Origin of the sequence: Candidatus Uabimicrobium helgolandensis (genome assembly GCF_041508025.1) — a bacterium.
GTDB lineage: Bacteria > Planctomycetota > Uabimicrobiia > Uabimicrobiales > Uabimicrobiaceae > Uabimicrobium > Uabimicrobium helgolandensis.
On sequence record NZ_CP165719.1, the window covers coordinates 6,973,077 to 7,030,747 of the forward strand.

Annotated in this window: 36 protein-coding genes (2 of these 36 cut by a window edge); 6 read left to right on the forward strand and 30 right to left on the reverse strand. The window is 35.2% G+C overall.

All coding sequences use genetic code 11. The features are described 5' to 3' along the window. Positions 1 to 1,382, reverse strand: the start of a protein-coding gene (locus UABHE_RS25915) for a hypothetical protein (protein ID WP_372366213.1). It extends 1,894 nt beyond the left edge of the window; the window shows 1,382 of its 3,276 coding nt (coding positions 1–1,382); the start codon lies at positions 1,380 to 1,382; its stop codon lies beyond the left edge, outside the window. 568 nt (positions 1,383 to 1,950) lie between these two features. On the opposite strand from UABHE_RS25915, the gene UABHE_RS25920 reads away from it, so the two are divergent. Next, positions 1,951 to 2,856, forward strand: coding sequence for an MBL fold metallo-hydrolase (locus tag UABHE_RS25920; RefSeq protein WP_372366214.1), 906 nt, complete (start codon positions 1,951 to 1,953; stop codon positions 2,854 to 2,856). A 209-nt stretch (positions 2,857 to 3,065) separates the two neighbouring features. On the opposite strand, the gene acpS is transcribed toward UABHE_RS25920, so the two are convergent. Then, positions 3,066 to 3,467 carry a holo-ACP synthase gene (gene acpS, locus UABHE_RS25925; protein ID WP_372366215.1) on the reverse strand — a complete coding sequence of 134 codons (402 nt, stop codon included), beginning with the start codon at positions 3,465 to 3,467 and terminating at the stop codon, positions 3,066 to 3,068. Further along, positions 3,467 to 12,958, reverse strand: coding sequence for a fatty acid synthase subunit beta domain-containing protein (locus UABHE_RS25930; RefSeq protein ID WP_372366216.1), 9,492 nt, complete (start codon positions 12,956 to 12,958; stop codon positions 3,467 to 3,469). Before UABHE_RS25930 ends, acpS begins: the two co-directional genes overlap by 1 nt. A gap of 643 nt (positions 12,959 to 13,601) precedes the next feature. Between UABHE_RS25930 and UABHE_RS25935 the strand changes: the two genes are divergently transcribed. After that, positions 13,602 to 14,420, forward strand: coding sequence for a hypothetical protein (locus UABHE_RS25935; RefSeq protein WP_372366217.1), 819 nt, complete (start codon positions 13,602 to 13,604; stop codon positions 14,418 to 14,420). A gap of 36 nt (positions 14,421 to 14,456) precedes the next feature. Here UABHE_RS25935 and UABHE_RS25940 read toward each other — a convergent pair whose 3' ends face one another. Beyond that, positions 14,457 to 14,690 (reverse strand): DUF5654 family protein, encoded by a 234-nt coding sequence (locus UABHE_RS25940; protein ID WP_372366218.1) that lies wholly within the window; start codon positions 14,688 to 14,690, stop codon positions 14,457 to 14,459. Positions 14,691 to 14,977: 287 nt separating this feature from the next. Further along, complete coding sequence (locus UABHE_RS25945; RefSeq protein ID WP_372371684.1) at positions 14,978 to 15,130, reverse strand: four helix bundle protein; 153 nt, start codon at positions 15,128 to 15,130, stop codon at positions 14,978 to 14,980. Between the two features lie 275 nt (positions 15,131 to 15,405). Here UABHE_RS25945 and UABHE_RS25950 point away from each other — a divergent pair, with 275 nt between their 5' ends. Then, positions 15,406 to 17,043 carry a hypothetical protein gene (locus UABHE_RS25950; protein ID WP_372366219.1) on the forward strand — a complete coding sequence of 546 codons (1,638 nt, stop codon included), beginning with the start codon at positions 15,406 to 15,408 and terminating at the stop codon, positions 17,041 to 17,043. Between the two features lie 56 nt (positions 17,044 to 17,099). Here the strand turns inward: UABHE_RS25950 and UABHE_RS25955 are convergent, their stop codons facing one another. From UABHE_RS25955 to UABHE_RS26020, 14 genes are all read right to left on the reverse strand, one after another. After that, positions 17,100 to 18,056 carry a hypothetical protein gene (locus UABHE_RS25955; RefSeq protein ID WP_372366220.1) on the reverse strand — a complete coding sequence of 319 codons (957 nt, stop codon included), beginning with the start codon at positions 18,054 to 18,056 and terminating at the stop codon, positions 17,100 to 17,102. Between the two features lie 11 nt (positions 18,057 to 18,067). Further along, positions 18,068 to 19,231, reverse strand: a complete 1,164-nt coding sequence (locus UABHE_RS25960; protein WP_372366221.1) for a LysM peptidoglycan-binding domain-containing protein — start codon at positions 19,229 to 19,231, stop codon at positions 18,068 to 18,070. A gap of 93 nt (positions 19,232 to 19,324) precedes the next feature. Next, positions 19,325 to 20,233 carry a UDP-N-acetylmuramate dehydrogenase gene (murB, locus tag UABHE_RS25965; RefSeq protein WP_372366222.1) on the reverse strand — a complete coding sequence of 303 codons (909 nt, stop codon included), beginning with the start codon at positions 20,231 to 20,233 and terminating at the stop codon, positions 19,325 to 19,327. Then, a complete protein-coding gene (murC, locus tag UABHE_RS25970) occupies positions 20,230 to 21,582 on the reverse strand; it encodes a UDP-N-acetylmuramate--L-alanine ligase (protein WP_372366223.1) in 1,353 nt (450 codons plus the stop codon). Before murC ends, murB begins: the two co-directional genes overlap by 4 nt. Further along, a complete protein-coding gene (locus tag UABHE_RS25975) occupies positions 21,579 to 22,673 on the reverse strand; it encodes a glycosyltransferase (protein ID WP_372366224.1) in 1,095 nt (364 codons plus the stop codon). Before UABHE_RS25975 ends, murC begins: the two co-directional genes overlap by 4 nt. Positions 22,674 to 22,698: 25 nt before the next feature. Beyond that, positions 22,699 to 23,712: a phospho-N-acetylmuramoyl-pentapeptide-transferase gene (mraY, locus tag UABHE_RS25980; protein WP_372366225.1), complete on the reverse strand. Its 1,014-nt coding sequence runs from the start codon at positions 23,710 to 23,712 to the stop codon at positions 22,699 to 22,701. Then, positions 23,712 to 24,596, reverse strand: a complete 885-nt coding sequence (gene rsmH, locus UABHE_RS25985; RefSeq protein ID WP_372371685.1) for a 16S rRNA (cytosine(1402)-N(4))-methyltransferase RsmH — start codon at positions 24,594 to 24,596, stop codon at positions 23,712 to 23,714. The genes mraY and rsmH overlap by 1 nt, the downstream gene beginning before the upstream one ends. A 390-nt stretch (positions 24,597 to 24,986) precedes the next feature. Further along, entirely contained in the window at positions 24,987 to 25,133 is a 147-nt protein-coding gene (locus UABHE_RS25990; RefSeq protein WP_372366226.1) for a hypothetical protein, read from the reverse strand. Positions 25,134 to 25,757: 624 nt separating this feature from the next. After that, on the reverse strand, positions 25,758 to 26,558 hold the full coding sequence (locus tag UABHE_RS25995; protein WP_372366227.1) for a HEAT repeat domain-containing protein: 801 nt from the start codon (positions 26,556 to 26,558) through the stop codon (positions 25,758 to 25,760). Between the two features lie 160 nt (positions 26,559 to 26,718). After that, on the reverse strand, positions 26,719 to 27,441 hold the full coding sequence (locus tag UABHE_RS26000) for a helix-turn-helix domain-containing protein (RefSeq protein ID WP_372366228.1): 723 nt from the start codon (positions 27,439 to 27,441) through the stop codon (positions 26,719 to 26,721). Between the two features lie 48 nt (positions 27,442 to 27,489). Continuing rightward, positions 27,490 to 28,614, reverse strand: coding sequence for an RNA polymerase sigma factor (locus UABHE_RS26005; protein ID WP_372366229.1), 1,125 nt, complete (start codon positions 28,612 to 28,614; stop codon positions 27,490 to 27,492). 7 nt (positions 28,615 to 28,621) lie between these two features. Continuing rightward, positions 28,622 to 31,861 carry a protein kinase gene (locus UABHE_RS26010; RefSeq protein ID WP_372366230.1) on the reverse strand — a complete coding sequence of 1,080 codons (3,240 nt, stop codon included), beginning with the start codon at positions 31,859 to 31,861 and terminating at the stop codon, positions 28,622 to 28,624. Positions 31,862 to 31,984: 123 nt separating this feature from the next. Further along, a complete protein-coding gene (locus UABHE_RS26015) occupies positions 31,985 to 32,887 on the reverse strand; it encodes a M28 family peptidase (RefSeq protein WP_372366231.1) in 903 nt (300 codons plus the stop codon). Positions 32,888 to 32,942: 55 nt separating this feature from the next. Next, positions 32,943 to 33,623, reverse strand: a complete 681-nt coding sequence (locus tag UABHE_RS26020; protein WP_372366232.1) for a hypothetical protein — start codon at positions 33,621 to 33,623, stop codon at positions 32,943 to 32,945. A gap of 255 nt (positions 33,624 to 33,878) precedes the next feature. On the opposite strand from UABHE_RS26020, the gene UABHE_RS26025 reads away from it, so the two are divergent. Together UABHE_RS26025 and UABHE_RS26030 are read left to right on the forward strand one after the other, a co-directional pair. Beyond that, positions 33,879 to 34,682: an STAS domain-containing protein gene (locus UABHE_RS26025; protein WP_372366233.1), complete on the forward strand. Its 804-nt coding sequence runs from the start codon at positions 33,879 to 33,881 to the stop codon at positions 34,680 to 34,682. 327 nt (positions 34,683 to 35,009) lie between these two features. Next, the gene (locus UABHE_RS26030) at positions 35,010 to 35,852 is read left to right on the forward strand and encodes a LysR family transcriptional regulator (protein WP_372366234.1); all 843 of its coding nucleotides are present in this window, start codon (positions 35,010 to 35,012) and stop codon (positions 35,850 to 35,852) included. A 287-nt stretch (positions 35,853 to 36,139) separates the two neighbouring features. Here the strand turns inward: UABHE_RS26030 and UABHE_RS26035 are convergent, their stop codons facing one another. The 11 genes from UABHE_RS26035 to UABHE_RS26085 all read right to left on the reverse strand — a co-directional run bounded on the left by UABHE_RS26035 (position 36,140) and on the right by UABHE_RS26085 (position 51,484). Continuing rightward, positions 36,140 to 37,174 carry an ABC transporter ATP-binding protein gene (locus UABHE_RS26035; RefSeq protein ID WP_372366235.1) on the reverse strand — a complete coding sequence of 345 codons (1,035 nt, stop codon included), beginning with the start codon at positions 37,172 to 37,174 and terminating at the stop codon, positions 36,140 to 36,142. Beyond that, the gene (locus UABHE_RS26040) at positions 37,171 to 38,802 is read right to left on the reverse strand and encodes an ABC transporter permease (protein WP_372366236.1); all 1,632 of its coding nucleotides are present in this window, start codon (positions 38,800 to 38,802) and stop codon (positions 37,171 to 37,173) included. The genes UABHE_RS26035 and UABHE_RS26040 overlap by 4 nt, the downstream gene beginning before the upstream one ends. A gap of 3 nt (positions 38,803 to 38,805) precedes the next feature. Then, positions 38,806 to 39,840: a Fe(3+) ABC transporter substrate-binding protein gene (locus UABHE_RS26045; RefSeq protein ID WP_372366237.1), complete on the reverse strand. Its 1,035-nt coding sequence runs from the start codon at positions 39,838 to 39,840 to the stop codon at positions 38,806 to 38,808. Between the two features lie 8 nt (positions 39,841 to 39,848). After that, a complete protein-coding gene (locus tag UABHE_RS26050; protein WP_372371686.1) occupies positions 39,849 to 41,225 on the reverse strand; it encodes a di-heme oxidoredictase family protein in 1,377 nt (458 codons plus the stop codon). After that, positions 41,225 to 42,355 carry an imelysin family protein gene (locus UABHE_RS26055; protein WP_372366238.1) on the reverse strand — a complete coding sequence of 377 codons (1,131 nt, stop codon included), beginning with the start codon at positions 42,353 to 42,355 and terminating at the stop codon, positions 41,225 to 41,227. The genes UABHE_RS26050 and UABHE_RS26055 overlap by 1 nt, the downstream gene beginning before the upstream one ends. 322 nt (positions 42,356 to 42,677) lie before the next feature. Next, a complete protein-coding gene (locus tag UABHE_RS26060) occupies positions 42,678 to 43,733 on the reverse strand; it encodes a DUF3524 domain-containing protein (protein ID WP_372366239.1) in 1,056 nt (351 codons plus the stop codon). 4 nt (positions 43,734 to 43,737) lie between these two features. After that, positions 43,738 to 44,223 carry a hypothetical protein gene (locus UABHE_RS26065; protein WP_372366240.1) on the reverse strand — a complete coding sequence of 162 codons (486 nt, stop codon included), beginning with the start codon at positions 44,221 to 44,223 and terminating at the stop codon, positions 43,738 to 43,740. Continuing rightward, positions 44,213 to 44,665: a hypothetical protein gene (locus UABHE_RS26070; protein WP_372366241.1), complete on the reverse strand. Its 453-nt coding sequence runs from the start codon at positions 44,663 to 44,665 to the stop codon at positions 44,213 to 44,215. The genes UABHE_RS26065 and UABHE_RS26070 overlap by 11 nt, the downstream gene beginning before the upstream one ends. Beyond that, positions 44,665 to 46,140 carry a flavin-containing monooxygenase gene (locus UABHE_RS26075; RefSeq protein WP_372366242.1) on the reverse strand — a complete coding sequence of 492 codons (1,476 nt, stop codon included), beginning with the start codon at positions 46,138 to 46,140 and terminating at the stop codon, positions 44,665 to 44,667. The genes UABHE_RS26070 and UABHE_RS26075 overlap by 1 nt, the downstream gene beginning before the upstream one ends. A 51-nt stretch (positions 46,141 to 46,191) precedes the next feature. Then, positions 46,192 to 50,127: a DEAD/DEAH box helicase gene (locus UABHE_RS26080; RefSeq protein WP_372366243.1), complete on the reverse strand. Its 3,936-nt coding sequence runs from the start codon at positions 50,125 to 50,127 to the stop codon at positions 46,192 to 46,194. 82 nt (positions 50,128 to 50,209) lie between these two features. After that, positions 50,210 to 51,484, reverse strand: coding sequence for a carbonic anhydrase (locus UABHE_RS26085; RefSeq protein ID WP_372366244.1), 1,275 nt, complete (start codon positions 51,482 to 51,484; stop codon positions 50,210 to 50,212). Positions 51,485 to 51,686: 202 nt separating this feature from the next. Between UABHE_RS26085 and UABHE_RS26090 the strand changes: the two genes are divergently transcribed. Further along, positions 51,687 to 57,671, forward strand: the 5' portion of a protein-coding gene (locus UABHE_RS26090; RefSeq protein ID WP_372366245.1) for a hypothetical protein. It continues 207 nt past the right edge of the window; only the first 5,985 of its 6,192 coding nucleotides appear in the window; it begins with the start codon at positions 51,687 to 51,689; its stop codon lies beyond the right edge, outside the window.

The window sequence follows — 57,671 nt, forward strand, 5'->3', positions numbered from 1 at the left end:
AAAGCACCGTCTGTACTTTGATAGGTGTTTATATCGAGTTCATTAAGCAAATCACCTTTAAAAACTTGTTCTGGAACAATCTCTTGCCCATTTAGAAAACCGCGAATTTCGATAATTTCAGCATCTCCATTATTGCCAAAACCATCTAAATCGAGAAATGAAGCTTTCAGGTTCTCTAAACCAATGGTATTTCCATTTAGATCTTTAAAATCGAATGTTGCTGTAGCGATACCAAATATTCCATCGCCATTATTATCATTTGCTCTTCCTACTCTAAAATGAACAGTTTCTTGAAATCCAGGATCATTAGAAAAATCAGTAGCAAGTTCAAATACCGTCTCATTGCTATTTGTTGCAATATCAACATCAGCAGTAAAGTTACCATTACTAAAATTGATCTGCGAAGATCCATTTCCTACTACGTTATTAGAAATACTTTCAAAATCGAGAATTTGGTCTGCCTCTAACGTCGCATTGAAAGTGTTTACATCATTAATATCACCACTTACTTCAAAATCGTAGGTAATAGAAATATCCGCGGCATCAGTATTTTGTCCAGCATTATTTTCTATATCGATAAAATCAAGAAACAGAACATCATTACCATTTTCTTGGAGAATTTGTGAGTTTTGTAAAGTTCCAGTTGTTCCATTGTCAAAATCGACATTAAGAGTTGCAAGATCAAGGGTTGCTCCATCAGGGATGACTTGTCGAATCTGTAAACTAACAAAATCACCAGCATTAGGACTAACAATAACATTAATTGTAGAAGTACCTGTATCACCAACTTCGAACTCATTTTGACTTAATTTTGTAGTTAAACTAAAATCTTGAACCGTAATAGTTTCACTTTGAAGAGCACTACGTGCTTCAATGTTACCATCGTTAGCAGTATTATCTTCGAAACCAAAAGAAGAAGCTACATCTAACGTATCGCCAGTGATGAGTCCATTATTTGCGGTAGCAAGTACGGATAAACGAGCAGATTCCCCTGGTGCAAAACTACTGTTGATATCTTTCAGATCAAAAGTAACCAACGTATCTCCCGCTGTTCCATTTATAACTTCGCCCGTAATTGGGTGCGTAGCTTGTCCTGCTGCATCAAAAACAGCAGTTTGTCCTCCTACGTTAGTTCCTTCTAAACTTGCAGAGTCAAATGTTATTTCGGAGTCTAAATGCACATCAACAAAAGGATTTCTGCCAGCTTCTGTTCCTTCGTTTTCTAACGTAATTTCAAATTCTACTTGTTCACCACCAGGTGCAGTTTCTGGAGCTTGCATATCTGCTGCAGGTACAGCATTCCACAAAATGCGTGGCTCTAAATTCTCAATTTTGAGATGCCTTTTCTTTTGCTTTTTTTTATTTCCATTGTGATTTTTCATAGCTCTCACCCTTTAAAATGGTATCAACAAACACTTGTGGTATGTTACTTGTAGAAAGACACGCGCACAGACACAAATATTATTTTTATTATTTCTATTTATTATTTTATTTATAAACTAGATATATGATTTCATTTGTTATTCTATTGAACCCAAAACACTTTTACCAGATATTTATCTTTTGATACTCACTTGAGAATCATTTACAATAAAAATAAAAAAAACTTATGTTCATTAAACATTTTTTCCGGTAATAAAGGTCGGCTAAAGATACAAAAACCACAACCAAAGAACACCAACTTATTTTGTCATGAGATTTTTTATTTTTTTGAAACTTGTATTTATTACAAGCTGTTTTGAGATTTAAAACTTGTATAAATAAAATCATTGTAAAATTTGAAGATTACTTTTGTTCTCTAAAACTATACTGCAAAATAAAATTGATATTAAGTAGTGGTTTAAAGGGTTGTCATCAATTTTTTTGAAAAATGTGCAATTTTACTAGAATAAATAATTGTAGCAACAATTGCCCACTGGTCAGGTTATTACATTCGTAAAGGAGGCTAAAATGGAAATTAAAATGTTTTTTGATAAAAACACTTCTACACTAACCTATGTTGTTTTTGATAAAAAAAATAAAGACGCACTTATAATTGATCCTGTATTAGACTACGAACCTCAGTCATCAACAGTAAAAACGGAATCCGTTGATGCGGTGTGTTATTTTATACAAAAAGAAAAATTACAACCTCGCTATGTACTAGAAACTCATGCTCATGCCGACCACTTGTCTGGTTCACAAATACTCAAAAAAAGATACCCGTCCTTGTTGGTAGCTATAGGAAAAAATATCATTGAGGTCCAAAAAGTTTTTAAAAAAGTATTTAATTTACCACAGAATTTTCCTACAGATGCGCGGCAGTTTGATTATCTTATGCAAGAAGAAATAACTCTGGAAGTTGGTAATATGAAAATAAAAACATTTTATACTCCAGGACACACGCCTGCATGCGCAACTTACCAAATTGGTAACGCAATATTTACTGGCGATGCTCTTTTTATGCCTGATATGGGGACAGGTAGGTGTGATTTTCCAGGAGGAAGTGCAATCGATCTATATAACTCAGTTGTAAAAAAAATATACACACTTGCTGATGATACAAAAGTATTTGTAGGACATGATTATATGCCAGGAGGCCGTGAGCTTCGTTATCAAAGCACCGTAGGGGAACAAAAAGCAAACAACATACAACTGCCAGCCAGCCGTTCTTTAGAGGACTTTGTTAAATTTAGGCAAGAACGCGATGCAACATTAAATACACCTAAACTTTTATTTCAAAGTGTACAGGTAAATGTAGACGCAGGTAATCTACCAAAACCGCAAGAAAATAAAATCAGTTATCTTAAAATACCAATAAATGTTTTTAAACCTGCAAACGATAAAATAAAAAATGTTACTCTTGAAAATCTGTAATATCAACATAATCTAACAAAAATAGTCAGACATAGTTTCATTCTATAGTGGCGTGATAATGATGTAAAACTCGGAGCAATTCAAGGACATTCAGTGAAACTATCCCTTACTAAATGTATTTAAGTATCCGACTTAGAAAAGCCGAGTATTTTCTAAGTCGGATACTTATATGTTTATTAGCCATTTAAGATAAATCTTATAACATCAAATTAACCTTCAAGAATAACAAACCCTAGTGCATAACTTTTTTCATGAGAAATGCTCACATGGATTTTTTTTACTCCTCTTTCTTTTGCAAGAGTATCCATCTCTCCATGAAGCGATAGGTAAGGGCGTCCAATATGATCAACACAAACCTCTATTTCTTTAGGGTTTGCGTTGATCTTACTGGAACTACGATGAAGTGTTGTTTGGCTTAGAGCTTTAAAAAAAGCTTCTTTTACCGCAAATCGCCCTGCTAAGCGGTGCGACTTAGGTACTGGACCGCGCTCACTAGTTATAATTTCTTGAGCTGTGAATGTTTCACTAATGACTGTTGTTTTGTTATCTTGTAAACATTCCTCAAAAAAATCTATATCAGCTAAATCAGTTCCAATACCTACAATCATCATTAACTCCTATAATCTGGAGAAAAAAGCATTTTTTTCTCTTGAGTGTTCTCTCCATCTGCATTTGCAACAAAAGGTTTTTTATCGCGAATAGTCAGTAACTTTTCTTTTCCAATCAAAAAGTTTCTTTCCCGTTCGTAACGATGAACCCATCTCTTCTTACGCAAAGCAACATATCTTTCTTTGTCTTCTTCCGACAACATTTTAAAAAACGCATCTGGGTGAACAAGACATAACATTGCTCCTACGTGGCCAAATCCTAAACTGGTAATCAAAGCAGCTTTAATGTTCTCACTGCCAACATGCACTGCACTACTATTGTATTGCAAGAAAGTATGTTTTTTCATGCGAATATCAACGTCGAGTAAGTTAGTGTTCCCAGGAACAATTCCGCTATGCATTGCTTGTAAAACACCGTTCATTTGCCATGCTGCAGCACCACCTTTACTATGACCAGTTAGCGATTTTTGGGAAATAACCATCATTGGTAAACCAGGTGTACGCCCTAATTTTTGCATAAGCGAATGATACAATTCACTTTCGTTTTTATCATTTGCCTCTGTTGATGTATCGTGTTTTGAAACAAGAGCAACATCGTCAGCTGTCAGACCATATTGTTCTAAAGCTCGGCGTAATACAGATGAATTTTTTTCATCTTCACAAACAACGCTGAGTAAGCCTAGGCCTGGTGCAGGAATTGACTGATTAACACCATCAGTAGCAGAGTAACTCATAGCAACAACACCATACACCGGTAAACCAGCCTCTAAAGCAACAGAAGCACGACACAGTAGTGTAGTTCCTCCACCTTGTGCTTCAACAAAACCACTACGCATAACATCATTAGGCCTTGACATCTCTTCAGGTGTAAATCCTCGCTCACGCATATCGTCATTATTTGCAGTCGCATTCATGTCTTTAAACCCAAGTACTCCTGTGTCACTTAAATCATCGTAACTGCCAGCAACAATAAACTCAGCTTTGCCTGATAAAATTTTCTCCATGCCTATTTCTACAGAGATGGCAGCTGTCGCACAAGCATTCGCAGGAGAAACAACTGTTCCGTAACTCCCTACATAGTTTTGCACGTTGTAAGCGCCCATAACATTTACAAGAGTCTCTTGTATACGGTCCCCTTGTCGTGGAATATTTAAAGTCACGTCACGCGCTAAACGGGCAAGAGATAAACCACCTCCCAAACCGCTTCCCATAGTGTTCCCTACTTTGCTAGGGTGAATATACTTATATAGTTCCTCTGGTTCGATACCAGCACTCACAAAAGCATCAGCTGTACCAATTAAACTATACTGGGTATTCGAATCCATTTGTTGGCACATATCGTTAGGGAGCCCCATACGATTAGCACTCCAACCACTTGGTATTTGGCCTGCAACATTACGGTCAAATTTCATGCGTTTAGGAACACGTATTTTCATTGCCTTACGCAATAAAACCCAGTAACAATCAAGTTCACTATCATAAAAGAAATCTACTTTTTCAGGATTAGCTTCTTTGTAACTTACCGCTGTTTCGCGATCATCAATACGAAACTTCACTTCATTTTCAAGAGAAACTTCAGTGTAAACCTCGACATTGTCTGGATCAAAATGCGCTCGTTCAGGGTCCATATCGCGAATGCCTATCGCTGCAACTAATTGATCGCGATATTTGCGACCCACTTCCTGTTCACTCACAGGATTACCAGTTTCAACATCAAGCCACCCAACGTATTTAGGAGAAATAGAGAACTCAATAAGACCTATTACTCTCGCAAGTTCTAACGCTCGCGCTTGTGAAAGTTGTCCTGTCGTCTCTTGGTCCCAACGAATTTGAGCATTACCAAAAGTTCCGACCTCTCCATAACCAACGATAACAACTGTATCTTCCAGTTTCATTTGTGGAGATTTCCAATTATTTAATTGCTCTTTACTTGGAATACGAGGAAACTGATTTGTATCAAGAGGTAAGACCTTATCGATATTTTTTGTAGATGCATTTGCTTTTTTCTCAGCCAACTGTTTTTGCAAATCATTGCGAATATCGCGAAGTACCGCTCCTAAATCATCGACTTTTTCCATTCCTCCCATTAAATTAACTTTTAAAGGAGTTTTTTGCGCTATTTGACACATATTATTGTGTAATAAACCCGTCAATAGAAATGCCATTTCATCGCATGAATATGTTCTGACAGCTCTTTGAGATTCTAATCCAGCAGCAACAACATCGTTTGCACTCATAAGACCTGTTCCGCGAACCCAGCCAATCTGTGCACCAACAATGCTACATGTTTTGCCCCATACATCGTATTCTGATTTCCATTTATTGAGAAGTACTTCTAAGCCAGCTTTTGTCTCAGCATACATACCATCGTTTCCAAATTGACCGTGGTTTGGAGACAAAGGTAAGATAACCTGCATTTTTTTCTCAGGATCAGCAGCTTCTAGAGCTTCCTTGGCTATTTTACCTAGCAAGTACTCAAGACCAAAAAGCATAACGCGCATCGTTGCAACAGAACCCTCGTCAAGTGTTAAAATATTGTTTTCTTCTGGAACAGCGCCAAAAGGAATAAAATAATCAAGTTGCCATGCAGCGCGACCTTCTTGTGGCTTATAGATCCAGTCGACAATAGCGCGAATATCTGATCCACAACCTTGGTTAAAAGGTACGATGTGAAGTTCTGCACCATGACCTGCATGTTGTTGATAAAGTTCTCTATAGTAATTAAGTCGTTTTAAAGTCGAAGTTGTTGTTGTAACAATAACTTTAGCTCCACCTCGTAACAAATACTTAACAACAGAGGTAGCAATAGCTCTTTCTCCTGCACCTGTAACAAGAGCAACTTTACCACAAAAAGTAATCCCTTCTTTTGCTTGTTCAGTAAGTACCTCAGCGAACGCGTCACTGGCTTTACTACTTGTACACTTTCCAGTATTCTTTGGCTGTATGTTGAGCTGCAAACTATTCACAAAATCGCACGCATCTTTTTGTTTGTCACGCATTCCTTCAGAAAAATGCAATCCTTTTTCATCTATTTTTACTTGTGGAGCAGTTGGACGAAGATAAACAGCACGCTTTGCTTGATAATCCCCATTTATAGCAAGGTCATGAAGACATTCAAAAATATCACTCATCTCTTTATTGTTGTCTTGTAGAGATTTCGTCTTAAAACCACTTACCAATAATTGAACTTCTGGTACTGGATTCGCAAGAACGCACTCCTTCACAAATTCATATTGATCGTCACAACTTTTATTGTTTTTTAAATCCCAATATAATGAAGTTATTTGGCTACGTGTCCAGTTCCAAGCAGAAGTAAAACTGCGTATTTTTCGTGCAAAAAACCGCGGACGAATAGAACGTTCGTATTTAGGACCGTGCTCGTTTTTATACAATTCAAGACGATCTTCTTCTAAAAATTCTTTTTCGCGTTCAATAATTCCAGCGTAAGGGTCATGACCTAAAAGCTCTTGCGTACAGCGCGCTACTTCTGCAAAAACACCATGAATACCAAAATAACGTTCGAGAATTTTATCTATCGCAGCAGAATCAACTTGTGCTCCAGAGCTTTCTGCCGATTTTGCTGCAAAACTCCAACCATAGATATCCTTGTAGTGTTGTAAAACACTATCAATAAAAATCTGTGCCTCTTTGCGATTACCAATGTTTTTGTCAATAGGGCTTTTAGCATTACTACGCGATGACGAATCAATTCCCTCAATAACCGAAATAGTAGACAATACTTGAAAAGTAGTTGTATCATCAATGATCCAGTTCTCTTGTAGAAATGTAATAATGTCGCGTAAAGTGACATTGCCAATTTTATCAAAATTGCGTTTAATTGCCTCTGTATGAGCTACTTTTAAATACGCTCCTGGAGAATTGTAGCGACCTGAAGTGGCAGATTCAATCGCCTCTTCCAATTGTGAAAGAGGAATTTCATGTCCACCATCAATAGGAGCAGTATTAAACTCAGTCCAAATATCGACAACTGTTTGATTACGGCGCGAAGAGTTACCTCCAAGAAGTTGATCGATACTTTCATCGTCAGCCATCTCTTCAGGCCAAATTTTAGTTTGTAATGCTAGAATCGTTCGCAAAGCGTGTTTAACTGTCGACGTTTTTGGTGGCGCTAAATTCTCAGTACCAGAAGATGTAGGAACCACAGGTAGTTTTACAATTGGCTGATGCTCTTGTACTTTTTCTTCTACAGTTGAAGCTTCTTCTACTTCTTCTACAACATTACTAGATGGGAGCTCTGTCTCTCCTTCTAAAAAGTATAGTGTACTACGATCGCGCTCAACATTAAAGACTGGTTTAGCTAAATGCGATTTACTACCGATTGTTTGTCCAAACATATTCGCTAAGGTAGGTTGGTAGCTTACCCCTACCTCCCATATCTGAGAAATATTCCCATTTTTTAATAATAGGTCTTGCGTTTCAATCCAACGGACAGGAAAAGCAAACTGATAAGCAAGTAGCTCAATCACCACTTTCCGTGCGCAAACAGCTTTGTCCTCTAGTGATTTTTCAACATCACTTAAAATTTCTGCCATTACTGGAGATTTAGTAAGATGGTATACATCGTCGAAAAACGACTTACTAAGTTCAAAAGGACGCGCAACTAAGTTAGGAATATAACGTTGCTCTAAATTTGTTAAGTCGTCTTCTTCACTAAAAGTATCCATTAATACTTTTCGGAAGTGATCAACACCTCCTTGTAGTACCGAAGAATGAAAAGGTACATCTAAACCTGGAATATCCATGTAGGCTGGCTTTTTGGGAGAAGAATGCTTCATCAAGCGTTGTTGCAGAACTGCAATAGCATCAATATGCCCAGCAACTGCATACTGACGGCCTTTTACGTTGTAATTAACTATTTCAAGGGTCGTATTTGTGTCCTCGCAGATTTGGTTTACAAGATCTACCGCTTGCTCTTCACTCATTTTTGCACGATGCGGACAAACAACTCCCATACGATAAGGAGACTGACCTTGTTCATCTCGCGGAACAAAATTCTGCATTGTTAAACCACGTTGGTATACAACAGAAATAACTTTTTCTAAGGCTAAAACTTTAGAACAAGCCGAAATAGCAGAGTATTCACCTATACTATGTCCACAAAAATAGTGGTCCTGTATGTAAACACCAGCTTCTTTGAGTTCAGCAACACTTGCTATGGCATGTACAACTAGCGCAACTTGCGTAAATTGAGTTAAAAACAAAACCCCTTTTTCATGACGTAGCGTCTCATTTTTTACAATAAGTTGACCTGGGTTTTGTTGAACAATTTGTAGTATAGAAAATCCAAATTCACTACGAGTAAAATCATCGGAGCGATCCCAAACATCACGTACTGCTGCAGAACGTGCGTAACTTTCCATTCCCATGCCTTTTGCTTGAATTCCTTGGCCAGGAAAAACAAGTGCAACTTGCGAAGAATTAGTAAAAACCTTACCTGTAACTGTTGCAATTCGTCCACCATTTTGCTCCGTAGCGCAGTTAATCTCATATACTTTTTGGCCAGCGTTCATTGCAATATGTCGTCCATAAGTCCACACCTTACTACCATGAGTTGCAGGCGCTGAAAATTGGACTTCAATTCGCGAAATATCTTTGTGGCAAATATTTTCTTGTTCACGCAACGTTTGCAAAGCCATACCTTTTGACCACATACCATGAAGAATAGGTGAATCAAATCCAGCAATACGTGCAATCGAAATATCGCGATGAAGAGGATTAAAATCTTTACTTACCATCGAATAAGTATCACCACTAAGTGGCGCTTTAACATTTTTTTCGTAAGCGTAGTAAGGACGTGATAATGCTACTTGTTCTGCTTTTGGGTAGGTAAATGGTACAGAAAACTTTTGCTCTTGTCCTAAACGACTTCCTACTTTTTCGCGTAACAGAAACTGGCTTTCTAAAATAGCAACTACATTTTTTTCGTGTGAAATTTGCGCAATCACCACTACTTTCTTGCCTTCTTTGCCGTAGCTAATGCTCTCCAACGCTGCTTCCACGTCATATGTTTTTCCAGCCACAAAACTATCAACTTTTATTATATTATTAGCTAAGTGAACAAGAGTAAAAAAATCACCAACGCAATCAGGATGTAAAAGAATGCGAAATAGCGGCTGCCAAGCTACCACAAAAGCCATGCTTAAAGGAGCAGTGGAAAAATCATTATCTTTTCCACCAAGGGAACCAATATATTGACGAATACTTTGTTCGCTAAGATCAAAAGTTGCTTTCTGATGTTTTTCCGACACTTGTGAAGGATCATCTAAAAGTAGGCCTGCGTAAAAATCTGCTATTCGTTCTACACGTCCTTCATCAACTTCCTTAATATTATATGGAGCCATTTTATTTCTATCGCAGCAAAAATAAGTAGTGTAACTACTATTCTTTTCGCCTTCAATAGAAAGTAAGCGGTGAAAAATCTTCAGTTCTATCCCTTTTTCATGAGACTCTATTTGTAAAATATGCCCCCAACCTTTTCGACTTTCTCTCTCCATTAAAATGCCACTAATTTCACCATTCTTTTGTTTGACAACAATGCGCTCGTTTTCTGCCAATTTAAGTAGATCGTGAACAAAATTGCGGCGAATTTCTGTTCCGCGAATTATAGATTGAGCTTGAAGAAGCGTAGCAATATCACCATGATAATCATTCCAAAAATTTGCTCCGGCTTCTAATTCGTTATGATGAACATTTATTTCATTATCATCGCTAGCAGAATTTACAGATAACTCATCTGCATTTTGGGTAAGAGCTTTGTGAAATCTGTTGAATAACTCAGCAATAGGTTCGTCTACAACACGAATTCCTGCTACAGCTCTCGGTCCTGGCGTCTGAAATACTTCATCTGCTTTATAGCGCGGATCATTACAAGTATGTAGACTGTCACTCTTATACCACTTGCGAATATTCTCATCAATAATAGGAATAAAATTAACTGGTTTACCTGGGATTTGACACACCTTATAGATAAAAAACGCCTGGTCTTCTGGTGCTAAAGGCACATCTTTAATTCGAGGATAATTGTTCTCAATTGTTTGTAATAGTTTCCTTGGTTGTTGTATCTGTTCTGTATCAACAACAATATCAATAGATAGTCTCTCCAAAACACGCGCTAACATTTTTTCAAAACGCAAGCGATATGTTATATCTAGCCATTGTCCATCTTCATAACGACCATTGCTTCCAACAGCCATTAGTTCTACCATTTTATCAAGTAAAGTAAAATAAGACATTGCGTTCAAATCACCCAAATAAGGGCGCGATGTTTTCTGTAACATTTCGACTATTTGTTCGCGATTTTTTGCCACAGCTTCTTTGTCACCTGCAACATTATCAAGTAAACGTCCTATTTTAGCAGCATTATTCTCCACGTAATAAATGTCTGCATTAAGAGGGCTCTTACCAGAAGTCATCCCTCCCTTTATTTCGCCTGTTCCCGAAGTTGTCGACCAATCATCTATACCAGTTGTTTCTACAAGAGCTTTTTTACAGTCATCAGAAGCTTCAGATTCGCGGCACGCCATAACTAACGTTCCTAAGAAAACCCCATCCATAGGCATCTCTGGTAAATCAAACTCTTTATTCCACGTTCCCATAACAAAATCAATAGCATCTTGTTCTTCGCGAATTCCTCCACCAGCTAAAACAAGTACATTTTCCTGTTCGCGAATGCGTTGATAGTTTTTTAGTAAAACATGTCGCACATCGTACCAACCGTGGTGACCACCTGCTAAACCACCTTCAACATGCATGCAAATAGTATACTGTGGACGCAAAGCTGCAATAGCAAGAATATGTTTAATTTGTTCATCTGTTCCTGCTTTAAAAGCATTTAAAAACATTCCACTGTCATGTAGTTTATCTAACAAAGTAACGGCTTCTTCTACAGGAGGTAAACCTGCTGATATTGTAATTCCAATAAAAGGATAACCTTCTTCTTTTAATTTAAAAAGAAGTCCCTGACCAGAAACCTGCAGATTCCAAAGGTACGGGTCTAAGTAAAGCGTATTTAAAACTACACCTTGGCTCGGATCAAGAGTTTCGACAATCTCATCCATGCGCTTGCGAAACATTTCTTCTGTAACTTGGCCTCCCCCTGCCAACTCCGCAAGATATCCAGCATTTGCTGTAGCAACTATTATTTCGGCAGTAGCTGTTGTCGGTGTCATTCCTGGTAAAATAACCGGTGAACGTCCACAAAACTTACTAAAGTTATTCACTAGCATTTTTTCGCCATTTTGATCAACCATTTTTGGTGCATATTTTTTCCAAGAAGCGCGAAAGGGAATATCTTCATTTTTTGAAGAAATAAGAACATTGCGTTCTTCTATATTCGATACGCAAAAAACCTCAACGCCAAAACCACTTACGTAAGCGCGGCTTAATTTTGCAATACCATCACCTGGTCCAAAGTCGATAATATGCGTAATTTCATTCGGCTCAACAAAAGAAAGAGCAGTTTTCCATTTTAATTGCCTTACAGCTTGTAGAGATATAAACTCGCGCATTAAATCAGGGTGAGAACGCAAATCTTTGCCATCACTAAACGAATAAAGCGGTATTTTAATTTTCTTAGGGTCGATTTCCCAACCAATGCGTTCTAAATCTGTAAGTACTAAATCAATACACTTATCTATATGTGGTGAATGGAATGGAGCTGAAGTATTGAGATACGTAAAACGAAGATTTCTTGCTGGAAATGGATTTTTCTTTGGATACACATCTTCTAAATAAAGACGCATTTTTTCCAAACGATCTGGAGCTCCAGAAATCACTTTTTTTAATGTTTCATTATCAAGCGATAGGTAAACAAAATCATCAGAAGGGCAACCTTTGTTAAACTCGTCAATAATGCTTTGTAACTCTGTAGATGTAAACCCTTGAATTGCCGCCATGTATTTTGGCAGTGTTCCTAGTTCTTTAAGAGCACTTTCATTTGGAGAAGCAATCAAGTCATGCGCTTCTTCCATACGAATACCTTGCCAAACTAAGTAACGCGTAGCTTGCACTGTCTCTTCAATAATACCATCAAAAGATAACCCCATCGCAACAATAGCAGCAGGAATAACTCCTTGACTATGGCCTGTAGCTCCTAGAGCCCACGAGTCGACACTCTCATTGTCGTATCCTTCGATGCATAAGCTCAAATAATTTGCCATCTGCGTTAGTAAAACCAGAGGCTGCGATATAGGAGAAGAAAACAAGTACTCTGCCTCTGGAACCTTGTTTTCGTTACTCAACCACTCCTCAACGAAAAGTCCCTGCGAAAAATAGCCGGAGAGTACTGCTTGTGGTGTTTCTATCTCTTCACGAAGCGAAACATCTACTTTTTGCACTAGAGTTTTTACAACAGAGTAGCGCTGCCACAAATCACGCAACTCGCGGATATAATCATTCGCTTGTCCAGCGAAAGTGAGTGCAATCCGAGCTTTTTTTTCTGTAGCTAACTGACATAGCGCTGTTTTTGATTCCATTTTATTACCTTAATAAATCCAATTATAAGTTCAAGAAAACCATCAATTATATCTATTCTGAATAGGGTCTGTCGATATTTAGATTTTTATATAATATGACGCATTGTGCAAGTTCAAATTTTGTTATTTTTCACACTCTAACCTCGTTCCCAAACCTGATTTCGCAAGAGCACAGCCTAACTTAGGTTACGCTGGTAATACAAAAAACATAATATGTATATCAAATATTAGTAGCATTCAAGATGAATTTTCAATTTTGAGTAATTTTCAATTATTTTGGTGTAAGTTTGTACGTATGGTTACTTATTTAGTTAGTCGAACTTTCGGGATCAGGTTCGGGATCGTATTTTTATTTCAACTAGCACAAGTCGTAATGTGAGTTATTTTAAGAAGTAGTGAGGCACTTTGAAAGCACAAAATAGTTCTCTACAATCCAAAAGTAACGAAGCTCATCTTTAAAATGACTAAGTCATAAGCAAGAGAAATGTCGACACGTCCTAAACTTGTGTTGCATTAATAAGTATTTGTTTATACAATGATCTCAATAGTTTTTTATGTTAACAATATTACTCGTAATTGAAAATTCACTATTTTCATAGTAAATGCGTTACTAACGTTTTACTAACTCTTCCATAACGACAATATGAAGCTTTCAATAAAAATAAAAAAACAAATTACAAATCATGTCCTTGATCACTATTTTTGTAATGCGCGTATTGAGCGTATCGTACTAGAATATTTGATTGAGAATTCTATTGCTGACGATGTTGTTACAACAAAACAAATCGTAGAGCACTTAGAAAAAAAGGATCTTGCCACTTCAGATGGTGCAATTCGCGGAACAATTTTGCGAATACGCCATAAGTTATTGAAGTACAGAGAAGAAACTCCTGATCATCCCAACCATTTAGTTTTCCCTGAGCCACAACGTCGCAGAGGATATCTATTAATCTTTGAGAAAAACCCCAACTACCAAGTATCTCGAAATCAATCTTTTGATCCATGGTTAATGAAAAACTGGGAAGTCTTACGTGAAAGTAGTTACCGCGGTTTGTGGAAAGGTTTGAGTTTACCTGATGGTGGAAGATGGCCTTTAAAATTGTATGTGTGTGTTCATTCAATACGCGATGAACAAACACAACGAGAAAAGTTCATGTTTCTGATCAACTCACCTTCAAAGAAAAAACCACGTATGGGTATTTTAGAAGGAGAGGTGAAGAACAGCATTTTACATATGCAAGGTCACTGGTCAACAAGATACGAAGATAAGGGAATTATAGATTTTAGCATGAAAGCACAAATGTGGCCTTTTAGACGCAGTGAAGACGAAGCAATCTGCTTCTCTGGACGATTCTTTTTATATACGCAAGATCATAGTTTGTACCAAGAAGGACAAGTAGAATTAAAGTATTGTCCTTTTAACACTTTAAACAAAGAAGATATCACTTATCTTTCTCAGTAATACACTTCATAAAAAAAGATCCGAAAGGATCTTTTTTTATGAACTCTTCTCTTTTTCTTTACCAGCAGCACGACCTACCAAAACAGCAGCAAATACAGCAATAACAGTTACTATTACAGCATATACAATTTGTGCAGATATTCCTTCTCCGCGATTGGGATAATACTGTTCAAATATTTTTTTTATTGCATCATTCCAAGCCAAAGCTGCAACTAGACCAAAAGCACTTGTAACTAAAATTGCCATTTTTTCAACTATTTGTTCCTTCATTTTTATTCTCCTGAATTACTATAAAACAATAAAGTTAGTGTTATTAAAGAAAATAGTCAGGCGTCTACACATCCGACCTATTATTCTTAGAGAAATTGAATTGTAACACGAATACTCTCAAGTACAACACCTAAGTAATAACAGATTAACGAGGTGTCATCAATTAGAAAATTCGCGAGCGTAACCTTTACCATATTCATAATCATAGCCAAAGTGATTATAGCATTTTACAAAGCATAGAAGCAACGCGAACTAATAAAGTTTTTCCATTTTGCCGTTGTTCAGAATCAAGGATCTCCATAGTTTGTGCAGAACGAAGAATAGCAACACATTCGGTGGCAAATCCGAGCAATGTGGCAAAATTTAGCTTTGTTTTTTTTGGAAAACTTGCCACTTCCTTCAACAATATTGAGAAAAATGGATAAAGAAGTACCTCTCACAAACCCAACATTTTTACAATATTTATCAGCCAATAATTGTACTTATCTCATCCTCAAACAATTTTGTGACAACGGTCGCAATAAGCGAATAAATATCGTATACTAGGTATATTAAATTATTGCACAATTTGCAAGAGTACGCCCCGCAGGGCCTCTCGTAACTTAATTCTATTTCAAGATGGCTCAGCATTTAAATTAAAATGTTAAGCCCTCTCAAAATAGAGCGGCTATTTTGAAAGGAAAAAAATGAAGTAATATTATATCAAGGAGAGTATATGAACTTTTCGAAAAAAACGCTCCGGTTTTTCAAATCAAATGCAGGTCCTAGTTTTTTCTACATAATGAGCGCTGCGTGTATTTTACTCGGTGCTGCCATGATAACTATACCGCTTTACGAAAATAGCAATTTGCTAGCAAAGCGTTTTTATTTAGTTGGCGTCCTCAATGGATATGAGATAGCACTTTTTCTGGTATCTTTGTTAGTCTGCCGTTGGAAAAAAAGTAATAGTGACGCTATTTCATTAGTATGCTTGCTAGGCATTTTTATTATTGGTTCGACGATATCCCTAGATACTGTTTCTGTAGAGTTTGCAAAAACCACTCTTATAATTGGAATTATTGGTTTTCTGTTTGTTGTTTTAAAGTTACATCTTCTATTTAAAAAAATACTTGGTAATAGCAACATATATTTACTAACAGCACTTATTTTTATACTATTACCTAATTTTATTATGCCAGGTGTTTTGGGTGTTGCATTAGAAAATGGAATTAGTACCAATAAAAGTCTAGGTTCTATCTGGATATTAGGGTGGTGGTTAACAATAATATCAGGAATATTTCTGGTTATTGTTGCACATAAGACATCTATAGATCATAGTGAAAAATCGCAACCATTTTTATCGCGAAAAATCATGCAATGGATTTTTTGCATCATTATTTTTTGCGGATCTGTTTGTCATCAATACACAACAAGTTTCTCATTTGATTTAGGCATTTCTTTGGCAAACATAACACCAATCATAGCCATTGCTGTTTTTTTAGCCATAGAGTATAAATGTATTTACAAGAAAAGTTTTGTTGCAAGCGACATAATATGGATGTCTTTACCTGTAATAGTTGCTTTTATTATTATTTTCAGCGAAAGTTTTTTTGCAACTACAGGTTGGGAGTTTTTTTCATACCCTGCAATTTCTCTTGCAATATCAAGTTGCGGAATGTTTTTATTACACTCTTCTAAACGTAACTATCTTTTCAGAACTAATAATAAGCTTTTATTTTTTATAGCTTGCTTTTATTTAATATCAGCGATATTGATTTGGAATAATAGTTTTGATATTGTTCTTACACTGCGTATAGCATTTTTGGTCGCATTTGTGTGTATGATTTACTATCAAAATTTTATGTGGGGAATTGTGGTTTCAGTGCTTTTTGTAATAAACATACAGGCTCTACCACTTTTAAATCCTCTTCAACAAGCTCGATTGACATATCCAAGTTTTACTTATTTAATATTAGGAACAACAATACTTGTTGTTTGTGGATTATTTCCCAAAAAAACCCCAAAGACAATTTTGTTCATAGCAACTATATTTTTTGCAATAGGAGTTTATGATTGTTTTGTGGCATATCCGGTAGTTGAAAGTTTTTATGCACCAAATATGTCTGGTATATGTGCTTTACTTTTTGGCGCAGTATGTTCTTGGCGGTATCGCGATGTTAAACCATTTTTACCATCAATCTTTCCTGCTCTTAGTAGTGTCAAAACAATACTATACTCAGTAGGCCAGTTTTTAATGGATAATAAAGGGTGGATGGTTATTTTCGTTAGTTTTATATTACTTGCTCTTGGTGCACTAGCGAGTTTTGCCAAACTTGAAGATGAAAACGAAAAAGATGTAATAAAAACAACCTAAATAAAAAGCCATTTGGTTAACACCAAATGGCTTTTTATAATCGAATTATAGATATTCTATTTTTTACGTGCGGTATAATAAGCGTCCTTGAACTGTCGCCTACCTTGATATGAAAGTTGATGTATTTTCTTTTGAAAAGCTTTTGCTTCAGGTGTTCTAAAAGCTGGTACACTAACAATATCAACTACTCTAAAATTTTGTATTCTATGATGTACGGCTTCAATATCACGCTGCTTTAAAAAATCAATAATATTTTTGGCAATTTGCTCACTTTGACTAACAGGTAAAGAGATTATCCGTAAACAATGTTTTCTTAAAGTATAAGAAACATCATTCTCTTGACCTTCACTACTATATACAAAAGCTACCCTTTTTTTCTCTACATTTTGAGAAATTTTGCTCGATTGAAACTCGTCTGTTTGACTCTTTGTTTGTACTTTGGTAGTTTGTTTTTTTGTAATCGCCTGTGTTGTTTTTTTTGTTGGAGCAACTTTAATAGATTTTTCTACTATTTTTGATTCATTTACTGAAGATTTAGAGTTAGACCTTACTAATATTTTTTGTTTTTGCTCGTTCTCATCTTTACTACTCCCCAAGATTACATCCTTATCTTTTTCCAATAGAGAATTCTCTATGCTTTTTTCTTTGTGCTTATCCCTAACATAGAGTTTTTTCTTTGTAATTTTTTGATCTTGTTGTCGTAAATTGAGATTTTCTTTTTCTAATCTCGCAATTCGCTGTTGTTGCTCTCGCAATTGCAATTTTAACTTGATGCTTTCTGTATTATCTTCGATGCTGCTGGTATCATTTTCAACAATATCTAAAAGACTTTCATTCCCAGCCGATAAATCCGTAGATTTGCTTTCTATCACTTCTGCTTTATACACAGGATGAGCACTAGAAATATTAACAATATCTGACTTAGGTAATGTTTCGTAAACAATTTCTTCTTTAGGCTTAGAATTTTGGCAAGATACCAATAAAAACATCAACAACATACATATTCGGTACATTTTAAACTTTCTTATTTCCGCGCTAATTTTTTAGTCTTTGGTACACGTAAGATCATCCCTGTTTTGATTTTTGGATTTACTTTTAACCAACTGTTACAATCAAACAATCTTTCAGGTGAAGTTTTATTCTGTTGCGCAATTTTATTTAAGTTATCACCTTTTTGAACTATATAATAGATATATTCATTTGTTTTTTTATGAAGTTTTGCAATTATCTTTTTTACAACATAATGCTTTTCAATAAAAGCTAAAGATGGAATATATAAATGCTGATTAATTTTTAAGCGTTTTTCATGAGAAATATTGTTATAATCCGCGATGTACTTCCAATAGTAAGACTTTCCTTTTCCATAGTAAAAAAGCGCTATATGGGAAATAGTATCGTTAGGTTGTACGATGTATTCACTTGCCTTAGAGTCAACAAGTTGTTTTGGTCCACTCTTTTTCACTTTAGGTTTGACTTCTTGGTATGCTACGTTTTGTCTTCCACCAGTTGCTTCATCAGCGATACTTTCATTTTTTTTGGCATTATTTTTCAATTTATTACCGCGCTTTGGTTTGTCAGCAACTTTATTGGTTTCATCGTATTCTTTAAAATCGCGAAACTCTTTATTTGGAGCAGTCAACCTATTTTTTTGCTTTATTTCCGTAGATTTTTTTTGCGGTAACGTTGGTTCTTGCGTTTTTTCTTTTACCTTAACAGTTTCTTTAGCACCATTCTTTTTTGATGGTTTTTCCGAGGATTTCTTTTTTGGTTCTTGTAACAATGTTTCTTTTGAAGGACCGATATTCGAATCGCTAACATCTTCGACATCAACGTTTTCAACAGCCACTATTTTTTTATTATCTTCCTCTACACCGACAGACACAACCTGTTTTTTTGTCTCAGCATTTTTCAATTCCAAAGTATTTTTCGCTTTTTTATTGAAAAACTTGTCATTTTGAGGATTTTCTTTTTTTACAGTACTACTTTTTATTTGTGCTCTTTCTTTTGCAATTTTCTTTTTTTGCACATCATCTTTTTCTGCAACTAAGGTATTTTTAATATCGCTATCTTGATGTTGTTCTTCTGTAATATCAATTAGGGCAATAGCAATTGTAACACCAATTAACAGCAGAATGACTATGCGACGCGCTTTGCGAATAATTCGTGCACGTCTCTCAATTTGCGTCATCTCATTCTCCACTTTTACACTCAATCAACCAAACTAATTAGGCGTGTAACCATATCTGAAAACTACCATTAGGAACATACCCTAAATTAAAGGTTACCATATTTGTATTTCTAAAACAAGGTGGAGGCCAAATTCTTCATAGATTCTTTTTTGAATATTTGAAATAACCTCTAAAACTTCTTTAGCAGAACCATTTCCTTTGTTAACAATAAAATTAGCATGTTGTGAGGAAATAACAATGTCGCCTGCGGAAAATTCGCATAACTTTGCTTGGCGAATAAGTTTCCACGCTTCGATGTGAGGAGGATTACGAAATATACACCCTGCACTTTTGTACTTGTAAGGTTGAGAGGTAGATTTCTTACGAGCAAATTTTTTCCAAGAATCAATTAATTTATGAGGAGTACCTTGAGATATTCGCAGCTTTACTTCAAAAATGAATCGCGATTGCAAATTACTTTTACGATATTTAAAATGTAAATCTGCCCTAGACAGTTTAGTTATAGAAGCGTCGTCAAAAGAAACAGCAACAATTTCTTCAACATAATCACCAATGGCATACAATTGATTATTCCATTTTGTTCCTGAATTACCATAAACAGCTCCGCCAAGAGTACCCGGAATACCCGTAAGTTTTTCTAAAGATAAACCAGAAGAAATAGCCTTGCGAACAATAATAGGCAAAGAAACTCCGCTTTGTGCAGTAATAGTATTTTTATTTATAGTATACGAACATAATTCTTTCGTATAAATAACAATCGGTATTTGCGATTTGGTAATTAATAAATTGCTACCTTTACCTAAAATTTTTGGATTAATGTGATGAATAGTGCAAAGTTCTATACATTTTTGAACTTGCAAAAGATTAGTAGGGCAAAAGAATACATCGGCCTTACCACCAATGCCAAAGTAAGTAAATATTCTTAAGTCTACATCGAAAGAAGTGAGAATACCGTTATGGAGTGACCATTTATCAATATACTTTTTTAATTGCTCATTCATGAAAAGTCAGTGAGATTGTGCGCAAGGCTATCAATATTTCCTGCGCCTAAAAACAAAAGAACATCTCCATTTGCAACTTTTGGAATGAGAAATCTTTTAATACTGTCAAAGCGAGATATGTGACAAGCGCTCTTACCATTGTTACGCAATTCTTGAACAAGCTGCTGACTACTAATGCGTGAACGATCCTGCTCACTGTCGCGAGCATAAAAAATATCAGAAACAATAATTTCATCCGCATCATAGAAAGAACTAGCAAAACCCTTTAGTAAATGATAAGTACGATTTGCTTGATGAGGTTGAAAAATACACCATATTTTTGCTCCTTGGTACCTTTCGCGCGCCGCTTCTAATACAGAGACAATTTCTGTTGGGTGATGAGCATAGTCATTGACAATAACAAAAGGTTTTTCTTGTAGCACTTCAAAACGACGACAAACACCATTATATTGTGCTATAGCTTTAATTGCTTTATCTATAGGAATTCCAGCTGCATCCGCCACAGCAAAACCTGCGATACAATTTTCAATATTATATCGACCGCAAAGAGGTGTAACAAGAGAGTGTACATCGTTTCGTATTTTCACGGCAAAATGAGAATACGTAGGTGTTATATCGCGGATTTTTCCACTAAAATCAGCCTTTTCATTTAATCCGTAGGTTAAAACTTGGCAATGAACATCATCTTTAATTTTTTCCCAAGCTTTTTTTTCAATAATGAGTACTCCATCAGCTGGAATGTTTTCTGCAAATTGAATGTAAGCACGACGTATATCATTAATATTGCTATAATAATCGAGATGGTCTTTTTCAATATTCGTGATCACTCCTATTTTGGGAGCCAAATATAAAAAAGAACGTTGGTATTCGCAAGCTTCTGTAATAAAATGCTTCCCTGCGCCCTTTTTAGCATTACCATTTAATTGATGAATATACCCTCCTATAATAAAAGAAGGATATTCTCTACTATATTCAAAGACATATGAAACTAAACCTGAAGTTGTTGTCTTACCATGAGTTCCAGCTACCGCTATACCTATAGGCTTTCCGGTCATCAAAACGCCAAGTAATTCAGGATAACGAAGTATAGGGATGCAACGATTCTTTGCAGCCATGTACTCTAGATTTTTTTCGTTAATTGCGTTAGAAGCAACAACTGTATCAACAGACTCTTCTATATTTTTCTCTGCATGTCCCCAATATATCACTGAACCCATTTTTTCCAGCTTGCGTGCTAGGTTTCCTGGTCGTAAATCGGACCCTGAAACATGAACACCTGATTCTAAGAGAATTTTTGCTGCTCCACTTAAACCAATTCCTTCTATTCCGATAAAGTGTACGTGTTTCATACTAAGGAACCTAAAAAGTTTTTTGCAATATAGTCAACAACCGCTAATGTCGCTCTTGGTTTTCCCAACTTCTTTGAAAAACAAGACATTTGCTCTATTTTAGATTTATCGTCGATTAAATTCGCTATTGTTTGCGCAAGTAATAAAGGTTGTAAGTCTTTCTCTTCAATCACTATTCCGGCATTTAAATTTTTTATATGCATTGCATTTTTTCTTTGATGATCATCTGCGGCAGCGGAAAAAGGAATGAGAATCGCTGCAATACCAAAAGAGGTTATTTCAGCAAGAGAACTTCCTCCTGCACGACTGACCACAAGATCTACTTGCGAATACACAGAATCCATTTGCGATATAAATCGATGTACCTGTGCATGAAAACCATATTTCAAATAAGTCGCCTCTACCGCACGACACGATTCTTTTCCTGCAATATGAATAAAGGATATTCTAGAGCGATAGCTTTTCAAATGCACCAAACTATTTAGTACATTATTTTCAATACATTTTGCACCTTGGCTACCACCCATAACTAAAATTTTCAAAACATCACTACGTACTTTTGGATATATTTTTTGCTGACGAATAGGCAAACCACTTGCTAATATTTTATCTGGCGAAAGACCAAAGCAGTTCTCATACTGGCAAAATACTCCTTTGCTCCACGGCGACAAATAACGCACAACTTTACCAGCCACAATGTTTCCTTCTAAATAAAGAACAGGTATTTGATGCAAAAGAGCTAAACTGCCTGCTGTAAAAGAACCAAATCCACCTAGTCCCACTACACATGATGGTCTTTTTATTCGTAATAAATGTTCACTTTCCCACCAAGAAACCAAAAATTTTCGCCAAAAATTCACATGTTGGCTCAATGATTTTTTTCGAGGAAAAGCAATTGTAGAACAGACATACCAAGGATATCGAGTATTTTTCATAATCTGCATATCAATACTTTTACTTGTTACAAAAAATACAATATTACAATCTTTTACGCGAAGACACAATTCATCTGCGACAGCAATACCTGGAAACAAGTGTCCTCCACTTCCTCCCCCCACAAACATGATAGTCTTTTTTGAAGATCTAAACATTTAAATAACCTGATAAAAACACAATTTACTGCAAAATAAAAACAGAAAATATAATCAGTACTATTTGGCATATCCAAAAACGTACAACAAGCTGTGGTTCACTATGTCCTTTAGCACGAAAGTGATGATGTAAAGGAGCACATAAAAAAATTCTTCTTGCAAAGTATTTTTTTGAACAAATTTGCAACATTGATGATAAAGTTTCTACAACAAAAACCCCACCAACGACAGCAAGTAAAAAATGCTGTCCAGTAATCACTGCGGCATAACCAATATAACCACCCAACATTAAAGCGCCACAATCACCCATGAAAATTTTAGCAGGATAACTATTATACCATAAAAATGCTGTACAAGCACCGCAAAGAGCCATATTACTAACCACTATTTCGCGAAGCTTTGTTGTAACGATTACTTCTTGCGGCGCAAACATTGTAATAGCACTGAAAAAAAAGAGAACAAGTAGTGAACATCCTGTAGCAAGCCCATCCATGCCATCTGTTAAATTGACTCCATGACATGTACCAACTATAACAAAAATGGTTATCACAAACCAAGCGACAGTGGTCACTGTGATAGTCGTATTCCAAATGGGAATAAATATTAGACTACTAGGCACATAAAAATGCAAAACGCTAGAAATCGCAAAAGCAAGTGCAACAGATATCAGTAACTTGCTTTTTCCACTCAGCCCCTTATTCTTAGTATAAGTTTTTATTAAATCATCACTAACACCAAGCATTCCAAAAGCAAAAACAACTATCATCGCAATAAAAAGATATATATTCTGCCAATCACAGCAAAGAAGCATTGCTTGTAAATAGCTAAATATAACAACAATACCTCCCATTGTCGGAATATTTTGCTTACTTGCGCTTTGTTCTTTCATAAGCTGAGACTCAAATTTCATTTGTTCTATCAACTTATTGCGTTTACTTAATTTTATAAATAGAGGTATTAACACCATAGCGCACAAGAAAGAAAAAATAAAAGCACATAAAGAACGCGTGGTAAAAGAAATGGATAAATAAAACATCATCAGATAGCACCACTTGGCTTTTCTGCACAACGAAGTTTAGCGCTTCGCGATCTTGGGTTTTTTTTCATTTCTTCCCGCGAAGCAACAATAGGCTTTTTAGTTAGGGCTTTCCAAATTTCTTTATTTTTAAAAGTATGTTTTGCAATACGATCTTCGAGAGAATGAAAACAAATCACCACTGCTCGTCCATGGTCTTTTAACAAACTAGGAAGTACTCCTAGTGTTGTTTGCAACTGTTGTAATTCTTGATTTACTTCTATGCGCAAAGCTTGAAATGTTTTGGTTGCTGGATGTATTTTTCCTCGGTATTTGAGCGTATTTTGAACAATATTTGCCAATTCTAATGTAGAACGTATTTTTTTACGGCCGCGATAACTAACTATTTCTCGTGCAATTTGTCGCGATCGATGCTCTTCTCCATACAAGTAAATAATGTTGGCAAGCTCGTGTTCAGGGTATGTATTGACGACTTTTTCTGCTGTTAGCGCTTGAGAAATATCCATGCGCATATCGAGAGGTCCTTCTTTATTAAAACTAAATCCACGCTGACCTTGATCTAGCTGCCACGAAGAAACGCCAATATCCATTAACACTCCATCTACATGATTTATTTGTTGTTTCAAAAGTATCTCTCGAATATTTGAGAAAGAATCGTGGCACAAAGTAAACTTACCTGGAAAATTTTCTAGTTTTTGTTGTGCAAAATTCAAAATTTCTTCGTCGCGATCAACCCCTATGAGATGTGCATCTCCTTCAAGGCGCTCTAATATTTCTAGACTATGGCCAGCAGCACCTAAAGTAAGATCGATATAGGTTCCCCCTTTTCGCAGATTAAGGTGCGAAATAACTTCTTCTAATAAAACCGGCTGATGAATACTAATAATAAAATCCCCATAAAATCTAAGATTTACACCAAAATCAAAATTATGACTGGTATCTAAAAACCGTAAATTATAAATTTCTTAGTCTACTATCTTTTGAAAGGAAAACAACAAAAAATAAAGGGAGATATTTTCAAAAACCAGGATTGTACAGGAAATGGAAGCCAATGCGCAGTTTCGTAACATCTCTTTGATGCAATGAGATGTAGAAAAGTTTTTTGAAGTGTAAGTGTCTTGTTTAGGTTTGATAAAAGAGATGATATTAAAAAATTAAGGCATGCTCAAATGAACATGCCTCAATAGAACACCTTAACTTTCATAAAATGATCAATTAATGATAGTCTTATGGAAATTAAATGTTTTAGGTTTCTCTAACTTCTATTAGGTCTTACTCTATATTTTAACTGGCTGTAAAGCTACCTTTACTTTACCGCTTTCTATCATAATTGAAGCTATCTTTGCAACTAAAGCATGATCTCCTTCAGGAACCATTTCACTAATCGCATCAAGTAAACGTTCTATTGAGGTTTTAATTTCCATAATTTTTCTCCTTGTTTTAAAGTGTATAATCAATGCTAGGTTATAAAGCAATTACTGTGCCAAAAGACAAACAAAAACATAACACATTTAATATCAATACCTTAAACACATTCGCCATAATAATTTCAAAATAAAATTACCATAAGTGTATCCTTTTTGGCACAGTCATTCTTTTTTGTGAACTATTTATAGGACAGATACAAAAAAGTGAATCGTGGAATTGTTTTCTGGTCTTTGCCTCATACAATCCACCAGCTTTTCTCAACACAAACTGTTTAAGATAAATCCAAATGGAAATAGTACATAAACCGTAACTTATTTGCAAGTATTAAAATAGATTTTTTTAAATATTTTTTATTTAAGACCATTTCAAAGTGTTGATATTCAGTAAAATAATGAGGTTATGCATCAAGGACATAGATCATTTTACTGAATGTTCCTTCTGTGGAAGGGAAAATGCGAGGTTTTAAAACCTCGCAAAGTAAGCACATTGTAAATCATTTTAATCCAAAAACACGTTCTAAACTCATTACCTAAAGCAATAATGGTGAGTATTGCATAAGGATTGCATTTCATTTGTATAATTATGAGATTGCGTTTTAAATTAATATTAACACCTAAGAATCACTCTTCCACTTCGCGTCCAGTAATTCTATCCAGAGCGTCAAGAGCTGCTTTTTTTACTGATTCATTGTCGCTACGAAGTAATTTTTTAAGCTCTGGCATTGCGCGTTTTGCATGGATTCCCATATAACCTAAAGCCTCCGCTGCTGCACTTTTCATCACCGCTGTAGGCTCTGATAAAACTTTAATTAGTTGCGGCACTGCTTTTCGAGCAAATCTTCGATAAGTATTAATTGTTTGGATAGTAGCATAACGTACTTCAAGCACTGGATCTTTTAAATTTTCAATGAGAACGGGCATAATTTTGTCAATATCATCGTATTGTTCACCAAGAGAAAAAGTTGCATATTTTCGCACTTCATCATCTTCATCACGTGCAAGACGCAAAATTATGTCAAGAGGTACCTTAGGATTAAGAACCACTTGTTTGCGATATTCAGGATCTGGGTCACGAGAAATTTTTTCTAATTCTTCGAGAGGAGTTTCAGGGTTACGTGCTTTTTGCTTTCTTCTCGCTGAAGGTATACTTACTGCCCCCCACACACTTCCACCAATAAACCCCGTAGGTAGCATTACAGGAAAGAAACCAAATTCAAGGATAAAACCAATTGGCCTTGTTAAAAAATGTGGAGGAAATGCCATAATTTCCGGAGCCGTTGTAAACGGACGATCAGGCTGCACAGGATCTTTTTCCCCTGTAACTAAGTTATATGCAAATCCTCCGCCTACATTTAGCCCCATACAACCACTAGTAAAACAGCAAGCAAGCACCAATAAAACAAATATTGCATTTCTCATCATAATCCCCTAAAGTGAGTTACAAGGTAAATTAGAAGTTGTCGTCAATTATAAAAATAAAGGACATTGATGACGCCCCCTAGGAGCCTGTTATAACATTTGTCTTTGTCAAGCACCATAAAATTATATGTAAAATTTAGTAAATTATTTTCCGCCATATCCCTTACAAACCATCGACTTGAAAAACTTTCCTTTTTAACCCATCGACAGTTGTAACCTCGCCACAGCAGGAAAATTTGTGCTTACAATCACAAGCCTGCTCTGTTAATCCAATACCGCTTTTACAATTGCGTGCAATCCAAGGTAAAACAAGAAAACAAGTGTTGACAGTTTGCCCTAAAATATCCTTAGAAGAATAGTCAGGATGACCAATCGTTCCCAAATAAGTAGATCCAAAATGCAAAGCAATAATAAGATCAGTATTTCCAATAAGTTTTTTTGATTTTATAGCTGCATCTACAGCATTTGTGCGCGCATTTTTTCCCGTAAAAAAAGCGAGAAAACCATCCCCCACATATTTAACAGGTACTCCGTTGTATTTCAAAACAACCTCTGTGAGCGTAAAAAATAAGCTATTCATCCACATCGCAAGATCGCGCGGATGAATAGCTTTTGATTTTTCAGCAAATCCATTCAAACTAGTGCAAAAAATGGTTGCCTCAAATGTATCCGATTCAGGAATTTCACCAATAAGGAGCCACTCTACACTAATTCCAAGTAGTTGTGCCAATTCGACAAGCAATGAGATATCGGGAGCATTTTCTCCTCGTTCCCATTTGGAAACGGCCTGCGAGCTTACTTGTAAAGCGTGGGCTATATCGATCTGACGCAATTTTTGTTTTTCTCTTTGTTTTTTGATACGCAAACCTAAGTTTTTTAAATTCAAAATATGCCCCTTTTATAAATTAAACTCGTGGTAAATTATTTACCATCTCTATAATAGATTTTGCAAGTATCTAATTTCATTGGTAATTTCTTGTGGGCACACGTAACGCGAAACTTCATCTCTTAGCAGTTCTTTGTATATGAGTGTTGATGATTTAATTGCTTTTTCTACTTGGTATTTTGATATTTCGAAGTGTTTAGCGATTTGTAAATATGAAGGTTTATATAAAAATAAAGGTACAACAAAATTTCCATAGTGCTTGTCGAGAAATTTACGGTTTGCTTTGATCAAATATTTCTCAATATATTGAGGGTATGTATATTCGAGAATTGCACGATTTCTTTGGTATCTGAACTCGTGTTTTTGTTCTTTCACATCAAAATGTTGTTCTAAGTTTTCATTATGAAGAATTTCATTTAGTGCTGTCGTGAGATTTGTTGCAGTAATGTTGTAACTACAAAATATGCGTTGTAAATCCTCAGCGAATAATTGGTGATTTCTGCAATCAATATTATGAAACAAATAGTTGTCTTGATTTTGTTCGTCCAATTCAGTCGAAGAAATTAATTTGTTCAAGATTTGCGATAAATGTACAGCCTGAGTACAGTCATTTAATAGCAATTCTTGGTAAACAAGATCATCAACTCTATGATTTTTACAACGAAGAAAAGCAATAAACTCTTCAAGGTAACTAATATCTTCAACTCGGTAAAAAGAGCTTGTTGGTGGGTGATAGTAAGTTCGAAAAACTTTGTATTCATAACGATTTGCAAATTCTCTATAATGAGTATGCATTCTTTGATTGACAAGCTCGAGTAAGTTCTCTGTCCAATAACGATTAAAGTGATTAATGTCTTTATCAGGGATCAAATCGTGCATACTATGCTCAAAACGATTTTGTTTCAGTTGCTTCTTATCTCTTGCAAAGCGAACAAACGCAGTGATCAAAAAAGTACGAAACTTACCTCGGTCTTTGGAAACGCGTTCAATCCATTTATTTTCCAAAAATTTGGTAAAAAACTCTTGTACAAAATCCTCAGCATAAGAATCATGACAATATTGACGTGCAAATTTATGAACACTCGGCCAATAATCTTCGCATAGTTTTTCAATCGCCTGTTTACTTTCTTGTTGCGCTTCTAAAATTTGCGACCACCGCGTTGTTTTCCACATAATTTATCTAATCAAAACTCCATATACGGACATCAGATCCAACGGTTACTAGTTTTTTAAGTTCTTTGTGATAAGCACAATCATTAATTATATCAGATTTTTTTTCCAACTGTAAAAGAAAGCGATCAGGATTTTTCTGAGATAAATCCATCAGATCCCATATCAAAATCCGTCCAGTTCGATCTGTTGTAATAAGTCGCTCTTCATCCTCAACAATTGCAAAAGAAGAAATAAGATCTTTATACTTATCCAAACGAACGACTTGATGTTTTTCCTGTTTTAAATCGTCAAAGTTATATATTAATATACTACTTCCCACCGTCAGAAACAAATATGTTTTTCCGCGCAAGATTGCAAATTTAATCTTGCTGTTATCGGTAGCATCTTCTCCAGTGCCCACACGCACATATTTTTTTGTTGTTAAATTCAAAATAGCGAGATACCCATAACAATTAACAGCAAATACCAGAAAACGGCAATCAGGACTTAACTCGGCTGTAGTAACATGCATTCTCTTTTTACCCTGCGCAGAAGACCATATCTCAGAAGTCAAAATCTTCTTTTTTAAGTCCCACCCAGTAATGCCACCGCGATAATTATACATGTAAAGTTTTTCGTGTTTATAGTCGTAAACAATCCCTTTTATTCTCTCATTAAAAAATGTATGTTTATCTGTTTTGCGCTTACTCATCTTGCGGTATATTCTACGAAAGTCAACACCTTCGCAAGTAACATCATATTTTATTTGAGGAAGGTCCAAAAGAGTACACAATTTATCACTCTCTGGTACCAAAAAAGAATTTAATGTTCTAGATGTAAATAACTTACTTTTCTTCTGAAAACTAATTAGATCTTGTATTATAATTTGGTTTATATCATTATAAATAAAATGACTTTTAGCAAAAGAAACATAGTTTGACACATGATTTACATTAAAACGGGAAACATCTTTTCTAAGAATAGAATAAACAAAAACATACTTGTTATTCGCTATAAAAACCTGCATATTTTGAATAGAAAAATCGTATAACAGATTTTGATCAGTAGTTATTTTTTGCAACAATCGACCATTTTTATTCCAAACATAAAGAATCCCTTGTAACGTTGATCCTATTATATAACCTTCTTGGGATATAATTTTGTTAACTTCAAAAGAACTTGATTTTTCAAACTCCACAATATTTTTCTTTTTTAAACTATATACTTTTCCATCGAAAGTAGTAATTACTATATTTTTCTGACTATCGTACGCACAACAAACCAAGTTACTTTTTGAACTAATTTTTTTAGTTTTTTTGTCCAGAAAAGAATACTTATACAATATACCACTGTAAACAAATACAAACTCTTTATCTACAGTATTAATATCTAAAGAAACTACTTTAGTAAATTTATCTCCACCAGCAATTGTACCATGACTATGTTTTTCAATTTCATGTGTTTTTACAAGAGTGCTATTGTTAATACGCCAAACATTTATATATTTGCCTGCGGTTATAATCGTGTTTTTTTTATAAAACTTACATAATGTATCATTTGCAGTAAAAGCATCCTCTAGAGCATCAGGATCTTTAAGCATACGCTCAACTACAACTTTCAATGTTCTTGTATAATAAACTCCCAAGTAAAGTTTATCATCATCGCTAGAATACAAAATGGCTAAATATTTACCATCGCGACTTAAAGAACTACTATGTGCTTCTTTCCCACAACGAATCTCTCTGTACTTGTCTAGGGTATATCCTTGTTGTCTATGTAGAGAAACAGTTCCCTTTTCACCAACAGTAATTATTTTGTCATTTGCATGGTATATTTTTATATTTTTTGGAATCTCAGCAGATAATTTTTTTGTATATGGTTGTGCTCTTTTAGCTAAATATCGGTATTCAAGGTAACGTTCAGCATTTGAAAATTTCGTTTGTGAATAAAGATCCTTTAATTGCTTTAGAGAATTTTGCGCTGCTAGAAAATTTTTTTTCCGTATATGATTTTGTATAACTTCATAATAAACTTTTAATAGATCGTAGTTTTTTTCACTTTGTATACGTTCTTTTTCTATCGTTGCGATTTTTCTAGCTTTTTCAGCTTCCGTTACATCTGCTAATGCTTCTGTCAAATCTGTCAACGCTTTTTCTTTAAGAACAAGCGCATCCTTTTTTTCTTGAATATGTTGGTGAAGGCTATTCACATAGAAAAGTGTTAAAATCAAAATAATAATAAATGCACTTATCAAAGTGAGAGAAACCTCTTTAGTACGCAAGAATAACTTGTAAGCAAGCTCTATTTTTCCAGGAGTTTTCGCAGAAATAGGTTTAAGTTCTAAAAAGTTTTTTAAATCGCGCGCTAAAAACTTCATAGAAAGATATCTTTTTTTAGTGTTTTTTTGCAAGCACTGTAAACAAATTGCTTGTAAATCAGGAGGAATTTCAGAATTGATTCTTCGTGGCGGAATAGGATCATCATGTATAATTTGAAAAATAACGTTAAAAACACTGTCACCGCGGAAAGGTTCCATCGAAGTAAGAGATTCGTAGAGAGTTACTCCTAGAGAGTAGATATCGGTGGACTTTGTTATCTTAGAACCCTTCGCTTGCTCTGGCGACATATACATTGGCGTTCCTGCAAAGTTATCATCTTCCAATGTCTTTTTGACGTCTGATGCCACACGTGCAATACCAAAATCCATGATCTTAGGCTGTAATTCTCGATCTAGCATAATGTTCTCGGGTTTCAAATCGCGATGGATGATTCCTTTAGAATGAGCAAATTCTAAAGCGCGAGCAACAAGTATAAATATGTTAGTTATTTTTCGGTAGTAGCTGTGCTTTTTTAATTTTTTGCTATGAAGTTGTATAAACTCTGCCAAAGAAATACCATTAATAAGCTCCATTGCAAAAAAATAAGGATACTCATCGCAAACCTCATATACCTGTACAATATTTGGATGATTTAATTGTGCAATTGATTTTGCTTCTTTTAATAATTTATGAAACTGCCCCTCATCATTACACAAAACTTTAATCGCCACTTCACGCTGTAAATGATGATCAAAAGCTTTATAAACAACCCCCATCCCACCTTCGCCTAGTTTAGAAACGATAGAATATTGTTTTATTTTTTGCCCTGCCTTTATCATCACAGGTTTATTTTTTTGATGTTGTACAACCGTAGAACTATTAGCAGACATTTCAAAGCTATCAGACAAAGCAAGTCCGAGTAAATCGTGATTTTTTTGTTGTTTTTCCATAATAATTTCCTTTAAACATAGTTGCCTATTGGTATATTGGAAAAACTCCAAAACTTGTCCGAACATTTTCTCCAAAAATGTAAAATTATTTTAGGGCGCGTTAACACCCCCTAAATTTAACACTCAGCTATCACTTAAACTTTGTTCTAAAACGCATGCAACAACGCTTTCAGTTACTTTTTGCAAAAAATCAAAATCAATGGTGTCAATAGTATCTGTTTTTTTATGGTAATGAGGATTGCGATATTCTGCGGTATCTGTCCACATCAAAGCAGGAATTTGCGCTTGCCAAAAAGGAAAATGATCACTTCGTTTAAGAATATGCAAAAAACTCTGCGAGATGGAGTCTACCAACAAGCCTAAAGCTGGTAAATTGGGACTATATGTTGCAATGCTTTGCAATGTATTTGTAAGCTGTTCACCAGAATGTTGATCACCAACTAAGGCAATAAAATCTCCAATGCGAACATTTTCTATAGGAATTCCTGCAGGTATCTCCTGCGAATTTTCTTCATAACTACAAAAACCCACCATTTCTAAAACATGGACATATTTCACTTCGTACGGAAAATGATTTAAGTTTTCAACAAAATCATAGCTTCCCAACAATCCATCTTCTTCGCAATTAAAAGCAACAAAGCAAACCGGTATAGAACACTGCGCAAGAACACGTGCACACTCAACTAGTGCAGCAACAGCACTACCGTTGTCGTCAGCTCCTGGACTTTCAGCAATACTATCGTAATGAGCAGCAATGACAATAACCGCAGAATCTACATTTTGCGGCAATGCCACGATATTTCCATATTTTCCTTGGAGATAAACACTATAACCATAATCTGTTAATTGCGTCGCAATCCATTCTTTTACAAAATTATTGTGTTGTGGATTAAAAGAGTAATGTCGTGCTCCAACAATATTCTTTAGTGTGTTCTGCAAATGAGAAACACTAGTTTCCTTAGTAAGTGTAGCGACATTTTGTCGAAAGTTTTTCACACGAAACTGCGATGAATGATATATCTGCAATAGTTTTCTCCCCACAACACCAAATAGACAATAGAAATACAACTCCGGATTAGATCTAATATACCTTTTCTAATACAATGTCAAAATAACAAATTTGGCTCTTTTTTTGCAAGTTTTTAAAATCAAAATATTCACGATCTTCCTCAAAGTCTTGCAATTCAACAACAACCAACTCCTGCTCTTCTTTCGAAAGTTTATTAAGAATACGATCTTTTTCATTCAGTGGATTCCCAGCAAAATACATTTGAGTTGTCATCTCAAAGAACCCTCGTTTAGCTGTTTTAAAATGTACATGCGGTGGGCGCTGCCAATTTTTATTTATCGCATAAGAACCCGGCACAATTGTCTTAAAAGCATAACGTCCTTTTTCATCAGTGATAAACCTTCCCCAATATTGAAAATGCTCATCTAAAGGTGCAGTATTTGCATTGCCACCATGGTTATAACTTCCACTTTCGCACGCTTGCCATATCTCTACAATAGCACCGTCAATAGGATGACAGTTTTCATCGCGAACAACACCGAAAATATAGACGATCTTCCCTACAGCTTGATTTTTACTACCTTTAAGTACCGTTAAATCGTTGTCTTTATCTTGAGGAAGTATATCAGGATAAAAAGGTCCTTCCGTTTGCTCAGGTGTTATTTCACAATCAGCCTTCAATGTCGAGAACAAGCCAGTAAATAATCCAATGGAAAGTCCCAAAACTTTACGTCTAGAAATTTTACCGTTCAATTTGAATTCTCCTAAAATTAATTTCAAACATCCGCAGCTTTGGACTTGCTCACTGCAAATAAAAAATATATACTAAAGTCTACTCACATTACATAACAATACAAAGATCAACACGCTCTACCTAAAGTCACAATTCTAAAATGTTCTAATAATTAATTTTAAATGTAATTAAAAGATTGTCATCTGTTATTTAAGTACAAATCACGTTGCCGTTCTTGAGAAAGGAGATAGATAGAATATCTATCTAAATCTGCTATGAAAATCAACACAAAAGACATGAAAAACAACATTAAGTTGGTAACTTTCGAAGGACAAATCAATGAATCTACTATCAATTTAATCCAAGGCACTTTTTCTAGTATTTTTAATCTCAATCAAAACAAGATTGTTTGCGATATGCAAAAAGTTGAACATATAAGCGCTCCTGTATTGATGAATTTTTTAGAAAATATAACAGAAGCTCGTAATCGTGGCGGAGGCGTAAAATTATTGAATGTCCAAGCAGCGCTACAAGGTATTTTTCGCTACGCTGGTTTTAATGACGACACAGTATTCTGCGATAATTTAAAAACAGCAACACAGCATCTAGAAAATATTGTCGCTACACAATATGATGATAATGTAGAAGATCCTTTTGGTTCTACTATTCAAACAACAAATTTAGGCAATTTTACTCCGATATCACCTTTGAGCGCGCCAGCATCAGCAGCCCCAAGCGCTCCTACAAATGTAGAAGATCCTTTTGGCTCTACCATTCAAACAAGTAATCTTAGTGGCTTTAAATCTGTTGCTCCAGTAACCCCAGTTTCACCAATATCTCCATTATCTCCACCAAAACAAAGTTCAAGTCCAAGCCCAAAAGTTGAAGACCCTTTTGCAGCAACTATTCAAACAAATGCAACAAGTAATTTCACTCCTGTATCACCGGTATCTCCCGTAACACCAGTATCTCCTTTCTCTCCAAAGCCAAAACCTAATCAAAAAAAAGAAGAACCGAATGATCCTTTTGGTGCAACAATTCAAGCACCAAACTTTATGCCGAAAAAAGATACAGAGTAAATCCATTTTTAAGTAGTCTCGCTTTAGTTCAAATTTTATATTTTGGACTAAGGCGAGCCAACACACCTTCAAGTACCTTCGAGAATACCGCCAAATAAATTCTGTTGTTCTTAAAAAATGAAAAATAAACAACCAATAATCATCATGTAAGTTGCTATTTTCCTTTCTTTTTATTCTTTTATCTATCATTATAATGTTATTATAAATAAAATTTTTTATTAATAAAATTAATATCATAGATGATCATCATAAGCAATATTTATATTGCTGCTTGCTACTAGCCCTTGTAACGCTGATTTGTAGTCGCTAACAGAATAGGAAAATGAAATGCTTCCCTCGCCAGCTGAAATTGAATATTTTTTAGAAATATCAAAGACATTAAACTTATCGAGAGCTTCAGAACGACTAGGAATTACTCAACCAACTTTAAGTATGTCGGTTAAAAGATTAGAACAAAACATAGGTGCAAAACTACTTATTCGTAGTAAATCAGGAGTGCAACTAACTAAATTTGGTCAGCGGTTTGTCGGAAGTGCTCAAGCAATGATTGAGGAGTGGGAAAAATTGCGCGCAATTGCTTTAAGTGAAAAAGATGAAGTTCAAGGGCAATATACCATTGGTAGTCACCCATCTGTAGCTCTATATTCATTGTCACACTTTTTACCTAAGCTACTTCATGATTATCCCAAATTACATATAGAGCTAGTACATGATATTTCGCGCCACATCACCGAGAAGGTAATTTCTTATAAAATAGATTTTGGCATAGTAATTAATCCAATATCTCACCCAGATCTAGTAATCATCAAATTAGCTCATGATTGCGTTACTCTTTGGACAACAAAACACAATCGTAACTTAAATACACTAATTTGCGATCAAAATTTACTACAAACGCAAGATTTGTCAAAACAAATAAGAGGTAGTGACTGGGAATTTGAGCGTATTATTCACTGTTCTGATTTACAGGTAATTACCGACTTAGTAGAAAGTGGAGGTGGTGTGGGAATAATTCCAACGAGAGTGGCAGAAAAAGCAAAAGGATTAAAGCGCTACGGAAAAAATCCTCCCGTGTATGAAGATGTTGTTACTCTTGTTTATCGTTATGATGCTCAAAATTCTCTAGCAGCAAAAACAATTATTACCGCCATTAAGAATATTTTTATCTAGAATACTTAGGCCCTAAATTTTTATGTCAAGAATCGATATCGAGCACCACAAGCATTGTCTACGAGTAAAGATTCCGCTTGAATATGAAGTCAACACGCGCGAACTTCTTTTGCGAATTATTACCCTTTACTGGTTTCATCAAAACTCAAACAAAAACTTCAGCTCGAAAAAATAGTAATCTTCTGAATGATAACAGGCCCGAACAAACTATGAAAACAATATTATTTAGGGGCATCTTTACTATTTTAGATAATATTCTGTTCGAAAGCACTATAAATATAAGCTATTTAAACCATCGCCCACGAAGTAAGTTCTTCTGTGTTGAGTTTACAAAAAAGCTGTTGTCCGACATTAACTTTTTCATAGTTAGGAATCACTACAGTAATGAGTTGTTGGCTTTCACATAGTTGCAGCTGTAATTCTTTTTGCTGTCCATAAAATGTAATTTTAGTGATTGTTGCGGGTATAGCATCATCACTTTGTTGGCCAATATTTAAATTCTCAGGACGAATAAGTACACGGCAGCATTCTCCATTTTCTTTCGCCTGAATGCAACCTAAAGGAGTGTTATACCCTTTACCATTACGTTCTGCGTGAATAGTGTTCACTCGTCCAAAAAAGTGCGCCACATACTCATTCTTCGGCTTAAAATAAATTCCTTCCGGAGTATCCATTTGTTGCGTTACTCCATCCTTAAGAACCACTACTCTATCAGCTATTACGAATGCATCTTCTTTGTCATGAGTAACAAGAATTGTTGTTGTTTCAGTTTGGGTAATAATTTGTTTTATTTCTTCACGCATACGCTTTTTTAGCATAACATCTAACTTACTTAGAGGCTCATCAAGTAGTAATAATTTAGGTTGAAATGCTAACGAACGAGCAAGAGCTATTCTCTGTAGTTGTCCACTTGACATTTGATGAGGTTTATTTTTTCGCAACTCTTCTAAGCCAATCAGTTGTAGCATTTGATTGACAATTCGTTTTCGTTCAGAGCGGCTATGTTTATTAAGTGCAAATGCAATGTTCTTTTCTGCACTCAAATGCGGAAAAAGTGAATGATCAGGAAAAACCATAGCAACTTGGCGATTTTCCGGTTCAACAAATACCTGTTTGCTACAAACAGTTTCATTATTTATTTCTATTGAACCTGCACTAGGTTTTTCAAATCCAGAAATCATCTTAAGTATTGTAGATTTTCCTGAACCACTTTCACCAATTAGTGCAACAATTTCACCTTTCGCCACCTCTAACGAAAAATCTGTAACCACAGTGTTTTTGTCATATGTTTTTGACAAGTTTTCGATTTGTAAAGTTATCATGACTTTTTCCCCAATCTATCCAAACTTATTTTGCCAAACAATAGGAAAAAACTACTAATACAAATAATAGTCAAAGCTGAACAAGAAGAATAAGGTACAGCTTCATCGGAAATCGCTCGACTATAAGCATCTGTTGCTAGAGTATCAAATGTAGGTCCTACCAGGAATGTAAGATTAAATTCTTTTAAGATATCAATAAATATAAGAACTAAAGCACTTAGTAAGTACGGTTTCATCATTTGCAGATGAACTAACAAGGTACGCGAAGGAGAACTTCCTAGAGAAAAACAAGCTTGCGTAACAGTATGTCCTACATTTTTAAAACCAGAATTAATAGGCTCAAAAGTAACTGCTAAGAAGCGAACGATATACCCAAACATCAAAGCAACAAGAGTATTACTTAGTATCATGCCAGTTAATACCCCTAGGCTATCGTCAAACCACTTGCACATAGTCATTGCACTAATTGCCACAACCGCAGCAGGTAAAGTATAACCACTTTTGCTAATAGCAGCTAAATAACGCGTCATCCGCGTTGTACGTATTTTTACAGTATAAGAGACGACAATAGCTATAAAAAGTGCTATACACGCTGTACTTAGAGCTAAAAATATACTATTTATAGCAAGTGAAACAAAATTTTTATCTATAACTTCAGTAGCAGTTTGGCATCCCCAATATATCAATTGGCCAACAGGAAAAACAAAAGTAAAAAAGAAAATAATACTACACATTGTGAAGATAAAATATCGCGAAAATTTGCTAATTTGCCCAAAGCGATAGTTATTAAACTGACTAGAATCTACATGATATTTTTTATTGCGAATAATTAACCATCGTAAAAGCCATAGTGAAAACGCTGGGCACAATAAAATAGCAGACAAACGCATCGCTGCTTGACTATCCTCTAAAGCGTACCATGCTTGAAAGATTCCTACTGTAAAAGTAGGCGTCGTACAATAACTTACAGTGCCATAATCACTAAAAACCTCCATAATAACAAGCAATGCACCAGCACTAATAGCGGGAAAAGCAAGTGGGAGAGCAACTCTTGCAAATATTGATACGTGTGAATAACTAAACAACCTCGAAACGCCTAAGACAAGTACAGACTGTTGTTTAAAAGCATTTTTTGCCATCAAATAAATATAAGGATACAGTGCAAAAGAAAAGGAAATAATAGCTCCAAATAGCGACTTAAACTCAAACAGTAAAAAACTATCAGAACCGAAAATTTTCCTTATTAGCCCTGTACTACTAAACATATCAGCATACGTGTATGACATTATGTAAACAGGTATTGCTAGGGGTAATATCAAAGCCCACTCAAAGAATTTGCGCCCCGGGAAATTGTAAACACAAACTAACCATGCAGGAACTACACCGAGGAAAAAAGATAAACTTGCAACGCCAAAAACCAGTGTAACTGTATTATAAATATATTCGTTAAGCCTAGTTTGCTTAATATGAAGCCAAGCATCACTAGGCTCAAGAAATATATGACTTAAAATAAAGATAATGGGCGTTGCAATAAGAAGAGTAACGACTAAAGTCGTTAACGTCCACACATTTATATATCTCTTGCTATACCAACTACGAGTGAGAAAAATATATATTTTGGAAAACAAGTATTATTTCCACCCAGCAAGATCAAATGTTTTGACAGCTTCTTTGTTGTTAACACCAAGTTCAGATAAATTTACTTGATCCTCTTTAAAATCTCCCCAAGAAGAAACAAGCTCTGAAGGTTTTACTTCAGGATGCACAGGATATTCATAATTAGCTTGAGCAAAAGTTTGTTGTGCTTTTTTACTTGTTAAAAACTCAAGTAACTTCATCGCATTTTCTTTATTTTTTGCATATTTAGTTACGCCGGCACCACTAATATTAACATGAGTTCCACGTCCATCTTGGTTCGGAAAAAAGACTTTTACAGCTTCACCAGCTTTTACTTCATCAGCATTTTCAGAGTTAAGTAATTTGCCTAAGTAATAAGTGTTAACAATTGCTAGATCTGCTTTACCAGCAGCAACTTCTTTTACTTGATCGCGATCATTGCCTGTAGGGGTTCTTTCCATGTTTGCAACAACACCTTTTGCCCACTCAAGAGCTTTTTCTTTACCGTTTGCAACGATAATAGAGGCAAGAAGTGATTGGTTGTAAATATTGCTGCTTGAACGCACTGCAATTTTACCTTTCCACCCTGCATCGGTTAATGCTTCGTAAGTAGAAAGTTGTTCAGGCTTTACTCTGTCTTTAGAATATACAACCACGCGTGCTCTTTTTGTAAGAGCATACCAATAACCATCTTTATGATGTAAATGACTAGGCACATTCTTAGTTAAGGTTTCTGAAGTAACACCTTGTAATAATCCCTTATTTTGCGCCAAATGTAATCGGCCAACGTCAACTGTTATTAGCAAATCAGCTTCAGTTTTTTCGCCTTCGATTTCTATCTTTTTGATAAGTTCATTCGCTTTACTTTTTCGAACGACAACTTCAATTCCAGTTTCAGCAGTAAATTGCTTAAAAAGTTTCTGGTCACTTGGGTAATGACGATGAGTATAAATAGTTACTTTTTTTCCAGAATCTCCTTCAGCTGGCTTTTGATTACAAGCTGGAACAAGCAATAACACAATAAATAAAAGACTAGCTATGATTTTCATGATTTCTCCTATAACGAATTTAAAAACGCCAGCAAAGCTTTGCGTTCTTCTTTAGAAAAAGCTTTAAATATCTCCATCGATTTTTTTGATTCCCCACCATGCCACAAAATAGCTTCTTGGAGATTACGTGCACGTCCATCGTGTAAAAAAAAGGTATGGTAGTTCACTTTTTCAACAAGTCCAATACCCCACAGAGGCGATGTACGCCACTCACGACCATTGGCTTCAAAATCAGGTCGGTTATCCGCAAGACCTTCTCCCATATCATGTAGTAGTAAGTCAGTAAAAGGGCGTATTTTTTGCTGCGATAATTTTGGAAAGTCTTTACTAGTACTTGTTTGCATTTTAGGAATGTGACATAAATGGCACTCTGCTTTTAAAAACAACTTTTTCCCAGTAACTACAGTAGGATCTTTCCAATTTCGTCGTCCTGGCATTGCCAAGTGTTGCGTATAAAAAGTTATCCTTTCAAGACTTTCAGCGGAAATCTCGGGTGTACCACCACTTGGTATATCTAGGCAAGGAGTTTGTTTATCGCTGTGATTTTCACGAGGAAAGAGTGGCGATGTAATGCCAATATCTCCATTAAAAGCTCCAGCATTTTGTTGCAATAAACTCGGTTGATTTGCTTTCCATCCAAAGCGTCCTAAACGCTTTTTTTTGTGAGTTACATCCCAGACATAGTTAGCTTTTCCAGATATACCATCTTTATCTTTATCTTCTGGGTCAGCAAAACCAAGAATGGTTTCTTCTGAAACCTGCTCTAACAACCCTAAACCTGGAATCATCGGAGCAACCCTAGGAGAAATCATAATATCTTTACTTAATTCCCCATACTTTAAATTTTCAATACTATATTCGGGTTTACGTAATTCGTAAGGTGTGCCATCAGCGAAAGTACCTTTAATAAAGCTATATTTAATAACTTCTTTTCCTTCTGGCTCTACACCAGGAACAGCCTTATTATTGAGCTGCCCACCATATATAGGATGTGGTTTAGGAGAATTATTTTCTGTTTCTCCTGGAATACTTAACCTAAAGAGTAAAGCAGTAACAACTTCGTTTTTTTCTTTAGGCGGACGACCACGCCCATCTCGCGAGTGACAACCTGAACACGAACGAGCATTAAAAAGAGGACCTAGTCCATCGCGAGCAGTTGTCGAAGCAGGTGCTATTACCCACGATTTGTTAAATAAAGAATCACCTGTCTCAAAAGTAGCTCGTTCTTCAAAACTCAAACCAAGAATTGGTTTATTAAAAGCATAGTAAGTGGAATTAAATATAGTTGCTGCCCCTCCACTATACTCCTCATCCTTATCAACAGGATCACATCCTAAGAATATAAATATTACAAATACAAATGTTAAAATATGCTTTGTTTCCATCATTTTATTACAATCTTCTTCAATGCTTTTGCAAAAAGTTCACCTTGTTCACTTAGAACCTTAATTGTATTTTTTACAAGTTTATTACCTTCAGGATTGTCAGAAGCAATCAAGCGATCAAATCTGTGCTTTGACATTTTAGCAATAAATGTATCAATGCTAGCTATTTTACTCTTTATGCTAGTTGCCAAACTTTCATCTTTGGTTTTCAACCAATAATGAATTCCTTTTACTTCAATTTTCTTATGAAGACCTGCGTATGTTCCAAGATAAACATTTACCATTGATCTTTGATTATCGCGAATATCTAAACAAGTATTATCACTAAAACAAGAATGCTCATCTTCTTGATCATGGTTTGTCAGAGCAACAGCCATTCTTTCTCCTGGAAGTTCTCCAGTACTTAACTCGTGAAGTCCTGTTAGGATTTTATGAATTGCTTCACTGTGATTTAGAGCTAAAAATTTTGCTCGATAATTATCTTTTTTATTTTCACTCCACTCACTAACAAGAGTTTCTAGATTCTCAACCAACAAATCAGCAACGATTTTTAGATAATCTCCGCGGCGCTTTGCATTCTTAACATCAACATAATCGTTATGAGAACGCTTTCCAGCTTCTTCTTTACTTAAATCTTGGCCCCAAAGTAAGAATTCAATAGCATGGTAACCTGTACTAATATTTTCATCACCATTAGCTTCATTCATTTTAATAAGCTGTGATTTTGAGATTTCAACATTGACATTATTCACAATACCAGCGTTTTCATTACCTTTCACATAGTCGATGTAAGCCTCATCTAAAGGCCATGCATTTAGCAAACCTTCTGGACCATCTTCATCATCGATAGGACCATTGTAAAAGCGGTATGCTTCTGTTTGATCATAAAAAACGCGAGCCTTTAACCAAGATTTTTTAGCTGCATTTTGTGTATCTTTACTTGGAGCCTCAACAAACGTATAAAGTGCATTTCGTAATTCTTGTGCTGTCTCAAGAGAGTCTTGGTAATTAGTTAGTACTAAATCGGCATAGCCTTTTACGACTTCACCTGCTACACTCTGCTCTGTTTTATTTGTACAAGAACTTAGAATTAGTGAAGCTAGTACAATTGTAGTTAATAAAATTTTCATGTGCATTGCAACCTAAAAGAGACAGAGTCTCAAACCTAATAAAAGGGTAAAAAATTGTTTGGTGTTTAATTTTATAACTCAGCAGTTTACGAGGTTGTTCATTTTGTTGGAATGTTTTACTATCTAAAATATGCGATAAAAATCATTACCAAACAGTAACCAATAATGGTTGCCTTTTCGCCATTTTAAATTACTGAAGGACCAAAAGAAACTGAGACTCATTCTCAAAAACAAACAGCGACATTTACTGGGATATTCATTTTTCTCATACTAGTAAAACTTTAAGAAAAGTCAACAAAAATTTACAAATGTAATAAAAAATCTAAAAAATAGCGTCGTACTTGCTAATAGTGCTACTCCATGAATATTTAAACATGCTTTGTGAAAGTCCACCACGTATAGTCTCGTACTCTTCATAGTCCTCTAAAAATAAAATAATTTTTGCCACTAAATCATCAAAGTCTTCATATAAACATTTATGGTGATATTTTTGAGGCAATACTTCAGGATAAGAAAGTCGCGCAGGAACAATTGGAAAACATCCATAATAAATAGCTTCAACAATAGAAATACCAAAATTTTCTTGGATAGCAGTACTAATCACCAAATCGCTTTGCTGTAGCCAAGAGATATACTCTTTTTTACTATTCACAAAACCATAATGTAAAATACGATCGCCCCATTTTTTTTGCGCTGCCAAAAAAAGTTTAGGGACAGATTGCCCACATTCTCCGAGTAATACCAAATCAAAACAAGAATTTTTCAAGTCGACTTCTTCCAATGCGGCAAAAAATTCTTGAGGATTTTTATCAAATTCCCAACGGTGATTCCATACAATTACAGGACGTTTATTTTTAGTTTTTTTTGTATAACGCTGTAATTGGCATCCTGGATGTAGCACTTGCGCTTTTGTTTTTATTTCTTCAGAGATCCACTGCGGTGGGTATTCTGGCGCGCGCTCAAAATACCTTGCGATATGACCAATAAAAGTATCCAAATGTGTTTGCGAATTAAAGACTAACCAGTCTGCAGCAAGACAATTATTAAAATCAATGTGTATACCATGATGATCCACTCCAGAATTTTTCGGCAAAGGATAGGACAACTGGCTTTCATGCATATATAAAAAAATGGGCCGCTTCCACCTATTTTTTAATTCACTTATCGACATCATGCTTGTACAAATAATAGCTTCATATTTATCAGGTGTAACTACATTCATAAAATGCAGTGCAGCTGCTCGCAAACGCCACTTCCAATGGCACGAAGGCAAAGTACACAACTCAATATCATGCACTGAGTGTTTTATCCACCCATCAGCAAAATCTTTATGAGATCCGCCGTAAAAGGATTCTAAAAATAGTAGTTTTTTACTCATTGAATTAAAAATTCCATTCTAAATTTAATGAGGTTTCACAAACAGCACACTCGTAAATATCGTCTTTTACAATATTGATCTGTTGACAACTTACACAACGTCTGAAAATAAACGATTTATCAAAAAAGCTAGGAAAAATCATATTCGTTTTTGCAAGAACATCACTTATAACATTCCACGAACTTACCTCTGGGCAATAACCTGTCGATTGATTTGTAATAAAAGTGACTTCTGCTCTATCTAAAGCGAAGGTCATTTCTCCCGCAGCAAAAACAGAATTCCTTCGCGCGCAAGCAACATGTTCACAATGACGATCAGCGGCCCATAATTTTTCTTGCTCATCAACAATAAATGTAGTGATGATAATTCCCTTACTGTGGTGCGTCCACTTCACAATATCTTCATGACATGTTACTTGTACTCTTTCGCAAGTTTTTTTATTTTCAGCAATAGCTCTTGGACCAACATATTCGTAAAGTCTACTTGACAATGCCTTCATCCTTTGTTTCTTTGGCTTTCATACCTGCTCTTGGAATTCTTTGTTCATCCCACTGCACAACTCCATTCAAAGTACCACTACGCATCCAAATTTGCCCACCACTAGTATCTGTGAGAAAACATTTATTATCTTTAGTAAACTTAAGTTGATAACGTTTTGTTTGCTGATATTTTTTTGGAACGCGAACTAAATTAGGAATTCTTTGTTCACTCCACTGTACAACGCCATTCAAAGTGCCTCCCTTTATCCATAAATCTCCCGTATGACTATCTAAAAAGTACACATCATCTTTCTCTACAAATTGATAGCGGTTTACTTGTGCGTTTGTTTTTGGAAGTTTTGGTGGAGTAAATGCAATGATAAAAGCTCCCACTACAATACATATACCTAGCAAATCACCTTTTTTACTTGCCATTTCTTTCTTATTGCTCATCATTTCTCCCTTGGCTTATCAAAAGTTAAAACCCCATCTTCTATTTTACTTTTCGTAAAAATAGATTTTTCATATTTATAGTTTTGCGGATTTGTCCATGGTTCGCGATCACCCTGTTTGGGAAGATTATCCATAACTCTCTGAATATAATTCGATGTAAAGTTTTCGATAAACGGTTTAGGTTGCATATCCTGATCTTCTTCACGTAAACGAGGCATACAGCGAAGTGTATTTGTTTTTTGCATATGATTGATAATGCGACACGTGTATTTTGCAATAAGATCTGCGCGCAATGTCCACGAAGCATTTACATAACCAAAAGTTAGCGTCAAGTTAGGTACATCTGAGTACATCATACCTCGGTATGTATATGTTTTGGATAAATCAACGTCCTCATTGTTAATAGTGAACACTATACCACCCGTCGCCAAAACATTAAGGCCAGTAGCAGTTATAATAATGTCAGCTTCCAATTCTTTTCCTGAGTCAAGTAGTATACCTTTCTCAGTAAATCGAGAAATAGTGTCGGTAACAATAGATGCTTGTTTTGATTTGATTTTTTTAAACAAATCTCCATCTGGAACAAGGCAAACTCTTTGATCCCACGGATTGTAATTAGGAGAAAAATGTTTATCTACATCGTAACCGCTGCCTAATTCTTTACGAGTCATTTTTACCAGAAATTCTTTTGTCTTTTGAGGTTTCGCACGCGCTTGGTCGTAATAAAAACGTTGGATAAAAACGTTCTTCCAACGCGTTATTGCGTAAGCCATTTTTCCAGGAAGAATTTTTCGCAAAATATTAGCAACCTTATCTTTAGCAGGCCGCGAAACAATATAAGTTGGTGAGCGTTGTAACATTGTAACATGCTCAGCTTTATCAGCCATAGAAGGAACCAACGTAACTGCTGTTGCTCCTGAACCAATAATAACGACTTTTTTACCGGTATAATCTAAATTCTCTGGCCACTTTTGAGGGTGAATAATTTGTCCACTAAAATCTTCGCTGTGAGGAAAATCTGGAGAGTGTCCTTTCTCGTAACTGTAATAACCAGAACACATAGCCAAAAAGTTGCAACTAATCTTAGATATTTGATCAGTACTTTTGTCCTTCACCTCTATTTCCCATTTACAATTTTCGTCTGACCAATTTGCGGTTTTCACCATGCAATTGTAACGAATGTTCTTATCTATGTCGTGCTCTGCTGCCGTTTCTTTTATATAATCTAAAATAGCTGGTCCATCAGCAATCGCTTTGGCAGCACACCACGGCTTAAAATCATAGCCAAGCGTATGCATATCACTATCAGAACGAATTCCAGGATAACGAAAAAGATCCCAAGTTCCTCCCATCGCCTCGCGGCCTTCAAGAACGGCATAACTCTTATCGCGACAATTACGTTGTAAATGACAAGCCATGCCAATACCAGAAAGACCTGCACCAACGATAATAACATCAAAAAATTTCGTGCTCATAATTTTTATCTCTAATTTCTAAGGTACGTCCTAAAGAGTCTGTAATAGGCTCTAATCGACTAATAATTTCATTAACGTTTTCGTATCTAATTTATTTGGCTTATTTGTGCCATCAAGTATTTTTGAGGCCAAATCGCGCTTATTATCGTGTAGATTTATTATTTTTTGTTCAATAGTGTTGCTTGTAACTAAACGGTATACAGTAACTATCTTTTTTTGCCCTATACGGTGAGCGCGATCCGTTGCTTGATCTTCGACAGCTGGATTCCACCACGGATCTAAATGAATAACAGTATTTGCCGCTGTCAGATTAAGACCTACTCCACCTGCTTTCAAACTAATCAAAAACACATTCACCTTACCTTTTTGAAAATTGTTTATGAGCTTTTGACGTTGTTTTTGATTTGTAGATCCATCTAAATAATGATAAGAGATATTATTATTTTTGACAATTTTTTCTGCCATTTTTAAATAGTCAACAAATTGACTAAATACAAGTATTTTACCACCATTTCCAGTAACTTCTTCCAAAATCTCAACGAATGTTTGTAACTTTGAACTCTCAGCTTTACTATCATTGTGAACTAATCGTGGATGACAACACGCTCGCCGCAACCGCATAATTTCCGCTAAAATTTGGATATGTTTTTGTCCACCTTTTTGATCACCATCAGTGATACGCTCAACAGATTTTTGACGAAGTGCTTCGTAAAAATTCAACTCTTCAGGGCTCATATCAACATACATAACTTTTTCTATTTTAGGAGGTAGATCTTTTAAAACTTCGCTCTTCGTTCTTCTTAATATAAAAGGAGATACAATTTCCTTAAGACGCGCTGTCACTTCTGAACTTTTCTCCAATTCTATCGGTATCAAAAAACGTTTTTTAAAATTTTGCGGAGACCCAAGAAGACCAGGATTAATAAAATGAAAAAGTGTCCATAAGTCATTTAAATTATTTTCCACAGGTGTACCAGTTGTGATGATACGAAACTTACTCTCTAATTTTAAAGCTGCCTGTGTCCTTTTAGCATGAATATTTTTTATAGACTGTGCTTCGTCAAGTACCACAATATTCCATTTTTTATCACGAAAAACCTCTTCGCGATTTTGTAACATACCGTAACTTGTGATCAAAAGATCATTTGCTTTGACATTTTTGATCATAGAGTTCTGCGATTGAGAATTAAAAACATAGGGAGTCAAAGAAGGTGTAAATCTTTTGCACTCTACAGCCCAATTAATACATACGGAAGTAGGAGCAACAACCAAAGACGCACCTTTACGTGCACTTTTTAGCAAAATAGCCAATGCTTGAATAGTTTTTCCTAAACCCATATCATCAGCAAGACACGCACCTACACCCCATTTTTCTAAACGCGACAACCATAAAAACCCTTCTTTTTGGTACGGGCGCAAATTAGCGCAAAAATCCTTTGGAAGGTTTGCTTTGTGTTGTTGAATTTTTTCAATAGTAGAAATTTGCTTCTGCCACTCCTTAGCAAAATCTACCTCTTCAAACTCACTAAGAACTTTATGAGCGTTAGGTAAAAGAGCTTTGTGCAGATGATCTTTATCAACACATGAGGCCAACGTTTCTAATTGGCCACGAAGTTCTTCAGTGATTACTGTAAAACTTTCATCATTCAATTTTATATAGTTCTTACCATCAAGACTTTTGAGAAGTTTCTTAATATCCCATACGCGCTTTTCATCCACTTCTATTTTACTACTTAATTCAAACCAATGCTCTTTTTGGGTAATTTTGAAACTCATATTGCCTATACTTCTCACCTGTAATTTTTTTTCACGTAACCACTCAATCTCGACAATATCTTTCCATTTTAGAAGAAGTTGTAAACATCCTCCGGTATTCACATTCCACGACCAAGTATCATTTATTTTCAAGTCACATTTACTGAGAATTTTATTTGCCTGTATTATCTCTTCTTTTACATCTCTTGTTACATAATTTTTATGTTGCGCGTCAAAGAATGCGGTCGTACCTTTCCCAGGGGAAAAGACTTCTTCGGCAAATGGCTTCACGACAAAATCAACAACATAATTATCATCCATTATTTTATCAAAACGCACATATATTTTAGTTGAAGTCGTAGAACTCCTCACATTTCCCATATCAGTATTTGTCGATAAAATATCTATTTCTTGGGTAATTAATTTCGTCACAGTTTTCAATTCTTTTTTCGCTGTTTCAGGTAGAGTAAGTGACCTTCCCATCAGCCGCAAAACTTCACATTGACGATCATTTAAACAGACAACTCTTATTTTATTGCGATCTCGAATACAAATAATATTTTCATGGTGCGATTTTGCATGAGAAAAAGCAAAAATATATTCATTATTTACCTTTTCAAGAGTTACATACGGAAATTCTTTTACTATATCTACACGAGTATCAGGACTTTGTTCCCAAAAAACCAAAGGGTGACCAATCATTTTTAGTAAAGTTCTTTCCCACGAACTTTCAAAATCATATTCGTTGTGCATACTTTCAATAATAGAGCGATCTTGGTCAGTAAAATAGTCACGATTATCGTACAAGGAGTGCAATAATTTACCTTTTGTCCATGTACCATTAGCACGTTTTTTTTGCTCTCTTGCGCAAAATGAATAACTAAACTCCATGTCTATAAACCATACCAAACGCTTTTCTTTGAGTGATCCTTGCTCAAGAAATTCACTTATCATTTGCAACGAACGTTTCCACTGCGCCTCTATTTGCATAACATCAACAATAAGAGGCCTGTTATCTTCACTTATATCATGATCAAACGTAATATCAGGACATATTTTATAAATATTACTAGAAACCCATGGATAACCATTGACAAGGCAATGCTCATAAAGATGTTCCATTTTTTCATCATTCAGATCTAACAACGTTGTTTTACTTACCCAAAAACATATCACCATTACTAAAAATTCAATAATCGGATAAGAATCTACATCGATAATTTTTGAGCAAAAATCATGAGCGCTTTCAATATTATTTTTGCTCAAATCTTCAATAACACTAAGGGTTGTACAAAAGCGTGCGTAAGGATCATTCCATGTTGTCACTTGCTTTAACAAGCGTTCAAAACGCGTATAACGATTCTTTTCCTTACTTAACAACAAACAAGTTAATGCAAAAAAAGCATAAAAGTCTTCAAAACAATCTTTGCGGTCTATACGGTGGTAAGCTTTAATTCCTTCCGAAAAATACTTCCAAGCGGCATCGATATTTCTTTGTAACAATAAAGATATACCGCGCAGCATAAAGCTATAAGGTCGCTTTTCCTTGTAATCTTCTTCTGAAATAGCCAAAGCATATTGTATATCACCCTTTAATAAGTGTATGTTTGCCCATTGCTTTCTCACCAAATAGCTTTCACTACATGAATGCAAGTTCTCTTCAAAGATTTTTGTCCATTTGGAAGGAATAGCTTTTAAGTCTAGAATTTGATTAAAACCAAGATCATCGAGAAAATGGCACATAATGATTGGTGGTAAAGTTTTTTGCCAAGCAAATGGTAGCTCACTGCAAAGATTGTATGTAAATCCACTTTTAGTCATAAAAAAAGGAGTCAACCTTTCCTGCTCTTTTCCAAACTTCAAATAAGATTCTTCATCTTTTCTCAGCACAGCTAAATTTAAGAGCACTCTATCCGAGTAATAAGTTAGAGTTTTTTCAACAACAACCCAAATTGCAGAAGAAAGGTCATCAAAATAAGAAGCAGTCACTGCATCCCCAATAACTTTATCGCGGTACTCTTCTACACAGCCATAATGATAACGAAAAAATTTCTCTCGCAAAAGTTTATTAAATATGGTTGATATTTCCCCTCGTAAAAATTTTACTGATGAAAAATTTTTTAATATTCTAGATAAAATATCAATAGAGGGAGAAGTTCCTAAGAGAGCTATAACTTGCAGTACTATCTTTTCTTTTGATGAGAGCTTTTCATATTTACTGTTATTTTTCAAAGCACTTTCCTCTGTTAAAAATCTGTTCTAAGCTTGCCTGGTAGAATATTTCTATTCTAAAAAATTATTCAAAAAACTAGAATTACTTAGTTAACCACTCAACAACACCTGTTTCTATGTTATAAACTGCTGAAACTATTTTTAATTGCCCTTTTGCAACTTTTTCTCTAGTAACTTCACTTTTTTCAAGAATTTGTTTACTAGTTGTACGGACATTCACTCGAATAGATTTAGCTAAAAGATTTTGACCTTTTTCTAAATTTTTTTGGGCTTGGTGTACAGCTGGAGTAATTTTGGAAATGAGCTTAGGAATATTTCCATGCTGTTCGTGCTCAGGGTGTTCAAGATGATCTAATGCAGCGGTAACTGCTCCACATTTACTGTGTCCTAAAATCAACAATAAAGGTGTTTGTAAATGATCAACTCCATATTCGATAGATGCTAGTTCATTGCTACCAAGAATATTTCCCGCTACTCTTATAACAAAAGCGTCACCAACTCCTTGATCAAAAATAAGTTCTGGAATTACTCGCGAATCAGAACAAGTAATGATCGTAAAAATAGGAAGTTGTCCTTCAATTGCTTGGATATGACGTAAATCTAACGAGTGGTGCGGATGTTGCATTTTATCACTGTGCCAGTTTGTATTTCCTTTTTGTAAAATGTTTAAAACATCATCGGGAGAAAATAACCAATTAATATGTCCATGATATGTATTGTATACAGCTCCAACAACTTTTAGTTTCCCTTCGCGAACTCTTTTTTTCGTACCTTCACTCAATTGTAAAATATTATTAATAACCATACGTACATTTGTTGTCACAGCAGCATTAATAATATTTTCTTCTCCGTAGTCAGGGTGCTCTTTGTGAGATCTCTCTACTGCTGGTTCTATTTTGTGAAGTAGTTTAGGAATGTTAGAATGCGAATTCTTAGTTTTGTATTTCCAACTTTTATAAGCCGCAGTCACTGCCCCACAACCACTATGTCCAAGTACAAGAAGAACAGGAGTCTCAAGATGCTCAACACCATATTCAATGGAAGCGAGTTCGTCTGTATCTACTACATTGCCAGCAACTCTAATCACAAAAAGATCACCGACTCCTTGATCAAAAATAAGTTCGGGGGAAACTCTAGAATCAGAACAAGTCAAAATTGTCGCAAAAGGATGTTGACCTTCTTTTGCAGTCTTGTAGCGGATAGAAGCATTTTGGTGAACAAACTGTAATTTATTCTCCACCCAATGTTGATTACCTTTAACCAATTTTGTCAAAGCTTCATCCGAACTCATCGTCGATTTTTCTTCTTGGGCATTAACAAAACATATCACTAACAAAATCAAAAAAAAGTTTTTCATAAAAAATCCTCGTATGTAATAGGGCATCCCCTAGTAATTATTTTTAAATATCTGGGAACTAAAATACAAACTATGATACTAACTAAGTACTTTCTCTTTTTACCGCAAGAACTAAAGGTAAACCACAAAATTTTGAATATGTTTTAAATTAGTATAGAACTTGAGTATAACAAAATTTATCGTTTTTTCGTAAAGGAACGTTATGAAACAATTACATTTACTGCTTTTATGCGTTTGTTGGATTTCTATATCGGCAAACGAAATCAGCTTCGACGAGCAGTTTAATTTAGCGCAAGATCGCCAAACTGCTTTAAAAAAGTTAATTCCTGGAACACCAGAATATTACTACTACCATTCACTATATTATCAGCACAAAAAAAACTACGAAAAAGTACACGAAACGTTAAAAAATTGGATTAAACGACATGGTAAAACATCGCGAGTTTCTGAAATCAAAAATCGCCAAATACTTTTGGAATACAAAGACAACCCGCAAGCATCCATAAAACATATCATTCATCAACTGGGATTGAGCTTCTTTCATCAAAAACGCCAACAACAAATGGCCAAACAATATCCTAGTAAACTTGATAACAAACTAGTAAGTTACGAAAAGTTATTCAAAGATGCTTTGTCTAGCTCCAACAGCGGCCTATATTATTTCGAAGCCAAAACACTAGATTTCTTAGTAAATGAAAATCTTTCACCTGACAAAAGACGTAATCTTCTAAAAAAACTTACTCGTCCCGACCACGACCGTTTACCTCTGATTATAGTAGAAGACCTAAAGTACAGACATAGCGGTGGTTTTGGCTCTATTGCCATTCATAACAAGCTTTTACTTTCTCAGCTTGACGAATGTCTTAAACGCATGCCAAAACTTATCAAAAACACTAACTTTATACATACTTATTTAAGAAAACTACATCCAAACAACGACAAAAATTGGCAGCTAGATCTAGTAGAAAAATCAAAATATGTAAATCGTTTATGGATTTTTGTAAAAAACTTACCAGAAGCTCAAAACTCTTTGAAAGCGCATGTTCTTTATCATAAATTGCGCTTACAATCGAAACAAGGAAAATATAGTAAGAATCTTTTTCTTACTTATTTAAAGCTGCCGCGAAATGCTGTTTACAGCAATCGAAATTTTTTATATTACGCGCGGCACAAAGCAAACCTTCACCAAAATTACCAAAAACAAACTCAACTTCATACAGTTGGTGATGACACGAAGCTTGTACGCCAATACTTGCAACAATTTCTACTTGGTGCTGAAAACTATGATGAATTCGAAGCATACGTTGACTCCAACTACCTAAAAGCTTTGTTTGCCGAAATTAAAATTGTTTATGGTGTAGGCAACGCAATTGATTGGTACTCGTTACTATCTACTCAAAAGTACAAAGAACTGCAAGAACGAGTAGATTTAGATTTTTTACCAACTAACAAAGATATTTTTACTCAAAAAGCCAATGTGCATTTGCAAGTAGCAATCAAAAATGTACAAAATTTAATTGTAAAAACATATTTCATCAATACCAAAAACTACTACTTGAAACACAAAAAAGAAATAACAACTGCTATTGACCTTGATGGACTTGTTGCTAATCACGAGCAAAGATTTAGTTTCAAGCAAGTACCTCTAAGACGCCACCACGAACAATTTAACTTTCCGCAAATCAACAAAAGTGGAACATACATAATTGAATTTATTGGCAACGGTCAAAGTAATCGTGCTCTTATTCGCAAAGGTAGTTTGACAACAACAGAAAGAATTGGTTCTGCTGGACATGTTTTTAGCATCTACGATGAAAATAACATTTTACTTAAAAACGCAGCAATTTTATTTTCAGGTAGTAAGTACAAAACGAACAAACAAGGTGAAATAACAATTCCTTTTAGCAATCGTCCTAATCAAAAGACACTTATTATCTATCATGATAATTTTGCGCAGTTGCACAAATTTTACCACCATCGCGAAAGCTACAAATTGTTTGCAGGAATATATATAAACCGCGAAACCATTCTGCACAAAAATAAATGTCGTGTTATCGTACGACCACAACTTTTTGTCAACAATGAAAAAATAAGTATCGATATACTTGAAGAAGTAGAATTATCAATAAAAACAACAAATAGGGATGGTATCACTAGTTCCATAAAAATGCCTAATTTCGTTTTAAAAAACGATAGTGAAAGCAAATATGAATTTCAAATCCCCGAAAAACTGTCGAAAATTGAAGTTACTTTAAATGCAAAAGTAATGAATCTTAGTCAAGGAAAAAAGCAACAACTGCAAACAAAAAAATCTCTAAAAGTAAACGGCATTGACAGTAGCGCGAGCACAGAGAATCTTTATTTGCGTAAGGTCAACAGCGGTTACCAAGTAGAATTTTTAGGAAAAACAGGAGAACCACGTCCTAATCGAGTTTTACAAGTGATCTGCAAACACCACTATTTTACCAACAACGTCACTGTAAATTTGCAAACCGATAACAATGGACGCTTGTATTTAGGACAACTTCAAGACATAGATCGGATTACCGTAGGCGGAAATCATACTTGGCATTTGGAAAAAGATCGACGCTCTTATTCGCGAACTCTGCATGGTACTACAGATAAACCACTGTATATTCCAATAATGACAAGTAAAAAAAGTATTCGCGACTTGTGTTCTTTACTAGAAATACGCGGCCAAGAATTTGTAGCAGATATGCGCAGTAAAGTGAACATTGATAATAATTATTTAAAAATAGAAGGTCTCAAAGCAGGAGATTATAGTTTACTACTCAAAGATAGTAATACCGCGATTACTATTCGTTTAACACAAGGAAAACAAAGTAACGATTATGTTGTAGGAAACAATCGTTATTTGCAAACAAGTAAACAAAAACCACTACAAATGGAGCCGCTTGTAAGCAATAAAGAAAAAATTTCAGTACAACTACTAAACTTTACCGGGGCAGCGCGCGTTCACATTATTGCTACACATTTCATACCACAAGAAAATATTTATAATACTCTTGGAGAAAATCAAAATTCACCTTTAAATACTGTTTCGAAACGTTTTCCAAATTCATTATACTTATCTGGTCGTAATATCGGCGAAGAATATCGTTATATTCTAGAACGCAAATATGCTACCAAATTTCCTGGAAACATGTTAGCGAGACCAAGCTTACTTCTAAATCCGTGGAGTCTACGCAAAACGAAAACGGGCGTCCAACATGCAAAACAAGGCTCTGAGTGGGGAGAGTCTAGTGATTCTGCTTTAAGAGCATATCCTGGTCGTTCTCTAAGCTCTAGATTATCTACCTCAGCAACACAATCTGGAAACTACAATTTCAACTTTCTTGCGAACAGTTCTTTAATTTTAACTAATCTTAAACCTGACGATAAAGGCAAAATTGAAATCAACATTTCCTCTATATCTCCAAGACAACACATACATGTTGTTGCCATTGATAATGATGATATAATATACCGTCAGTTAGCATTACCGCGTAGCGGAAAACAATACAAAGATTTACGTCTAATATACGCACTAAATTCTAAAAAACATTTTATTCAACAAAAAAACATTAGTGCTGTGCGTAGCGGTCGTTTATTCAATATATCAGATATTACTACTGCTGAAATCGAAGTATACGATTCTCTAAAAAATATTCATTCTTTCTACACCACTCTAACCAACAATATGACATTAAAAGAATTTCAATTTATACTGCGTTGGCCGCAACTCACAACCACGCAAAAAAATAATTTGTATTCGAAATATTCTTGTCACGAACTCAATTTCTTCTTATACAAAAAGGACCACACATTTTTTCTCAGTACTATCAAGCCATATCTACATAATAAAAAAGATAAGACATTTATTGACCACTGGTTATTAGGTAGTGATTTACGTCAATACTTGCAGCCTTGGGAATACCAACGTTTAAATATTGTTGAGCGAATTTTACTAGGGCAAATTCTCAAAAAAGAAGCTCCGCAAATTGCGCGACAAATTGCAGATATGTGTGACCTACAACCAGTAAATCTAGATCGATTTAATCGCGTATTCACCACAGGAATACAAAATACTTCCTTGGACACAAAAGATGTTCTAGGATTAAATAATGCTAGAAACAAAGCCCCGCGAAAACCAAGTGCCATTAGCGAATTGCCGTCAATGGACGAGGAAGACGAAGAATCATCGGCAGATTTTTTTGATACTAAAAATGAAAGTAAAAAAGCTTTTCAATCCCAAAAAGAAAAACTACAAAAAAGACGCTTTAGACGCGATAAAGATTTGCGCAAAGAAATTAGGCAATTCTATCGTAAACAAGACAAAACACGTGAATGGGTAGAAAACAATTATTACCATTTACCAATAGAAAGACAAATCGCAAAACTGATCACCGCTAACAAGTTCTGGAAAGATTATGCTGCGCATACGAATAAACAACCATTTTTATCAACTCATTTTATCTCCGCTAGTAAAAACTTTAGTGAGATGATGTTTGCTCTTTCAGTTTTAGATTTACCATTTACTGCTGGAAAACATCAAATAGAATATGTTAAAGAAAAGATGTCATTTTCTTCAGACAAGCCAGCCATTATTTTTCACCAAGAAATCAAAGAAGTGGCGACTAAAAAAACAGAGAACTCAATTCTTATTAATCAAAGTTTCTTTGCACGTGATGATCGTTACACCTACAAAAATAGTGAACGTTATGACAAATTTGTTCGCGAAGAGTTTGCAACAGGGCGCGTTTATGGCTGCCAAGTTGTCTTAACAAACCCTACATCATCCAGACGAAAACTAGATGTACTACTACAAATTCCTAGTGGTGCAATGCCAGTGATAAATGGTTTTTACACAAAAAGTTTCTACTACGAATTAGGCGCTTACACCACTCACAAGATGGAATTTTACTTTTACTTTCCTGTTGCAGGAAAATTTTCACATTATCCAGTTCATGTTGCACAGAACAGTGAATTGATTGCTTGGACACAGCCTTTCACTTTCCAAGTAGTAGACAAACTATCAACACGTGACACTAGTTCTTGGGATTATATTTCTCAAAACGGCTCTGCTGATGAAGTGATAGCATATCTCAAAAACCAAAATTTATATCGTGTAAATTTGAATTTAATTGCTTTCCGTATGAGAGATAAAACTTTTTTTGGCCGTACTATTACGGTATTACAACAACGTCGTATATATAATGCAACACTATGGTCCTATAGTTTCTTTCATCAGAATGAATCTATAATGAAAGAGTTTTTACCTAATTCTGCTTATGCTCAAAGATGTGGAAAACATATTTCAAGTCAACTTCTTACAGTTGAACCTATCGTTCGTAACACATATCAACATAAAGAGTACTGGCCTCTTATTCATCCTCGTGTTTATCAACTAGGGCAAAAACGTCAAATACTCAACCAACAATTTTTTCAACAATACCAAGCATTTCAAGAATATATGCGTTACCGTTCAGTGTATAGCAATGATGATTTAGTGACTATGGTTATATACCTCTTGCTACAAGACCGCGTAGAAGAAAGTTTAGCGATTATGAAACGTATTGATCGCGAAGCTCTTGACACAAAAATTCAAGTAGATTACTTGCAGGCGTATTTATATTTTTATTTAGAAACACCTGAAAAAGCGATGGTTATTGCTAAAAAATATCAAAACTACCCTATTGAGCGTTGGCAATTTTTGTTCCGCGATATTATTGCTCAGGTACAAGAAATATCTAATAATAAAGCGCAGATAATTAACAAAGAAGATCGTAATCAAAAACAAACTCAACTTGCTGCTAGTGAGCCAAGTTTTGATTTTACTATCGACAAGCAAAAAATATCTGTGAAATACCAAAATTTACAAAACTGCGAAGTACATTACTATCCAATGGATATAGAACTATTGTTTTCGCGCAAACCTTTTGTTCAAGAGGTTTCAGGGCAATTTTCAGTTATCCACCCTAATCATATACACAAAGTTTCATTAGCAAAAACAAAAAATCTTAAAGTCATTGATATTCCCAAAGAATACAGTGAGAGGAATGTAATGATAGAAGTTGTTGCTGCAGGACAAAGCAAGATGCGCTCTTATTACCCTCATACACTTAATTTACAATTGATTGAAAAATACGGTCAATTGAAACTAACTCACATAGAAGGTAACAAGCCA

Excerpts from the sequence above, each read along its gene's own strand:
- UABHE_RS26010 (WP_372366230.1), bottom strand. The coding sequence starts at position 31,861 with ATGGAAAAACAACAAAAAAATCACGATTTACTCGGACTTGCTTTGTCT.
- UABHE_RS25990 (WP_372366226.1), bottom strand. The coding sequence starts at position 25,133 with ATGGAAATTAAAACCTCAATAGAACGTTTACTTGATGCGATTAGTGAA.
- UABHE_RS25995 (WP_372366227.1), bottom strand. The coding sequence starts at position 26,558 with ATGATGAGAAATGCAATATTTGTTTTATTGGTGCTTGCTTGCTGTTTT.
- UABHE_RS26045 (WP_372366237.1), bottom strand. The coding sequence starts at position 39,840 with ATGAAAATCATAGCTAGTCTTTTATTTATTGTGTTATTGCTTGTTCCA.
- UABHE_RS25930 (WP_372366216.1), bottom strand. The coding sequence starts at position 12,958 with ATGGAATCAAAAACAGCGCTATGTCAGTTAGCTACAGAAAAAAAAGCT.
- UABHE_RS25950 (WP_372366219.1), top strand. The coding sequence starts at position 15,406 with ATGAACTTTTCGAAAAAAACGCTCCGGTTTTTCAAATCAAATGCAGGT.
- UABHE_RS25955 (WP_372366220.1), bottom strand. The coding sequence starts at position 18,056 with ATGTACCGAATATGTATGTTGTTGATGTTTTTATTGGTATCTTGCCAA.
- UABHE_RS25935 (WP_372366217.1), top strand. The coding sequence starts at position 13,602 with ATGAAGCTTTCAATAAAAATAAAAAAACAAATTACAAATCATGTCCTT.
- UABHE_RS26085 (WP_372366244.1), bottom strand. The coding sequence starts at position 51,484 with ATGAAAAACTTTTTTTTGATTTTGTTAGTGATATGTTTTGTTAATGCC.
- murB (WP_372366222.1), bottom strand. The coding sequence starts at position 20,233 with ATGAATGAGCAATTAAAAAAGTATATTGATAAATGGTCACTCCATAAC.
- acpS (WP_372366215.1), bottom strand. The coding sequence starts at position 3,467 with ATGATGATTGTAGGTATTGGAACTGATTTAGCTGATATAGATTTTTTT.
- UABHE_RS25920 (WP_372366214.1), top strand. The coding sequence starts at position 1,951 with ATGGAAATTAAAATGTTTTTTGATAAAAACACTTCTACACTAACCTAT.
- murC (WP_372366223.1), bottom strand. The coding sequence starts at position 21,582 with ATGAAACACGTACACTTTATCGGAATAGAAGGAATTGGTTTAAGTGGA.
- UABHE_RS26075 (WP_372366242.1), bottom strand. The coding sequence starts at position 46,140 with ATGAGCACGAAATTTTTTGATGTTATTATCGTTGGTGCAGGTCTTTCT.
- UABHE_RS26050 (WP_372371686.1), bottom strand. The coding sequence starts at position 41,225 with ATGGAAACAAAGCATATTTTAACATTTGTATTTGTAATATTTATATTC.
- UABHE_RS26055 (WP_372366238.1), bottom strand. The coding sequence starts at position 42,355 with ATGAAAATTTTATTAACTACAATTGTACTAGCTTCACTAATTCTAAGT.
- UABHE_RS26025 (WP_372366233.1), top strand. The coding sequence starts at position 33,879 with ATGAAAATCAACACAAAAGACATGAAAAACAACATTAAGTTGGTAACT.
- mraY (WP_372366225.1), bottom strand. The coding sequence starts at position 23,712 with ATGATGTTTTATTTATCCATTTCTTTTACCACGCGTTCTTTATGTGCT.
- UABHE_RS26030 (WP_372366234.1), top strand. The coding sequence starts at position 35,010 with ATGCTTCCCTCGCCAGCTGAAATTGAATATTTTTTAGAAATATCAAAG.
- UABHE_RS26070 (WP_372366241.1), bottom strand. The coding sequence starts at position 44,665 with ATGAGCAATAAGAAAGAAATGGCAAGTAAAAAAGGTGATTTGCTAGGT.
- UABHE_RS26035 (WP_372366235.1), bottom strand. The coding sequence starts at position 37,174 with ATGATAACTTTACAAATCGAAAACTTGTCAAAAACATATGACAAAAAC.
- UABHE_RS25975 (WP_372366224.1), bottom strand. The coding sequence starts at position 22,673 with ATGTTTAGATCTTCAAAAAAGACTATCATGTTTGTGGGGGGAGGAAGT.
- UABHE_RS25960 (WP_372366221.1), bottom strand. The coding sequence starts at position 19,231 with ATGACGCAAATTGAGAGACGTGCACGAATTATTCGCAAAGCGCGTCGC.
- UABHE_RS26060 (WP_372366239.1), bottom strand. The coding sequence starts at position 43,733 with ATGAGTAAAAAACTACTATTTTTAGAATCCTTTTACGGCGGATCTCAT.
- UABHE_RS26005 (WP_372366229.1), bottom strand. The coding sequence starts at position 28,614 with ATGTGGAAAACAACGCGGTGGTCGCAAATTTTAGAAGCGCAACAAGAA.
- UABHE_RS25940 (WP_372366218.1), bottom strand. The coding sequence starts at position 14,690 with ATGAAGGAACAAATAGTTGAAAAAATGGCAATTTTAGTTACAAGTGCT.